Raw genomic sequence first — 57,671 nt, 5'->3', positions numbered from 1 at the left:
CGACGAGCTGAAATAAATCTTCCAGTCCATACGGTGCACAAATATCCAATTGATCGTGTTCGTCCAGACGAGCACCGACAGCCGTCGCCGTTTCTGGCCAGTGATACAGTGCGTCCCATGTTGATGTATAGGGTTCTACTCCATTATGAGTGTGCATTCTTGCTTGATTTTTGACCGACCATTTCTCATTTCCCGTCTGCTGAATCAGCGCCCGCTCCAAGCGAAGATCCCGTTCCTCGGATACATCATCGCGATCAAAATACACAACATCAATATCACTATGTCTGCTGCGATTATCGAACCCATGGAGCTTGTCCCATACATAGTTGCGGATGTATCCCGCCGCAATATAGCATTGCGGCAGTTGTAGCTCCTGAACGATACGCAAATCACGCATGAACGCTTCATGCTCACGCAAATATTGTTTCAGCTGTTGCTCTAGCATTTTTTGTTAACCCTCATTTCCATTGGAAACTATGATTGCTTCATTCCGACCGCGATCCATCTTCCGTCTACATCCTCGAATACGAATTCTCGATTGTTATAGTCAGTTGTCGTGAGTGGACGCACAATCTTGACGCCTCTCGCGGTCAATTCCTCCAGCATTCCCTGCTGATCTGTCGTAATAAAGTATCCGTCGTACCCATATCCATGGAGCAATCGATTCGGTTTGAAGTTCTCTGGATTACCCTTCGTCAACACAATTTCCATTGCATCTCGGTACAAGCATACATGCGGTTCAGCAGATTCTAAATAATAGACCGAACGGTATCCTAGATTCTCATAGTACTCAGCTGTACGATGCAAATCTGGTGTCGGAAACATTTGAAGGCAGCAAGCAAATGATGCAGATGTTGTTGTCATTCCATTCATCTCCTTTTAACTTTTGTATATTATCTATCGTTTCAATGTCATGTCCCTATTTAGTAACAACCTATCTATCACTTCTACAATCTATTATGGTTGACGTTACCCCAGCTTGTGGCCGCAATTCGGACAGAAATTAGAGCCTTCATTCTTCGCTCCACAGTTCGGACAGAAGTTCGGCTTCTGATTGCCTTCCGTAGAAGCAGAAGTAATGGAAGCACTAGCATCGGATGATGCTGCCGATTCGCCTGTTGCCGGCTTCTGGACTTGATTCATATTTTTCACCATCTCATTCGCCATGTTCATTCCCATCATCATGCCTGCCATGTCAGAGGCCATTCCCCCGCCGCTTACATCACCGGAAGCGATCCCGTCCGTCATCGCAACTTGCTGATACTTCTGCATATCGCCAATCATCTCATAGGATGCCGTCTTCGTGATCATGTCTTGGATTTCTTCTGGGTAATTGAAGCTCATGACCTGGAAGCCAGTGATGGTCATCCCCTGATTCATGACTTCCATATCGAGATCTTCCTTCATGCCTCTTGAGATATCAAAGGCATTTGCCTGCAAATCAAACAAGTCCTTGCCTTCTCTAGAAATCCATTTCATTAACAGTTGATCCAAAATGGACGTAATCCGCAGCTTCACATCCTCCACGAGATAGCTTTCTTTCACGCCAGCAATCTTATCAATCAGGGTAACATAATCATTCACCTTAAAGTTGAACGTGCCGTTCGCACGAATTGGCATGCCGCCTGGGAGTTTCGGGTGAGGAATCAGGATTGGATTTCGCGTTCCCCATCTGACCATGAACTCCTTCGTATTGACGAATAGCACCTCTACCCGCATTCCGCTGTTGAAGCCGAACTTAAATCCTTTGAGTGTAGAAAGGAACGGAATGATTTCGGAATCAATGCTGTACTCGCCATCGTCCTGAAAGATCCCTTCGATTTTGCCATTATTGATGAAGATCGCATCTTGACCCGCGCGGATAATCAGCTTGCTTCCTTTTTTGATCTCTCGATTGCTCCATTTCCAAAAGATCATATCATCGCGGAACTCTTCCCATTCCACCACATTTGCAAATTGATTCTTAAAAAACATATGCTAACCCCCGTCTCTCCCCTAAAATGATCCTCTGCTGCCGCTATGCGAATGACCACCCGAAGTCGTTCCTCCGCCTCCACTGCCTCCACCACCGCTTGAACTGGAGCTGGAGCTGCTGCTATATCTTCTCGTTCTTGTTGTACAGGTACGGATATATTGATCCGAATAATCAACCAAACCTGCTGAGTTCGGATCTTCATACGTCTGAGCATCTACGGTAACCCGTCCGCCGGAACGATATACGAGCAGCGTAACGATTCCGCCTCCCATGACTAAAGCCGCACCTAGTTGAACCCATATATTCAATAAGAGATTGTCAGGATTCACTCCTGGGCGGTAGCCCATGTATTTATGAACCGTCTTCAGATAGGTTAAAAATCCATCCTTGTATTCCTTATCCGCTAAATACGGGGCAATCTTATCTCTGATTTGATCCAATCTATCATCGTCGAAATATACTTTCGCCTTATAGAATCCAGAAAGATACATCTCTCTATGTGTCATGTCTACCATTAAAATGATAGCGTTGCCATGACGCATTTTATAACCAGGGCCATATTCATCATAGAAGTCTTGAGTCATTCTCTTTACGTCATAAGCCAATGGATCATTGGTCGTATAAATAATCATGTCCGTTTTTCGCTCTTCACTGTACTGCTTTGCCAGTTCTAGAAGCTCTTCGTATTCTCGCCCAGTCAGCAGCTTTGCCTCATCGAAAATCAGCTGATTTCCTTTTTTATTGCTCTCGTTGCTCCATTTTTTGAACATACTTGGATTAGAGCTATTTATTGCACCATTTGAACTCTCACCGCTGCTTGAGCTGGTGTAGCTAGTCCCGTTCGTAGTGCTGGTGGTGGTGCTCGTAAAAGTGCTGCTGGTTGTGCCTGATGTACTACTGCTTGTCGTGGTTGTCGTACTCGTAAACGTAGTCCCATCGTTCGTGCTGCTGATCATACTGCTAACGGTACTGTTCTTACCCGAGTCAACTGCTTGCGATCCCGCTGTTACATACTGATAGACGGACTCAATATACCTTTGAAAAGCAGCCTTATAACGGCCTTCCCCGTATTCATCAGCGACAAAATCGGTTATGCTGCTTAGCCGTTCATCGTCCAAATGATCTGCCGCCTTTTGAAATACATTTATGTAGATTTTCTCGTGATTCGTATTCAGAATCAGCACAGCTGCATTACTGACAGAAAAATCTTCATTGGAGTTATTCTTCGCATATAAATCCTGCAGCACTTCCCAAGTCCCTTGATCTTTATCTGTTACAATCCCGATGATATTGATCCCTATTTCCGATCCATACCGATTAGCCAACTCGTTCAATTCTTTTACTTCCTTCTTACTGAGTACACCCACGGAATCATCAATTAACTGCTTGTTATTCTTGGCAGCCGCACTGACACTTCCCGTGATCATCTCCATGGGGATGACGAGCAGCAATGCTGCGAACAGCAGGACGACAGCGATAACGCGATGCCTTCTCATCAGAATTTCCCTCCTATATACAAATAGGACACAAGCTGAAATACGAGGAAGAATATCGCCGATAATCCCGCAAACCATGCGAACACCTTCGACTTGCTGATCGGAGGCTTGCCGACCACCTTGCCCGTCTGTCCATTCATCGCAAACGTATATTCCAGTTTATTATAGTCATAATGCAGTACCCAGACCGGAAGCAGAACATAGTCAGCTCGCTGCGTCTCCGTGTGAATATGAACATTATCATACTTCGCTGACGTATATTCCGTTACGGTTGAATCTATGAATTCAAAAATATACTCTTTTATTTTTTCCTTTACCCGCGGCAGCAGCTCTTCCTCGTTATAACTATACGTTTCAGCAACATAACCTGCTAAGTATGGCGTCTTAAAGTTCTCAAGCTTTTCATAGGGAAAAGGTTCAAGCTTATCCATAAGTTCATCTGTCATCTTTGCCGAAGCATCCACCGGAACTTTTATATAGTCCAGGCAAATCTCGCGATAGAAATCATAGTGTGCTGTTTCCGTATAATCGTAATCGCCTGAGCGGTATTTGCTGACCTTCGTGGCGCTGCCATGAACCTCAATTTCATTCTGCAAATCATAGAGCCAGAATGGGACATACATCCCCGTCATTCCCTTAATTCGATTCGCTGACATGAACCTTTTCGGAGTAATGAGTCCCTTTCCACACCATTTTTTGAACTTCATCACTGCTTCTTCCTTGCTAATGGCAAAAGGAATAATCTTCACCGGCGCCAAATTTCCCGTCAATCGATCTCCTAACACAACGGCAGATCCACAAAAGCTGCAGCTCGTTGCGCTCGTCTCTGCTTCTGTGATAATGACAGCGCCACAGCTATGGCAGTGATATTCCTCCGCAGCATCTTCCTCTGTGAACACGTATTTGGTCATCGGATCCTGCATGTCCTGAACATTGTCTTCTCTTCCACAGCTATGACAGGTTAACATCTCCGTGTATGTGTCATACTCCATCCCGCTACCGCAGTTCGGGCATTTATATTCAATAACCGGCAACCTATTCACCCCTAGAGCATAGAAAGTATCTATTTATATGTAGTGCCTATGAATCGAGATTCAATTCTTTTTCTTCTTCAACTGCTCGATCAGTTCGTCCAAATCGTCTTTCTTCTCACCTCGAAGTTCAGCAAGCGCCATCGCTTCGTCGTAAGCACGGTTCACCTTGTCTTCCATCGCATCGAATGCCGAAGCCTTATCTCCATGTATAGAGTTGCTTGCATGTAATCGTTCCTGCGCCTGGGCCGCTGCAAGCTTCCCCTTAAGTGCTGCACGCCGCGCCTCCAGCTCGCCGATATCAGAGACCAGCTTGTCCTGCAGCTGCTTCATTTGAGAAGCAGTTGAAGCTGCCATATCATAAGCCGTTTGCAACTGCTGCAACTTTTCCGAATGAACTGCCTTTTTCTCTAAAAAAGCACGTGCTCCTGCTTCATTCCCATCTGCCGCTGATTTCTCTGCATATCGCTGCAGTTTTGCGATTTCTGCTGTGCATTCGTCCAATGCTCGTTTGGCTCGCTGCTCTGCTGCAACAACGGAAGCCGTCTCAGCCTTCACCTTGCCGAGATCATCGTTCAACTTCCGCATGTAATCATCAATGGTTTTCTCAGGATCTTCAGCCTTCTGAAATAGACTATTGATGTTGATGGACATGAGTTCCTTGACTCTCGATAAGATTTCGATAATGCTTCCCTCCATTAGAAGAATTTTCATCTCCAATCTATACGTTAATCATACAGCAAATATAGGTAAAAAGGATGGGGAAATTCGACATTTTGAACTACGGATCGATTCCTTGCGACATGTGTGTAAGGCGGCATACCCTAACCATTTTTAACTTCAGCGATGGTATAGCAAAATCCATGAACGCCCTGGAAGCGTAATGTTGTACGATTTTTTCCGGCAATATCGTGTTCGATTTCGAGCGGAAATACGACTGATAAGTTCACAAAAAAAGACCAAGTTTATAAGCTAAACTTGGTCTTTATATCTTTTATGTATTCTTCGCTGGTTACTATTTAGCTAGAGTCCCGAGTCCCATATATCCTTTTACCTACCGATTTGCTTGTTGGATAGTAAAGCTCTTTACAATGTTATCGAACTCTTTCATATCCTCTTTTTTATAACGAGTTATATCAACGAAGAACATGATCGTTACGAAATCATCATCCTTTTGAAGGATCGCTATTTTCCCTATCGATCCATCCGTTTTATAATCCAATACTTTTGCATTCTCACCAGCAATCTTTCGATTTGTTTCATTAGAGACGGTATAACCTATACTACTAAGTTTTTGTTGAAATGCCTTCGTATATTGTTCTAAGTTCGAATTATCTATTGTCTGCAGAAAAATATCAACACCCATGTAATAATTGCTTACCATTTTTCGTTCGTTGGTTTGATATGTTGCACCCCAGTTTCCGTTCACCATAACCTGATAAAAATTATTGGATTCTCTATTGAACAGATTAAGATATTTCGGCCCACCAATTGTAATCTTATTATCCTTCTTATTAAATTCTAATTTGGAAGTAAGCCCGAAATAATCCGTCATCGACTTCACTGGTAAATATAAAGTTCCCTCATGCATCAGTGCCTTTACATTACTGACTTCTTGTCCATTTAGATCTACCTTCACAGAGGGATACAATAGAGCTTTTACTTCTTTGTAGTTCGAAGCTGCAAATCCACTTGCTGTCCCTATAATGAATACACCCACAAAAGCCGATATGATAACACTCTTTTTCATCTGACACACCCCAATTATTGATAAGTTTTTTCATAAAACAATTTCAAATTCGTTTTTTTCACTTGGCACGGTACTGAACGCACGGAAATACAGCGACATGTATACTATTATCTCTTGCATAATTAAAGATTGCCATGTATTTTTTGGGAAATATTTTAGTTTTTAATCTATCATTTCCCTACAAACGAATCGAAAATAACAAACAAAAAATACACGCCAGCATATAGGATCTGCTTCCTATCTAATAACGTGCATTTCTCAATGAGGCTCCGTAGATTATGTTCTCTTCTCATTGAATATGCTCAAAGCATTTTCGTATAACTGTTGTTCAATACCAAACTTTTCAGTAACCCATTCTTTCACCGGAGCTTATGGGTAGGCCGTCCCTATCGTGCAGGATTAAAAACCGTTCGAGCGTCATACAGAATTATGCAATTCGTGGGATACACAGGAATAATGATCCAATGGATAATCATAATAGAGGCTATCCACAACGCTTGCTTCGACAACAATCATCAAGCATCAAGCAATTATTCATGGAGAGAGGTGCGTCATTTGTTCAACACATGTACACGCTTGATAGCCGTGTGCGTTGCCGGAATCATGCTAACACTCGGGTTACAGGGCATGATGAGTCCAGCAGCTGCCGAGCCATCGCAACCGCGGGCTGCCGTGGAATGGTTTAGGGATTATGGAAATAGTTCCAGAGGGGAAGCGGTCATCCCTACCTCCGATGGCGGTTATTTGACGGTAGGGAGCATTACGGAGAAGGATATGATTGGGCAAGATAGTTGGCAATATGTCGTTAAGGCTTATCTCATTAAAACGGATGAAGAAGGACAGCCGCTATGGGAGCAAAAGCTAGATCATTATTCGTCCGGGAATGCCGCGTACCGGGCGATAGAGACTAGGGACGGAGGATATTTAGTAGCCGGCACCTACAAGTCCTACGACGGCAAACCGATGGACAAGCTATATCTCATTCGGCTGGATGCGTCTGGACAAGTACTGTGGCACAAGGCTGTTGAGGATGGTCAATTCCACCACACTCCGGTAGCTATTGTTGAAACGAATGATGGCAGCTTTATGATTGCCGGGAGAGGGATGTTCTCTGCCAGCGCCTATGAAAAGGGCTACATCCTGAAGGTGGATAGCAACGGAGAAAAGTTATGGTATAGAGACTATCGCTTTATCGGCAGCGAATTCTTTGCCGATATGATACCCGCCAGTGATGGAGGTTATATTGTAATTGGCGGCATAGGCTATCCAGATTATGAGTCTGGCGATGAGGACGCCATGCTTATGATGAAGCTTAATGAGCAGGGCGACATCGTATGGTCACGGCCGTTCCACGAGCCAAATACGAAACGGCGTGCCTTTTCTATCATCTCTTCCGATGATGGAGGTTATCTGGTAGGCAATCGTAAAAAAACGAAGCAGGGTGATGTCACCATTCTCACCAAGACGGACGTACACGGTCAGCCGGAGTGGGAAAAAACATATACAGCCCCAAGCCCGGAATCGTTCAGAAGCTTGGTGCGGACGAAAGACGGGTATGCCCTGCTCGGTACAGGCACGTTAAGCGAGAGCTCGGACAGGAAATGGGAATATGCGATAGTCACGTTCGACGTAAACGGCGTGTTGACAAGCCGCGAAGTTCTCCCAGGCCCGCCGCTGAGCGACGTTGGCAAGGCAGCAATAGCTCGCGACGGCGGGTTTATTTTCACTGGAACCGTGAAACGAGGAGAGGTATGGAAGCTTCAGCTCATGAAGCTGACACCTTTCGAGAACATGCCTCCTACCGAACAGACATTGGCAAGCATTTCATTCATGGAGAAAGAGATGCAAGTAAAATCAGGTACCAGCATGCCGACTGTACTGCAAGCCGTGTACGGTAATGGAATGGTCAGCAATATATCTGGCGTAGCCGTGTATAGCTCGGGTGATTCTCGCATTGCCAACATCGACGCATCGGGTAGAGTCACGGGTCATGAACCTGGAGTCACTTATATTGGGGCCATTTATGGAGGGCTCAATACCAGCTTGAAAGTAACCGTGCTGCCTGAGGATTGGGTTGAGCCTGAACCGGCCCGCGGAGACCTCCGGCTGGATTCGAACGACTACTCGCTAAGTGCCGGCTCCATGATCGATGTAAGGGTCATACTTTACGACTATTCTGTACATAAAGAAATAGACGTGACCAAGGAAGCAACTTTCCGAAGCGCCAATCTGGAGATTCTCGAGTGCGATGATGAAGGGAACCTGATTGGCCGTAAGGCGGGATTCACGAAAATCCATGCTGCCTATAGGGGACTCCAAGCAACGTCCAACGTTCAGGTGCTTCGGGCATCCGTTCCGCAAGAAGTGGAACAGCCGGAGCTAGATTTGTAATCAGCCGTAATTCATATTATCTTCGTTATAAGTAAAGGCTTAGCTAGAGCACGGAGTTCGGAACTAAAAAATACTTTTCTACCTTACTCCATATTCACTCCAATATCGAATGCCGTGCTCTAGCATTCATCCTTTTATAGGCGAATTATTTCCCGAGCAATAATCTTGTACATATCATTGGGTAGCTTTTCCTTTACAATGGCTAATATATCAATATCACTTTGTTGAGGGGGAAAGATCCCATCGCCATTGAACCGTGTGAATAGATTCCCACTAGCGATTGCGATAAATCACATTTCAGGAGATTTGTGATATGGTCTAAAACAACTTGTTGATTCATTATGTATGTTCCCCTTTTCTGATTGGTTATCTCTATTTCTTCACAGCACAATTCCATTTCTTCTATAATTCTTAAAATCATAGATGACATGTGTCGGTTCCGGATCGTTATCTAAATTCTCAAAAAGCACGACCAAAAACCCAACGATTGTTCCAGATAACTCGATGAAATAAGGATTCCACAGCTTGTCGCCTTCCCAAAAGTAATCGATGTTCTCTTCGAATCTTCCATCTTTACTTACGTCTTGATCTGCATACAGACTGAAGTCATATAGATAAAATTGATATAGATTAACGAATGATTCCTTCTCTTCAAAGGTAACAGGGACAAGTTTGATGTTTGTCTCCTATCCCAGCTATTATAGGATGATGTCATAGCCTTAATTGAACCGCCTAAATCTATTTATTGAACGATTTTAGCAATTCAGTGACTAAGATTCCGTTAATTGTCATACCCTTTACATTACAATTTTGAATAGTAAGATTTGATAGGCTGCTTTGATCCATTAATAAGTCTTTTAAATTTATCTTCAGCAACCAACTTGTACCCATTTTGTTCGTAAAAATAATGATTTCTTAGACTTTTTTGTATCGTATCCAACGTCCATAATTTTATTTCTGGATGAAGTTCCTCGATTAACTTCTCGTATGATATTTTTGCATATCAATCGGAGAATTGAAGCTCAAGCCTTTTTACCATCCAAAACAAAAGGGTGAGATTATCTCCCTCCGTTTCTTATCTTTGCTACTAATGTCCTCCCACAATTTACACGACCTTCATAACATAGTAAAATATAGGTGATATATTCAAAAGGAGGAGGGCTTATATTGGAAGTTGCGGTCATCAAAACAATCGGGGAACTTATCCAAGACACCAGACGTGCATCAAACATAACATTAACACAATTATCAGAGCTATCCGGCATTCCAAAGGGGACAATATCACGAATTGAAAACGGCGATGTAAAACGACCGCAATTCTCGACCGTACACCCGTTGGCAAAGGCATTAAATATCCCCTTAGAAACACTGATTGATTATTACGTGGAAATCGAGAGAAGATCAGATTCATTGCTGCATATTCTGCACACGACGATCCAACATAAGAGCAACAACGAACTGATTCAAAAGGTCGCCACCAAGTTCCTAGAAGCCTGTAATGAAGATAGCTACGATTTAACCGAAAAGCTTTATCAGAGCATCAACTCCATAGAAGATACCTCCATTAAGTTATTATTGTATAATCTCATCATTGAGCACTCACGTTCACATGGAATGATGCCTTACATCGCCAAAGGAATGTATCAACGATACCTGATTGAGCGAAACGATTTCAGCAAATTGAAGGAAACCTACTATAGTGGGAAGTATATTCTTCATTATGCTGATTTCTTACCCCAACAAGAACGGGTCGAGCTGTACTACAAATTAGGTGTTCATGCTTATAACTTGAGACTCTATAGTGAGTGCATTGATCACTGTAACATGATCCTTGCAATAGATAGCGGCACAAGTTCCTACAAAGTACATGCACTTGGCTTGCTTAGAGATTCGTACTTTGCTCTTCATAAGTATGAAGAATCAGAAGTGTACTCTTTGCAATATAAACAATTCGACTATCCGAATACCCAAGAAAATGTTCTTCTCATGGAGGCGTATATCAACTCCAAAAAGGGCAATATTGAACTATCGATAAATCAACTCCTTTTATTCTTGAAGTCGTGCAGTAATGATTCTGTAATTTCTGCTACCAACCAGCTACTCCGTTTGTACTTACAGCAAAATAACCTCGAAGGTGCTAAAAATATATTAGAAGGTAGCACAATAAACCCATCCATTTTAAACACGACTAACCCTTTAATCCTTTCTAGGTATGCTGATTACCTTCAAATCAAAGGCGAATATTATTTAGCTGTCGGCGATTATGAAGCATGTATTAATCATATGGTGGAAGGAGCTTCTTACTACTCAAAAGTGAACGCTAGAGTTAAAGAAAAGCTTTGTCGGATAATCAAGACGGCATTCACCCATGGTGATATATTATAATCGCGCTAGAAACACCTTAAAGGTGCTTTTTCTTTTATTTTCCGTTTCTTTTTCATCTATTTTCTGGAATAACTGAAACGTATTATATATTCGCCATGTGAGGTTACTCTTTAAATCACCTTAGAAATAGATGATGTATCATTACATAAGTGATGCGCATACAATTTATCGTGATGCTGAGTCCGCCCATGTATAAGAGTAACTTCGCCAAAAAAAATTCCAGGAGGCGAGTTGCTTGAAGAAGAAATGGATCGTATCCCTATTAAGTGTAAGCATGGCATTCTCGATGTTCGCACCAATGGCATTGGCGGCATCTGTGCCAAAACAGCAGGTAGAGTCACAGAAACAAGGTCACAACCTTCAAATCGGTAAGGATGAGTTCAGCAAAAAGGTTCTTAATGCCGTATCAGTCATGGATAGCTACATCACGGTCAGTAAAGACCAATTCGTGATTGATCCTGCCGCGAAGAATGTCGTAGGTGCAGACATCTATGAGCATTACAAAAAAGGCATTGATAGCCTTAATGCAGAAGTTCGTCAAGGGACAATTGTGATCCAAAACGGACAAGTGAGCGTACCAGAAAGATATTCAACTAATGCATTCAGCAACGCTTACTGGTGGGGAGTAGCAATTACTTTTAGTGACTCGGAGACAAAAACACACGCTCTTGCAATGCGTCAATCAGGTAATACAACTGCGTTTCTTGCAGGCATAGCTGCCTTTATTCCAGGAGGTTGGCTTGCAACTGTGACAGGTCTTTTTTGGGGATACGCTGGTAATGTTATAGCCAATGACTTTGATTATTACAATCACGGTAGAGGCGTGACCCTCAACATTCATTGGCTGCCGATTGTTTATTACGAGGTAACGACTAACTCGTAAGTACAGAACGTAGGGAGGGAGTTATGGAACTCAGTCAATTTGAAGCGCTTTTAACCACTGTTTCTTTTCTCACTCTATATATTTTAATATTCGTTTTAGCTATCCATTTCATCTTTCGCAAAAACATTTTAGTAAGGAATTACATTTTCTTAGTGCTTGTAGCTCTCGTGGTTCTCGTCTCATATTACAACACGATTTTCAAAAATGCTGACAATTGGATTCAATCTGTACTCTCTACAGTTGTGTTTATTGGGCTTGTTAGGCAGCAATTAATCTACAAGAAGAAAATGAACAAATAAAAGCAATCAAAGGGGCACCTCCGGGTGCTCTTTCAATTTTGTAATTTCGTTTCTTTCATCCTATTATATGGAATATATTGAAACGTACATTATACTTACCAGTGGAAACAATCATTGTAGAGTGTGCGTGAGGTGAAACCATATTGATAATTAATGAACAAATAAATAATCTAAGGAACAAATTAATCGAAGTCGTAAGAGAGAAACAAAACTTCACTGACGAAGAGGTTGTACGGATAAGCCAGCAATTAGATGAACTCATTGTAAAGCAACAAACTTTGAGGTTATGGAAACGCATTTAATACAAGTATGTAAGCGCTCATTTAGACAGAACGTGAAAAGCTGTAACAAAACATCGACTCCATCAAATAATTGTCATTATATAACCTCATCATAGACCACTCACGCTGATTTCTTCCCCCAGCAAGACCGGATTGAGCTTTACTACAAATTAGGTGTTTTAACAACTCTCTGATGTCAATTGACACAAAGTTACCCCTATTAATAAAAAACCCTTATTCTGAATAAGGGAAATAAATTTGGATTATCCATCATTATGTCTATCAACTATACTAAAATCATGTCATGAGGTCAGGAGAATGAATTGAACTACGCCAAAAACAATTAAGATGATGACAAGAACTAAAATAACTGCAATAGTTCTAAGAATAAATTTCAAAATTTTTCTAGTTTCCTGATCCATAAATACCGCCTCCTACCTTTAAGGTATTAAATAAAGGACAACATAATATCTTCTGCCGTTAATCCTACGCCCCAAGATATGTAGATGTGATCATTTTGAATCAGAGTGCAATTTACACAAAGGCCTTGGTATCTCCAGTAGGAAATTCTAAGGTCTAAAGAGTTTAAACCGACAATACAACGAACTTCATAACGAACTCCATCAAGGACGGTGGTTAGCTTGCAATCTGCTAAGAAAGAGAGAACCTTGTTTAGCCTGACCCTATTTATTGTTTCCTTTTTTTATATAGTGCTTAATTAAATCAACAACAAAAACCATTGTCACCAAGTAAACTGACAGCCAAAAAGCTTTAACATAGTCTCCATAGTCGATGTAGAAGTAAGCTACTACAAAGTTGGCTATGAAAATAATCAAATATGTTAACATCTAATCATCTCTTCTCATAACCAGGGAGATTTTCACTGTTCTGTGTAATATCTGGACTGGTAGATACAGCAGGCATGAGCAAACTGCAACTAAGAAGTAAGGTCAAAGATGCAATAGATACTTTTTATATCTTCTTATTTCTCCTATAATATGGTACATTTAGATAAATCCTAAATGTTGATCTTAATTTAACATGTAGTCAAATGCCTGTCTGTCGAATATTGATACAATAAAAAATAATTTTAGGCGTTTTGTTCTCGAAATGTCGAATACTGTGAATCAACTATTATGGGAGGTCCTGTATTTGCTTATTAAGAGAATTTTTCTAAGTATTTATTTGATCGTAATCACAATTTTAGGTGTATTAAAAGTTCCAGTGACAGTAGTTTGGGGCAGAGAAATGAAGTATGAATCCAAGGAGTACGTTCCTCTGTGGGAGTTGCAAGGCGAACAAAAAGTTGGTGAATTCTTTGTTGCTTATCAATTGGATTATTTGAGGCTATTATTTGAATTGGGTATCGCTACACTTATTGTTTATGTGCTGTATTTAGTTTTCAAACCTGATACAGAATAATAAAAGGGATGCGTTTTCGAGGCATCCTTAATTTCTTAAAACAGCCAAAGTAACCCCCAATTATCCAATTAGAGCTGTAGTTGTAAGATGCCATGCACCCGAATAAATGGTCGACTTGACAAGTTTCTCACCAAATGAAAGCTGGCAGGCTCCTTACGCAAAGTTTCCAAACAGAATTCCAATGCAAACATAGTAAGCCGCCAATTTGGCGGTTTATTTGTTTTAACATAGGAGACTGCTGTGTGCTTGAAACTCATCTACAGGCTGAACTGATGATTGTCTTTGACTTTGATTATCTTTGATATTAAACCTCCCATCATGTGTTAATCGACACTAAGTTGCCCCCCATTAATGAATCAATCTCTTATTTAATAAGGACACCCGAAGGTGTCCCTGTTTTAGCATTGTTCCCATCACTTCCGCCGTTTCATACCTCTTACTGTAACCACAATCCAAACAACAGCTAAAACATATGCAATAATATCTGTAACCAAGTAGTTCATTTTGAGCAAAACAAAGAATGTGACAATAAATAATATTGGGAGAATGACAGCTGTTGCAGTGGTTAGCTTATTAAACTTTTTGTCTTCCAACCTCTCACCACCTCTAGATAAAAGTTGTACTCAGGACTTTTACTTACAGCAATAACATCAATGCTTTAGTGACCCACCAAGCAACCGTCTCGTTCCCTGTTACTGCAAGTGCTCCTTCGATTCGTGGGAACTAGTCCTTCTTTTTACTGCTTCTATTCTTTCGAACCAACAAAAATAGTGCTGAGGAAACGAACAACAACCGTGAAATTCTAAACACCAGATTGAACCCCTCACCACCTAAATTACTTATACCAATCAAAATATCAAGTACGGATACTAAACCTGTAATAATAAATATAATCAGTGCCAGTATATACACGTTTAGTTCCTCCTTTATTTGTCTTACAGAAAGAAGACAATAGTTCTAGCTGCAATTTCCGCCAACCATTTAGGCAATCTATTCAAACGCATATGTGAATCCATCCTCCGCTATACCCGTAAAGTTAAGCACAACATTTAAAAGCCAAGATAATATTTAAGTTTATCTTTTGCTCGTACACGCTAGCATATAGGATCTGCTTCCTATCTAATAACATGTATTTCTCGATAGGCTCCATACATTATGTTCTATTCTCACTGAATATGCTTAAGGCACTTTCGTACATTTGCTGATCGATTTGAAACTTTTCCGTAACCCATTCTCTCAGCTCGTCAGGGTTTAGATGTCTTTCCACCTTCTCATGCTGAAAATATTGCTTTAGCACATTATCGTTCAACGAAGTCGGAATTCCATTGATGTAGCCGAAAATTTGAATGTTTTGCAGCATAGGCGATGTATCCCAATTGTTCGCGTTCCTAATCAGCGGAGTCATTTTTTCTAATACTATCGGATTGGGATCAAGGGTTTTAGTAGGTCCGGGGTTTCGAATAATCTGAATTTCATTCTGAAATACCTGATAGGTAAAGACTTCCCTTACATTTTTCACTTGAAAAGAATGATACAGCGGGTATGCCTGAAATAGCGGAGCACAATACCCGACATCTACATAGTAAGGTTGATCGAGGTCCACGCGCAAACACAAGTGGCCAGGATCCATGTACATATAAGAAACGGAAAATCCAAGCCGGGATAGCAGCCAATGAAACCCTATTGCATTTGTCCAGCATGTTCCTCCCATCCCTTTGTTCACGATGCGCTCGATGTACGTATCAATGGGAGGAAAGTAGTTGCCTGTTTGATTTCCTTTTTCCCAATCGAGTATTTTCGTCAGCGTTTCCCATCTTACTCTCTCTTGATGCCTCTGAACAAGTTCATTGAGAAACGCCAAGCTAATAGGCTGCTTTTCAACCGACAGAAAATGAATAAACCGAGCAACTAACGCTTCATGTTCCATAGTGAACTCCTTTCATATGCTTTCGCGATATTTATCCCATTGAACAAGGCATCTTTCCTATATTTATTATCTCCCTCATCGCTTGTAATTTCCATATTTTCCAGTCTATATTTCAAAATATAATCTAATTAGAGCTGCAGTTGTAAGAGCGATATTCCCATGTGCCCGATGATGGTCGACATTATAAGCATTCATCTGTTGTGAGCTCCAATACTTCTTCAAGACGACAAATAAGCCACCAAAATGGCGGCTTATCATGTCTGCACTTGGTTTCTGTTTGGAAACGTTACGCACTAGGATTGACCCGTTTGACCGTTATTTAAATACGCTATCAGGAACGTAATAAACTTTCTGTGTATCTTTCTTATTTACGGGATCCGTAACGATTGTAAAATATACGTTACCGTTTTTGGTCTGTACTCCCTCGATTTCATGAGTTCCCACATTCGTAATTTTTACGAGGGCTTTGTACGCTCCAGTGTTTGTCAACATCGCAATCTGCGGGGTTTCACCTTCTGCTCCGCCTGACGTATAAATTTCTGTGCTATCGAGCATATCAGCCCCCTGGAAAGATCCATTAGGTCTGACTATACCATCACCTGACTGAGTAAAACTGGTCACACATGCGTTTATCGCCGCCGCACTATCCAGACGAACTTGTTCGTTGCTATCAAGAAGTTTATTCAATGCCACTGTGTCATATATCGACCAAGTTACGGTACCTTCTTTCGTTTGTACCCTGAAAACCGTATATTTACTATTGCCTCCTCCATCAACACGATAGGTCTCCCCTAGTCTTGCACCCGTTTTATTCGCATAATTCATGTAGGTGAACCGATGAATATTCGTATAATCAACTGTCGTGCCGGCAGCGTATGTAAGTCGTGCCACCTGTAGGGACCAGTTATACGATGTTGAAGGATCGGCTTTTGAACTGAAATAGAAATAATTGATATTGTTGTATGTATACATATCGAGGGTTTGACAATGTCCAGTGTTGGTAACGGTCATTTCATCCATGTATGTAGCGTTATTTCCGTTTATGAGCAACCGTGAAAGATAACATGTTCCCCCCGACCGCTGAGTTACGTAAAGATACTTATCTGCGATGTAAGCTTTCTGCACAGCCACATTGTGATTCAAGCCTTTTAGATTGTAAGCGAGCGTGGCCGATGCGCTTACCGTTTTCCCAGGAGTAGCCGCAAAAGCGGGCAAAACAGACATTCCAAAAATAAGAATGGCGAGAACAACAGATTTGAACATTTTCAACTGGCTTTTCAGAAGACCCAAAACTTGAACTTGCGACATACGGATACCTCCATTAAGAGAAATATTATTGGACAAGATACCGGAAAGTGTAATCAATCAATTGAAACCACTTTACTCGATTATGGACAAATTCATATTGAGAATGCAAGAATGTAGGATGTTAAATTTCTGAAAATGTCCCTAGCGGTTAATCAACATTCAGTCTAATAATTCCTTCTCTTCAACGGTAACAAGAACAAGTTTGATGCCCATAATGTCTCCAATGAATCACTTTTTGTTCGCAGTTGAGGCTTCTTCTATTTCTTTCAAAATTCATCTGGGATTTCTATATATTCGGATACTCTTGCTTTCAACAACTCGATTAGTTCTTCATCCATATATGTAAAATCATCTGGAATATCCAAGCATATTAGTTTCTTACCATTCAACTCAAAACTATACTTATCTCTTAATCTTCTTATATGCTTCTTCTCCATCACAAAAATGATATCTGCCCAGCCAATATGACCACCTGTAACTTTAATCCGAGCACCCTCTTCAGTACCCGCTGACCTTACATCATATTCACTCAAAAGATTAAAGATTTTCTCCGCAGTTAAGCTTCTCCATTTATTTCTGCTGCATACGAATAGTAATTTTTTCATTTCATTTGTTACATCCATTGAAATTTTCCTTATCAACGTTAGTTGTATTTTCGACTATTTAAACTCAACTTATATACTTTATCCAAACAGTATGTAAACAATATCTTCTAGAACCCTCCCTACTAGATCTTTTCCGAAATTCGCTGATTTGTTTAAATTATTAAAAATTCCTATCCATCCTTATATCTTGGGTCATTCCAATTGTATTTTCGTACCGAGAAGCTTCATTCGCATAGCGCCGGATCCAACGGATTTAACCTCGTAGGGTTATCAACTTGCTTACTTCATCTTTGCTAACCAAAGGCAGCGCCCACCATGTAGATACGAGACGGTTTTTGTGGAGTTACTGACCACCTAATTAAACATTCATCTCTTGTGAAGCATCTGAATCGACAGATTCAACCTCGACACAAAACTTATTTTGATAATTATTTGAGATAGTTTGAAGTGTATTGTTTAATATTTGCAAATTTGAAATCCTTAACTTCAATTCATTTCTTTTTAAGAAATCATCTATATATTCCTCGACCAATGCCCTCAATTCATTCAGAACTGAAATATCAATCAACAAATTCTCTTCTATCTCCTGGTATCTCTTAAACATAAAGTGATTGAATTTAAAAATATCTTTATTGGGCATAGCTAAAACAATATCCATTATCAATTTCGATTCAGTATATGCAAATAGTGGCTTATACCAATGCTCTTCATCAACCTTTTTATAAAATTCCAAGAGATCGTGTTCCAACAGCTTCATTAATTCACATACATTGTTTTTTTCTTTTTCGAGGTTAAGATCATTATTAATATCAGTAATTCTTTGCCTTATTTCCAAAACATCTGGGTCATTACTATAATTCTCGTAACGAATAAAATAACTATTTAAGTCGGAAAAATATTTTGCATTCTTTGATGCTTTATCAAGACCATCCATGAACATTTTTTTTATTTCTTGAATCTCTTCGGTTACCAATCCTAACTCTTTGAACTTTAAAAACACTAAAAACCCAGAATAATAATATTTCAGGCTAACCTCACCATTCTTTATAACATCATAAGTTTCGGAAAGAGCTGTTGCGAACTCATCATCCGTAAGTTCCCAGTATCCTTCCCGAATTATTTTGATATATCCTGGTGATTGTTTAATAGATAAATTTGCTAGTTGAGCTTCAATTTCACGCTCAAACACCTCAATTTGAAAAATTCCTTTACAAACTAGTTCTTTAACAAAGGAATAAAAGATGAATTCTCCTTTTGAATACACATTATTATATTTCATTAATACTTCAGATAAATTTGATTCTTTTTTGTACATTCTGTCCATAATAATTCTTTGTTGAAGATCGGCATTAGAATTTATTTCTAAGAAATCATTACTTGAAATATTTCCTGATTTCAACTCAAAAGAATGAATCAGAGTATGAATTAAGATGGAAAGTTTGATCTGATTGTCCAACTTCGAGTAGTGTTTTTCAAGCTTTTTATATATACGTTCAAAATCGCTAAGGGCTTGAATTAAAATTCTTATATTTCTAGTATTGCTTCTATTAAAAATATCAATTATATGGGCTTTGTTCATTAAAGCAAAACTTTTAGAGGAATATCCATTATTATTACTAATAATGTTCTCTATTATTTGTAAATGATCAGGGTGATAATAGAGTGTCTTTCCGATTAATTTTTCTTTAATACTTTTATAATCATTGCTTTTTTCGAATAAATCCGTTACCATTCCATTTATTTTTTCAAGTATGGATTTTTGTGGTTGTTCATCTTTCACTGTTGAAGCATTTTGATTTGTTCCAACTAATTTCCCTTCTATATTTAATATGTAAGTAGCAACCATTTTTTTTAACTCATTATTCTCGGTTACTACCTTAGAAATAATCTCTTCCTCATGACATATAATAATTGTTTTGACGCCATCATGTTCTACAAAATTATTGATATAACCTAGGATTTCAGTAATACTGATATTTGCTCTTTCTAAGTCATCAAAACATAAAACTTTATTTTTGAAGGAGAACAATTTACTCCAATCAACATTAGTTTCCCCGATTGGATCTATACCAAGTGATTTTCCAACACTTAATATCATTTTGCCTAGTTCAGGCAATGCATTTCCCATTTTGCTTTCCATAAGTCCTTTTAATTTTTTATTTTTCTTTAAGGAAGTGGAATAAACTTCATAACAAATTTTTTTACTTATCTCATCAACGTTAGTTATTCCATACAAAGATATGTAAATAGTTTTAAGGGTATCTTCACCTATTGCTATCTCTTCAATTTTACCTTTCACTTTATTTTGCCAAAAAAAAGTCTTACCACTCCCCCATTTCCCATTAATCATAAGTGCATAATTAGTGTCATCTTTTTTTACATAGTCAAGAATCGTTTCAACTAAATGCTCCATTTTCATATTCCACCTTATGCTTCAATGATTAGAAAGTAATAATTATTGGTCTCTAGTATCTAAGATCAATCCGTATTAATATTAGGAATTTCATTTATCGTTTCCGCATTCATGACACCCCCAACTCGATAGATAGCTCTTATCTTAGGGGTGTCGGATGTGTTCTTGGGTTCACTTCCTCGAAATCCTTCTGGAGACCGAGAGACGACCAATACCTGCCGTATGCCTGAATGCAGTGATAAACGAAGTTCCCGACTTCCTGAATCACTCACGAATCACTGGAAATCAATAATCTCTAAATAAGCATTTGTCTCACTTTATATTTTTCATCCAATAAATTAGGAATTGTTGATCGTTTATTTAAATCAAACTTTTTTTCGCTTGTTCTAATGGATTAAAGAATGGAGTAATCCTTCATCTCTCATCAAGCTGGCGTCTAAACTTCTAAATAGAAAACATCTTCCGAATAATTGAAAATAATAAAATTTATTATTTTCAATATTCAATCTCAGATAGCTTCTTGAATTCAACTTTTTCTGTTCAAACAATTTTTGTTCAGATTCTGGTAATTCCAGCTGTAGCAGCCTAATGTTGTCTGACATATTTTTTTCTCCCCCATTATCAAACTCATAATCTTTACATTTTTACAAGGAAAATTTATTGTGATAATAAAGATTGGGATATTAACGTTGTGTATCTACGAAACCGAGAGGCTTTGGGAGTGAATGCGTCCGGGTTCGACGGACTTAGCCTCTTAGGGTTGTTCGTTGGAGCTACCTCTTTGATTACTTTTGACGAACCTACGGGCGGAAGGCCCTTGGGCATAGATATGTTGTTATGCTCTGTTACTGCCATCTTCAGGGTATCCATCATTTCCCCTAAATATTATTTTTAATTTTGCTGGTGTGTATTGTCGCAGATAGTTTGAATGGCAATAACATGCTATACAGTTTCTAGTGGTTCTCTTTAAGCCAGTGTAATCAAAATCACTTGAATCCAATGATTCTTTTAATATTTTTGCTGCATCTTTATATAAAATCAATTCACCAATACGAACCTTTGGATTGTCTAAAATGATTTCCTTTAAGTATTTAAAAGATAACGGTGATTTAGTAAACCTTAATGTAATCATTTCAATATATGATTTGTCACTATAACTGTCCTTAAGTTCATCAATGTTTATAAAATACCTTTCTTCAACTTTTTGCTCTGAATTCCACCGTATTGGATTATCCTTGGTAATCCATACCTCTGGTAAATTATGATCAAGTAATAATTCAATACTATATTTGAATAATACTGGCCCATACCTATTTTCTCTACCAAATCTCTTATGTAAATCATTACAATCAAGAAAAATATCATTCCATACATTAAATTCTTGATCCACTTCGTCTGAGCTTTGAGGAGTTTGATATAATCCTTGTTCTTCTACTGCACCTCTTGAGAGAATGCCACCGGCACGAATAAATGTGCATGCTGTTGGCACTGTATTCGCATGATATAAGTATTTAATACCAATTGATTCAAAATACTCATATAATTGTTTTGGATCAAGTTTCATGGAGGTTTTTCCTCTCTTTTTTGTTATTTCAATTAATGTAGTAATTGCACATAACGTTCTTGTATTCACGAATTCCCACCGAATTAATGCGACGAATTCGCCGGGTGCGATGCACTTAGTCGTTGGTGTCCGGCTACCTTGGATTCCCTACCAATTACTTCTGCTGACCTGAGGACGAATGCCCAGTGCGTGAACCCAAAGTTCATCACTTTTCAGAGTTACCTTCATCTAGCTTCAATGAGATACCTTCAACTAAACCTACAAGCTCTTTTAATCTCGTCCTTCTAAATGCAATTACATCTGATAAAACAAATTTAACTACAGAAGCCAAATATGTAATAATAGCAATTCCAACAACATGAGTTACTAAGAGTTCTACTATTTCACTTCTGATACTTATACTCCTAAATAGAGAAACAGCGTACTGGTTCCAAATTGGAATAAATAGTCCTATAAATATACCTGGAACAAAAAAAATCGAAAGTCTTGTTGTTTCTATTTCTTTGTTTAATGCATCAATAATTTTTGTGGATTTTTTTGTTAAGTTTAAATTTAATTTAGTTTCTAAATATTCTTTTAATCTTTCTTCTTTATAGGAAGCAAAACTAGACCCGCCCCACATTACTTCATCTTGATCAAGTCCGTAAGTATTAAACACCACTTTCTTTGCCTTCCAGTTCACAAGGTATATTCCAATAAGCGTTAAAGTGAAGAAGATAATAGAAGCCCACTGCTTATAATCTTCAGGTGAGAATAGAATAATAGTTCCAACAAACAACAAAAAGCCTATATAACCAAACCAATATACCTTCATCTTCTTGAATACTAAATTATAATTCCCTAATTCTTTAATGTAGAAATGAATGATCTGATGAATCAATATACTTATCTCCTTTTTTGTTTGATCGATTTTGAATAACGTTGTTTGTATCTACGAGCCCGAGAGGCTTAAGGCAACGCTAGCGACTGAATCCGACGAACTTAGCCTCTCAGGATTGTCTGCTGAGTCACCTCTTTGTAATGCTCTCTTGCAGACCGAGGTCTGCAGCTCAGATACGTAGTATCCGACATCATTGAAATAGCTTAAATCAATTATCAATAAGTCTTTCAATTTTCAGTTTTTTTCTACTTATCATTCTTAGAATAAAGCTTTCATAATCTTCTTCAGGATACTTCGGATTTAGTTCTTTAGTTCCCAAAAGCATGCCGCGTAATGGCTCTAACAAAGAAGTAAACTTATATTTCTCAACGTTTGAAAACAATATCTGTAATTGTGATAAATGCTCTTCTAATTTAATTTCAGAAGTAGTTGAATAACCTGTTTCTATTCTTCTATTAACTATCTTCTGTAATTCAACATAATTTACTTCTTCCGAACTTGTACCACGCCTAACATAAATTGCAGCATTTTTTATATTTTCACCATTCTTCTGAGTAATAAATGGTATATGTTCTGGATCGTCCTTTACAAAAATCACTTGATATTTCTTACCAACAATTGATGAATATTCTGAATCATTGTAACGAAAATCTAATACTTCCCACGTTAGTTCATCAGGAAGGAACAGGCATAGCTTACTTTGAATCTCTGCTTTATCAACAATCTCATTTATTCCGACAGGTATCAGATCGGAAGATTCACTCTCTTTAACACCGAAAATAATACAGCCCCCACCGCTATTAGCTAAAGCTAAGATGAGTTTTGCTACTTTTGGATAAGCCGGCCATTCCTCTTTAAAATCTAAATTATTTGTTTCTCCAAGATTTGTCCTTAATACTTCACGTAAGCCTTCTCGAGTAGGTTCCTCTATAAATTGAGCAAAACTCTCCTTAAGTGTATTCATGTTCTTCCCCTCATTTTTTCGGATATTTCCTATAACTGTATATTCGCAAACTTCGCAAATACCCACTACTAATTATCCATGCACAGGTCGATATTTCCATGTAATTTATACCATTTATTCAACATACATACTGAAATCAGTATTCCCTCACCTGAAATAAGTTCCAATGACCTATTCCAATACAAAAAGACACGTTAGCAGTTAGGGACATTCCCCTAACTGCTAGCGTGCCTTCCGACTCAACTATAATTCTAACCTTTTATCTTATCTTCTATTTATCTTCTCTATATCTGTATCTGTAAATCTATTTATATCTAAACTGAAGCGATAGCCTCAGTTCAACCCACTTCTTACTCTTTATCGCTAATTCCAACAACGCCTGTTGGGTCTACGCCGAACTCGGCGCCGAAGACATCTTGCATGGAGTCGAGCGGCATGAAGAGCTTGCCGTTCTTCACCACTGGTGCTTCCTTCAGCTCGACGAACATTTTAGCAACAGAGGCTTTCTTGTCGCCTTCCTTCAGCGTAATCCATCTCGCCCCGCGCATGAACTCGTATGCGCCAGTCTTCTCGTTCTTCTCTACTTTGTAGCCCAACGCCTTGCCGATCTGTTCGATTGGCACCATGACATTGTGTTCAGTCGTGAATACTTCTTTCGATATCTCGCCGAGGCCTTCACCGTTTACGACAAGCACCCAGTGCATGCCGCCGAAGGAATCCTGTGGAATTTGGTTTGGATCTTCTTTTCCTTCTGCTCCTTCACCAATACCGATTACGCCAGTCGGGTCGATGCCGAACTTCACACCGAAGACGTCGCCAAGGGAGTCAACTGGCATGTACAGCTTGCCGTTTTTCACTGCTGCAGCTTCCTTCAATTCGACGAGCATTTTGCCTACAGATGCCTTCGTGTCGCCTTCCTTCAGCGCAATCCACTTAGCAGCGCGTGTGAACTCGAAAGCGCCAGTCTTCTCGTTCTTCTCGACTTTGTAACCGAGTGCTTTGCCGATTTCTTCAACAGGTACCATGACGTTGTGTTCGGTCGTGTATATATCCTTCTTATCTACGCCAAGTCCTTCGCCATTTACGACGAGCACCCAATGCATGCCGCCGAAGGAATCCTGCGGAGTTTGGTCAATTTGAAGGATATCAATATGCCCATTGGCGTCCATCGTCACACCTGCATGCAGCACATCCGTTACAAATTGCAGTGGAACATAGATTTGCTTTTCCTTGAGCAATGCTGCTTTTCCAAGTTGAAGAACATCCTTCGCTTGCCCATACTCATCCTTGCTCAACACGGCCGTAACCTTCTTGTCTCCCTTAACTGCAGTGATCGATTTGTCTTTGTTATTCCAATCCAGCTTGTAGCCCAGTCCTTCTGTTACCGTACGGATTGGTACGAGAATATGGTTGCCGTCCACCTTCACTTGGCTGGATACCTTTTTACCGTTAATGGTTACCGATGTTTGAGCGCTGACGTTATGTACCCATTTTTTATCCAGAGAAGCACCACGTGTTGTACCTACGATGTCGCCCTTCTCGTTATATACGAACTGCTTCACATATTTGTCGTAGAAATTCGTGCCCAAGTCTTTCACTTCCATGCTCGTTGCAACAGCCTTCGTGTCGACTGGTTGTGTCGCCGGGGCTGCATACGCTTGTGCACCCATCAATCCAAGAGCTAATGCTACGGTAGTTGCAATGGTTGTCTTCTTCATAGGTGTCTACTTCCTCTCGAATGGTTCGTTGTGTGGTGACGCATTGCGCAATGATATCTCAGCTGATTCACACACTCAGACGGGACACTCGATCGAAAGGTTGCACAGAAGGTTATCTCCATTTTTTACTAACCCATTTGTTCGTACCCACATATATACATGTACTAGACCATGGTTCATCCTAGCGAATTACGTCAACATGCCCGTCATCACCCAAATCCAGATCCCTGCGAATCCGAGCACAATCCCGATTAAAAACAACATAAACAACTCCGAACCTAAAAGCCTTTTCACCATGCTCCCGACCAAGGCCACGATTCCGATAACGCTACCGATAAACAACACGATCATAAACGGTCGAGTCAAAAACATATCCTGAACGGAGGGCTGCAGCAGCAAATAATAACTTCCCCCACCGAACAGTACTCCCACTGCGAAAAGGAACGCCAGCAGTACACAAACCGTTGATTTTTTCATAGGCCGCTACTCTCTACTTATCCTGGCTAGGCCAGCTCTTCTTGAGCAATTTCCGTCTTGCGTCCGCGCGAGTTCACGATTGTGATACTGATCGCGTCGTATCCATTGCGCTTCGCCTCGTCGAAGTCGCATTTCTCCCCGTTAATCAGCTCCAGCTTCCCGTCCTCATCCACTTCTTCTTCGAATTCCTCGTCCCAATCGACATTGTAATAGACGGTTACGAATACTTCGAATACATCCTCTCCGTCCCCATCTACATAAGGAAGCAGCGGCTTCCGTTCATTATGCTGCTCCGCAGTGTACGTATCGCACAGCATCGCATCATATCCATGCTTGCATCCATCGAACACCACATAGCGCTTCCCTGTTGCTGGATCTTCAGCAAGAATGAGCGGTGGTGCAAAGTCCGTCGACGCGATCAGATCATCGATAAGCTCCCCATAATAGAAAATATGGAACTTCTTCGCTCCACCATCAATAGCCAGCCTTCCTGTCCATTCTACCTCGTGCCATACCGCAGGCTTCTCTGGTATTGCAATCCCGTCCAAATAAGCAGGTCCTTGTCTGCATTCACTCTGATTCGCCAATATCCTCACGTCCTGTCTCGTGTCATCACGATCGTTACAATACGATTATCATCGTCAACTTTCAGCTTTAACGTAATATCTAATTTATCCTTGAACAGCTTCGTCACGTTCATGTAACGATCGACGGCCTCCGTAGTTCCCCCACCTGCCGATGTCCGCGACATGCCAGCATGAATAATATCCTTCACATAATCCGTATCCATGGGAGCGGACGGATCATAGGTATATACATGATTTCCTTTGTCATCGAAAAATTCATACATATTCGTGTAGTCATTAGCATTTTCAAACTTCGGAACTGTTTTGATATATCCATGTACACGCTCGTTATCATACTGAATTTTGCCGTCTAAAAAGGGATTCTCCTCAGAGGACTTCACCTCATATTGGTCATACGCCAGCATAAACAATTCATCCAAGTCTCCCGTATCTACCCGATAATAGAACTGCCGCTCTTCTCCCTTCTTATCCATTGCGGAATTATAGTTAAGAAGAGGCCATGCATTATACCTTTTGCCGTCCTTCTCAATCGCTAACGCATACTTGCTTAAGACGACCTCGCCTTGGAACACACCAAATGTACGGCCAATAAAGTAAGCAGGAATGCTCAGAATAACAATAATGACTAGCGCAATGACCAATTTAAGCTTGAGTTTGCTCATGATGCCTCCTTATCCAATTACATATCTATACGCTGCAGCTTATGAAGCAGCTTCACGATAGCTTCTCGGTTCTTCGCTTCTTTCATATATTTGGGCAGCGAGTGTGAAGCCGTGCGCTTGATGACAGCAGCTGGCTTCTCACGCAGTTCTGCCGATATGTAGCTGATCAAATAATTCAAATGCTCTCTATTGGCTGCCCATACAGGCTTCCCACGGAAATAATCCAAATAGTACAGCTCCAATTGAAAGATCGGGTCCCGTTCATTTCGAAAATCCAAGCAGCAGCCTGAATAGGCCGCAATCTTACGTATAGGCACTTGATTCACAGCTGAGCAATGCGGGCATGCGATATGCACTGCCTTATGGGACTGCTGCTTGTGATCGGTAACCTCTTCATTGAACCATCTCTCGCACACCGTGCACATTCCACTAGCTGTGTACCGATAAGCTTCCGGTTCCTTCTCTTGATGGAAGCATGCCGTGCAGTTCACTACGACTCCCTGCTCCCCTTGAGAGATGTAGGCCAAACCAGCGCATTTCGGGCACTTCACGGCAACCTGCTCATTCCGACGCAATATCGCATAAAATCCAAAAGGAAGGCCAAGGGGATCTATAAAGCGCTCCATGATGTCGTTCTCCTTCCGCTTTTTTACCAAATCATTACCAAGTATAGGTATTATACGATGAACAATCAATGGACTACCTGATTATCATTACAGGTCTTACGTCCCATTTCTATTCGATTACTCACAACTAGCTGCCCATACCGACACATGCGACATTTCATTTGCTAAATCTACTCATAAAACCGAATCTTATAACCTACTGCTATTCAGGCCGGACATAGGGGTATCAAAGATCGCAATGAGGGTGATTTACAAAATATACAAGACTATTTAATTTTCCAATTACATTTATTTACACAATCGCTAACAATCCTTGACTACAATAAACATGTAAATTACATACTTGGTTGGAGGGATTTCGGTTGAATAAAATGTTACGCAAGTCGCTGGTGACGACGCTGGCACTTCTCATGCTGCCATTCGGAGCTATGCAATCCGATGCAGTACTCGCTAAGAGCGCAGCGAAACTACAGCCCACTTCGAAAAATCTCATCGTCCTTATCGGTGACGGCATGGGTCCTGCTCAAGTATCTGCCGCACGAATCTACTCCAAGAACAAGCTGAAGCGTCCATCCTTATATATGGACAGCCTGTATGTGGGCCAAGCAACAACCTTCGCTGACAAGGGCGAAGACGGAGATACGATCGTATCCGGTGAAGTAACAGATTCTGCATCTGCGGGAACTGCATTTGCAACAGGCAACAAAACGTACAACGCTGCAATCAGCGTATCGAATGAAGATATCTCGAAGCCATTCGCTTCCGTAATCGAAGCTTCCAAGGCTGTTGGCAAGTCAACTGGTCTTGTAACGACAGCTCGTATTACACATGCAACGCCTGCGGTATATGCATCCCATGTTCGCAATCGCGACAATGAAAATGCTATCGCATCCCAATATTTAGAGTCAGGCGCAGTTGATGTTCTGCTCGGAGGCGGCAAGCGTCAATTCGTGAGCAAGCAGGAGAAAGGCAAGCGCGAAGACAAGACAATCATTCCTGATTTCGAGAAAAAAGGCTATAAAGTCGTTTACGACAAAAAGGGCCTGCAATCGTTAACTTCGAAAAACGGCAAGGTTCTTGGCCTCTTCCATGATTCCCATGTGGACTACGTGCTTGATCGCAAGCCTGAGACTCCAAGCCTTGCAGACATGACGTCTGCAGCAATCAAGTCTCTCTCTACGAATCCGAAAGGCTTCACGATGATGATTGAGGGCGGACGTATCGACCATGCAGGCCACGCAAATGACCTGAGCGCTATGATTCAAGAGACGCTTGATTTCGATGCAGCAGTGAAAGTTGCTCTTGATTTCGCGAAGAAAGACGGCAACACTTCCATCGTAATTACAGCCGATCATGAGACAGGCGGCTTCTCCCTGTCCCGTGACAACATCTATGAACTGAATGTAGATACGTGGGACAAGCAAAAAATCTCCTCTGAGCTGCTTGGGCCACAGCTTGCAAAAGCTGCATCCACTGACGAAGTGAAGGCGTTAATCAAGAAGCATACAGGCTTCACAGATATCACCGATGAAGAAGCTCAATACATCATGCAAGGCGACGGTTCTTCCTATAAGCAAGAAGGCGCATTCAACCAAGTGATGGCGAAGCGCTACTTGGTAGGTTGGTCTGGACACGGCCACTCTGCGGTAGATGTAGGCGTATGGGCGTATGGTCCAATTACGGAATATGTAAAAGGTCAAATTGATAACACAGCAATTGCGACAAGCATCGCGAAAGTGCAAGGCTTGGATCTGAAGAAAGCAACTGCCGAGCTGCAAAGCAAGCACTTGTATCCGAAATTCAAGGTAAGCCGTGATGGCAAGGTTCTCTTCCCTGCCCTGAAGCTGGCACAAGCATTGCAAATTAAAGTAACGAATGATAGCGCATCGAAAACGACTACATTTACGAAAGACAAGGCGACATTGAAGGTTAAAGACGGATCTTCCGTTACATTGAACGGCAAAACGGTTTCGATTCCTGCAGAATTGGATCGCAATGTCCTCTACGTGGATCTTGACGCATTCAGCAAGCTGACTGGCAAAGCATTGAAGTGGGATTCCTTGTCTGAGCGCGTTATTTTGAAATGAACAAATAGATTCAAATGAGAACGGGTGGGGTGACAGTGTCATCCTGCCCTTTCCTTACTAAATGAGGTGATTCTATGATACAGCTTCATCAGGTACGCAAGTCCTATCGAAATCAACAGCAGCTTCTTCCCATTCTCGATATTCCACATTGGCATGTTGCACAAGGAGATCGAATTGCGCTGCTTGGCCCTAGCGGCAGCGGCAAGAGCACTTTGTTATACCTGCTGTGCGGCGTACTCGCTCCAGATGAAGGAACCTGTAAGGTCGGCAATGAACCTCTGCACCAGATGACAGAGCTGGAACGCGACCACTTTCGCGCGAAGCATGTGGGCATTATTTTTCAGGACTTCCATCTCATCTCCTCCCTTTCTGCGAAGCAAAATATTGAGCTGGTCTACGATGGCAGCTTGCATGGACGGGCACGGCATTCGCATATTCTGCAATGGTTCGAGCGGGTCGGCTTGCAGGATCGTATGAATCATCTTCCAGGGCAACTGTCGAGAGGTCAACAGCAGCGGGTTGCGATCATTCGTGCCCTGATTAATCGCCCCTCCCTTCTCCTAGCGGATGAGCCAACCGGAAGTCTTGATTACGATACGGCACAGCTTACGATGAATCTCCTGCTCCAACTGGCGCAGGAAGAAGGTTCAACCTTGCTGACAGTCACCCATGACCAGCACTTGGCTTCACAGTACCCGATGCAGCTTCATATCTCCGCCATTAATCGACTTGCTGTACATCCTTTTTGGGCTTACCTTTATAGCTAACGTTACTATTGTCAAAGGGAGTGTTGCCTTTTAAATCGTCATCCCATCGGTCTAGGCTTTCCAACTTACGTACCTGGGATTCTGTTAGGCCCAGTTCAGCGGCAACATCCTTCAATTTCATTTCTCCGCCGTTGCCAAGTTTGGCTGAAATGAAAAAACCGCCCCATAGGAGCGGCATTGAGTTTATTTGGTCGTATACTCATTCACTTCAAACGTTAAAATCTTATCGAAGATAACGTAGTCTTTACGGGCGCTGAATGGCCCTTTATTATTGTTGTGCTTGTTGATTGCATAGGAAGCTGTTCCTGAGCCACCCTGCTTATTTTCGTACCATGTGATGAAGGCATTAACCTCATCCATGCTTAAATCAAACTCTTTCTCCAAACCAGTTGTCATAGTAACTACTAATAATGCTCTGTTTCCTTTGGTCTGCTCTGGATCTGTTGGTTTTTCTGGATCAGGTCCTTCATTTAGTTCGTATCCAAACGTAATTTCTTTAATACACACCCAAGAACGTTCACCATCAACAGTAATTTTTATTTTCTCATAATTGCCTGGGGTTACGCTGATAGGTTCAGAGGCTTCGTCACTTACAAATCTTACTTCTTTCTTGCTTATTGCTTCCCATGTTCCATTTTTATAAGCAAATATTTGATATGTTACATTATCCATTGGGCTCGCTTTTCCTGCGATTTGTACAGAACTCAAATGTAGTGTTTGAGGAAACGTGATTTCTAAACTTCCAGAAAAGAAGTCGGATGTGGGGCCCCATTGAGTAGTTAAATCACCATCAATCACACTCATAGCTGTATTATTATCAAGGTTATTACTATCTACTACCGTCGTACCTTTAGGCGGCATTAAACCTTCCATAGTGTCGACTTTACTGCTCGCAAATGCCGAGATTGGGAATACTACTAACAAGACCAATACCAATAAAACTGTTAGATGTTTTTTCACTTCATATCTCTCCTTAATATCAACTGCTACGAGAATACAATGAAAAAAGATGAATGTCTAAACATATGTTTACTTATTATTTAAATAATTACAAATACTTCTATAAAAAAAATAAAGTCGGCAATTAACCGACTTAAAAAAAAAATCATTTGTAGACTATTATATTTAATGCCACTGCAACTCTTCTGACCGCATTCCAACGTAGTTTCCTATATGTTTTTTCTGAAATTGGCGGGTCAAAAACAAAGGTGTGTACCTGAAAGTCCTTGACGTATCCACGCATGTATCTGTTTTCCTTGACGAGTCTTTCCATAGGGTGAAGCTGACTTACTTCTGCCTTGATCCGCTTACATTTTTTAATCATTTTAGCAGCGTGCGCATTCTTCATGGCCGTATTCAGACTAACACCAGCAGTATGAACAGCATGCAGCTTATGGAGGGAGCAGCAACATGAGCGTGTTCCAACTACTGTGGCGCAACATGATGCATCGGAAGACGCTCTCCCTCCTTACCATTGTATCGATTGCGATTACCATCGCGCTTCTGCTCGTACTCCTTCAGGTTCGTTCGGGAATCGAGCACGGGGCTGAGAAGGGCTATGGGCCCTTCGAATTATCACTCGGTTCCAAAGGAGGCTCTACGCAGCTTGTGCTGAATACCTACTATCGAGTCGGTTCTCCTGCTGAGAACATCCCTCATCATGTTCTGCATGATGTGCTGAAGGAATCCGGCACCAGGTGCAGAATGTCCCTTCGATAATGGCGACGAAACGTACTGGAACAAAATAAATCATGATGGTATTCGTTCCTTCCGACACCAAGCTTCGATATACGTCCGGTGCATTGGAGCTGACGGGTACACTGGATGTTGGCATTAAGATCGATGAGTCCGGCTACAAGACAATGTTCCGGTTATACGATGCCTCTTTCAAAGAAATCAAAGAATAATTAAACGTACTTGGACAGCTGCCCCCATGCAAATAGTAGGTCATTCGACCTTGTCCGATGTAGTCGGCCAGATGGATTTCATGCTAAAATAGTCATGATCTTCCTACTGTTGAGGAGCCATGTGCATGAATGAAATGAACCAGCTGTTCGAACAGCATTTTGACAGCTTAGAAGCAGTTGCGGATTTGGTCAGTGATCTGCTTCATTGCCCTGTCACAATTGAAGATGCCGGACATAAGCTGCTTGCCTACAGCACGCATCACCCCGGCACGGATCCTGCGCGGATCGCAACGATTATCGGACGGCGCGTCCCTGAGCAAGTCATCAGCGCATTATGGAGAGACGGCACGATGCAGCGGCTCATGTCCAGTCTAGAACCGATACGTATCCAACATATCGACGAGGTTGGCCTCGGCAATCGCTTGGCGGTTGCCATCCGTCATCAACAGGACATTATCGGCTATATATGGGTGCTCGACAGTGAACAATCGCTGCCAGAAACAGCTCTCCAGACATTGTCACAAGCTGCTCAGGCTGCCAAGGCCAAGTTAATGCAGCATCAGCTGCACAGCAGACGCCAGGATCAGCATAAGCATGATTTCTTCTGGCAGCTCTTAACCGGACACCACACCTCAGAGCAAGCCATTCGGGAGCATGCGGCACGACTCGGCATTTCGTTCCCTCCTGAATATTTCATATGGATGATACAGTTCAGCACACCTATCCAAGAGAAGTTATATCGTCACATTCATTACACGCTCAAAACAACCCAGCATATGCGCATGCTGCTTCATGTCATTGATCATGATCGGCTTATTATGATGTCTGCGCCCGTGCTGTCATCACATGTAAATAGCTCTGCCAATCTGTACAAGGAACCGTGTCAACAGCTTATACTGCATATGAAGCAGCGATTCGGCGCCTCACCAGTTCGTAGCGGAGCAAGCACTCTATCCTCCTCGTTCCTGCTCGTATCACGGTGCTATGAGGAAGCCATGACAACGCTCAATCTAAAAAAAGCATTCCCCGATGAATTAGATTCTGTACATAGCTATGGCGAGCTCGGTTATTACCGTCATTTGCCCTTATTGATCGAACACCATACTGCACTTTCTGCCGCACGAGGATCACAGCAGACTTTTCAACATATAGGCTTAGAGAAGCTGCGCATGTATGATGCTGAGCATGCAAGCGGACTCGTACATACCATTGAACAATTTCTTCGTTATGACTGCAATGTGAAGAAGACAGCGGAAGCCTTGCATATTCACACGAACACCCTCATGTATCGATTAAAGCGCATTGCAGAAGTCGGCGGTGTCGATGTCGACAGCATGGATGAGAAGATGTCACTATTTTTGGAATTAAAATTGCATCGATTGGCAACGATAAACAAGGACAACGAATCTACGTAACACGCCATCCGTTGCCAACCTTCCCTGCGATCGATTACCCGATACGCAATTGTCCCTGGCTTTGTGGGAATTACACAAGGACAGGGTATTTTTTTTGGAGCTGACGACAAAGCGCTGGCGAGAGCTACGATTTATACTTTAATTGGATAACCAAACAGGTTCAGGATATTTGAGGAGGATAAGCAATGATTATCGGAGTTCCCATGGAGATCAAAAATAATGAAAATCGCGTTGCGCTCACCCCTGCGGGTGTTGCAGCATTCCATAAAGCCGGCCACCGTGTCATCATTGAACATGACGCTGGAATTGGAAGCGGTTTCGACAATGCCTCATATGAACAAGCAGGTGCCACTATCATTCCTAGTGCTGCTGAGGTATGGGCACAGGCCGATATGATTATGAAGGTGAAGGAGCCCTTATCATCCGAGTACGGTTACTTCCGCCCGGGGCTTATCTTATTCACGTATTTGCATCTGGCAGCTGAGCCTGAACTGGCTCGCGCATTAATCGAGCATAAAGTTACTGCAATCGCCTATGAGACGGTTGAAGTCAATCGCACGCTGCCTCTGCTCACACCAATGAGTGAAGTGGCAGGCCGCATGTCAGCCCAAATTGGGGCACAATTCCTCGAGAAGCCGCATGGCGGCATCGGAATCCTTCTTGGCGGAGTACCTGGCGTACGACGCGGCAAGGTTACGGTTATTGGCGGCGGTGTTGTCGGAACGAACGCTGCCAAGATCGCAGTAGGTCTTGGAGCAGATGTTACTATTATCGATATGAACGCAGATCGCCTGCGCCAGCTGGATGATCTATTCGGCTCGAGTGTGAATACCTTAATGTCGAACCCACTCAATATTGCCGAAGCGGTAGCCGAATCCGACTTGGTCATCGGTGCAGTTCTTATACCGGGCGCTAAAGCGCCGAAGCTCGTAACGGAAGCGATGATTCGTTCCATGCAGCCTGGTTCTGTTGTCATCGATGTCGCCATCGATCAGGGTGGTATTTTCGAAACGGTTGATCGCATTACCACTCACGACGATCCGATATACGTCAAGCACGGTGTCGTTCATTATGCTGTAGCGAATATGCCAGGTGCTGTTCCGCGCACATCAACGATGGCGCTCACGAATGTTACCGTCCCTTACGCATTAAGCATTGCGAACCTCGGACTTGGCAGAGCATTGCAGAACAGCCAGCCGCTCATGCGCGGCGTCAATACTGCAGGCGGTGCGATCACATACGAAGCGGTAGCCCGCGACCTCGCACTTCCGTACGTGCCTGTCGAAGAGGCGCTCCATAATGCAAGTCTTATCTAAGTATGAATGTTATACTATCGAGTACCCTCATACACAATTCAAATACAATCAAGTGAAGCATGTGCAGCAATACGCCATAACATAGGCGCTCAGCGATGAGCGTCTATTGCTGTTTCATTCGATAGCATATAGACGATCATACGAACTGCTTCCCGCTTCATCACATCACAATTCATTCTTGCGCGCTTCTCGTATTGCTCCCTCACGATAGCATGACTAACGGATTCAATCAGGCTGTATGCAATTTTCATTTTTTCATGTGAGTGCTCAATGGCTATTCCCCTGCTGCGTAAAAAATCATCTATCAATACAATCATCTCATTCTCGAAGCATTCATAGAAGTCCCTTACCTCTTCATCCATATGAGATATGGCAAGGAACTCTTCATGCGTTGCTAAGTCAACCGAGTGAGATTTCACGCATACCTCTAAAATCCCATAGACGATATCCATTAGATCATTCTTATCCTTAAGCCGAGTGAGTTCATTCTGTAAACCTGCAGCGAGCTCATGGGTATAGGAGCTCAGCACTTCCATAAAAATGTCCTTTTTGTCCACAAAATAATTGTAAACAATCCCCGTAGATACTCCGGCTAATTTCGCGATCTCAGCGGTATTTGTCTTGTGGTACCCCTTTTGACTAAACAGCTCATACCCTGCTTGAATGATTTTATTCTTCTTCTCGATTGAACGTTTCTGCTTCGGTTCTCTTCGATCCATTCGTTCTGATTGTTCCTGCTCCTCCACGCGTGTCATCCTCCACCATCCTTTACTCACTGCCTCCATTATACTTCTAATCTATTTTACAACCAATAAAATGTGAAATAAACTTCAGATTTTGTTTACAAACAATTAGCAGTTCTTGTATATTAAATATGAAATATATTTCAGGTTTTTAAAAGGAGTAGATGACGTGCTCACAAAAGCAAACAGCAAATATGTTTATGGTTATTTAGGATTGATGTTAATTGCAACTTCCGGTGCGTTTATATGGCAATTCTTCATGCCGAACTTGGCCGCAAACTATTCGATATGGAGCCAAAGCAATGGCTGGCAGAGAGAAATTGCGCTGTGGAATGTCGGAATTATGTCCTCCATTCTGGTCGCCTTTTTGAAAAAGAATGATGCCTATGCCTCAATCCTTGCATTCTTCTCTACCGTGTTGTGTTTCGTATTAGGCTTGAATCATCTCATTGCGTTGTTCTCCGTTGTTGATGGAAATAAAACAATACATGCGATGGGCGTTATTGAAGTGCTTATTATTGGAGGATTAGGCGGCATTTTCACATTAATGAAGGCAGATTTTTTTCATATGGCTCAAAAATAGACACCCTCAATGATACAGTACAAAAAGGTCGACTCCCCGATCTCACGGAAAGCCGACCTTTTATGATGTCACATGCCATATTAAGCAAGACCGAACCAGTGAACGAGACCGAACCCGAGCAATGACAACAAAACCGAGCCAATGAATCCCGCCGCGAACGACTTCATCCCAAGTCTGCGGAATGAGACAAGATCGACATTCAAGCCGAGCCCCGCCATCGCCATGGCAATCAGCATGTAGGCCGCAATGACGATATATCCTGCAATCTGTTCTGGAACGATCCCTAGTGAATTAAACCCGCTGACGAGCAGGAATCCAAGGATGAACCATGGAATCGGTACTTTGGCTTTCTCCGTCTGAGCACCTGCTCCTGCTTCCTTGCGGCTCTCACGTGATGACCAGATGCCGATCAGAATAGCGACCGGAACTAGCAAGGCTACACGCGTAAGCTTAACAATGACCGCCATATCGACCGCTGCGCTGCCCCCTGGATCTGCTGCTGCAATGACATGGGCAATTTCATGCAGTGTCGCACCGGCAAATATCCCATATCCGTTATCCGACAAGCCAAGTACCGGGAACAAGAACGTATATGCTAATGTAAAAATAGTGCCCAATATCGCAACCATCGCAGCACCGATTGCCGTTTCTTCGTCCTTGGCTTTAATTTGCGGCGCTATCGCTACCACGGCCGCCGCACCACAAATCGCGGTTCCGCACGCCGTCAATATACCGAGCCTTTTCTCAACCTTGAACAATCTCGTAAGTCCATATACGACCGACAAGGTAAATACAATGACGATAACCGCCATCATGAATACTTTGGGGCCTGCACGTACTATATCCATAAGGTCTAAGCGCATCCCGAGCAAGATAATGCCGAGGCGGAGCAGCTTTTTACTCGAAAAATTCGTTCCTGCAACAATCTCCTGCGGCACCCCGATGGTAGCACGCCACGCGATACCGATCAGAATGGCGATCACAAGCTGTCCCATAATACTAAGGAAAGGCAATCCCGCAAGCAGCTTCGCTGCAACCGCAATAATGAGCGTTAGCGCGATGCCGAGCGCAAATCCTCTATATTGTTTATTTCGCTTCGGCTTGGTGGCCAGAAGAACTTCCCCGTTATTCATATCCATCCCCCGTCTCTAAGCAGGTGTAACCTGATGCTTACGATGAATACTATATATGGCTTCGCTCGTGAGGGGAAATACGGATATGCAATCCCTAGCATAAGGAAAACTTATTGTCGGTATATTTATCTATAACATGAGGAGCAATTTGGTGCCTCTATGTGCCGTCCGACATTGACCATTCGCCAGGCATACTGAAGTTACATACAAAAATACCCCCAAGGCATTCTTTATATCATCCGATATAAGAACTTGTCCTTAGAGGTGCTTGAATGGCCTCATATTAAGGGTAGTCTAGACTACTGTGTTCGAATGAAGGTTCAAATATATATTCTGACTGTAGAAAATTATGGTATGATACATGAGTACAACTGATTCGGCATGAAGGGCGGTCGGCTAGTCTCCCTGACGGGAGGTGATGCCCATGACAGTATTCGAAGCACTAACGCTAATGATTAGCTTTGGTACGCTTATCGTGATGCTGTTATCGTTTAATAAACGGAAATAGACCGCCCCATAGCAAGGTATCGGTCTATTTCATGTCCGTCTTTGCAGCCGACCGTTCTTACATGCGGCCGTTGTGCAGGGATCGTGTTGGTAGCACGATCCCTTTATTCATTGTATCGCTGTTATTACATATTATACCTGATTGCTGCAGCTTAGCAACTTGAAATATAACACCTATCATTTAAGAACTGCTTCTGCCCAACCTTATGCTGTCAGGCTATGATCAGGTAAACGTATAACTTCGACATCAAGAGTGGAGGATCATGAACTGGAAATGAGCAAAGCAATCTTACATTTAGAAGGGTTGTCCGTATTATTAGGATGCATCTATTTTTACGACTATTATCAATTTAGCTGGCTGTTGTTTTTTGTTCTGCTATTTGTTCCTGATGTATCCATGATCGGATATATACTAAGTAATAAAGCAGGGGCAATTATTTATAATGTATTTCATACCTACTGTGTGACGCTCGGAACCATGATGTGTGGAATCCTCTTATCCAATCAGACTCTCTTAGCAGTGGGGATCATATGGACAGCCCATATTGGAATGGATCGCATGTTTGGATTTGGGTTAAAGTACACGACAACATTTAAAGATACTCATTTTAACCGACTATATAAGTAAAGAATTAACGGAGGATCGTTAGCCAAATGATCGTAGATACAATGAAGGTATATGTAACGGTCGTGGAGCAGCGTAATTTCTCGCGGGCCGCAGAACTGCTCCATCTCTCACAGCCTGGCGTCAGCCAGCATATCCGCAACTTGGAGCAGGAATTCGGTGTGCAGCTCATCCATCGCTCGCCTAAGCATGTGAAGTTGACCGAAGCTGGAGAGATATTATATAAGCATGCGAAGGAGATGATCGCCCGCTATGAGGCAGCACGCGAAGATATCGGGCTGCTGCGGGATGAGGTGACCGGATCGCTGCGCATCGGAGCCAGCTTCACAATCGGAGAATATATATTGCCACGCATCGTGGCTTCATTCGCACGCCAATACCCGAGCGTAGATGTTCAAGTAACCGTAGCCAATACGGAGCAAATCGCACTGTCCGTACGCGCGAATGAACTGGACATCGGACTCGTAGAAGGCAAAATCGAATATACAGATCTTCAGCTCGGCACTCCGTTCATGGAGGATGAGATGGTGCTCGTTGTACCGCCAAACCATTCGTTTGCTTCCATGCCTACCATCGAGCCCCGCATGCTGCATGACGAGGTATGGGTGCTGCGTGAGCAAGGCTCGGGTACAAGGGCGTACAGTGATCAATTCATGAGCGATCTGAAACTGCACATCAAGCGTTCCTATGTATTCAACAGCAGTCAAAGTGTCAAGGAAGCTGTTATGGCCGGACTCGGGATTGCAATGCTCTCTTATTGGGTCATTCGCAAAGAGCAAGAGCATGGTGATCTTCGCTTGGTTCATGTAAAGGGCAAGAGCGTCAAGAGAGCGTTCCACATTCTTCAGGACAACAACGCTTCTGCCACGATGGCCATGACGATGTTCATCGACCAGGTAAGGCATTTCCAAATGCGGTAATGCGATCTCACCTGACCGCCAATGCAGCTAAGCAGGCTGGAAGCTCCATGATGCTGTGGATGACGAAATCAGGTCTAATCTGCTTCGGCAGTACTGTGCACTCGTCATCCCCGAACAGCTCCCTGTGCAAGCTCTGACATTCCCGCTGAAGCTGCTGGCTGCATAGCGGCAAGAAGATCTGTTCATGCACGCGCTGTTCAGGAGCGAGCTGATGCAGTTCCTGTGGAAGCTTACGGTTCACCAGGATAGAAGCTGCTCCAGATTGATTCGCCATGTACACATCATGATCCAGCCGATCCCCAACATGTGCGGCGATTGTACCGTGCTGACGGATAGCACGAAGCATATGCGCATCAGGTTTGCCGCCGCCTGCAATCTCCGGTGTCACGATAAGCTCGAAATATGCCGCAATGCCAAGCGCCTCGAGAACAGGATATTGATATTTATAGTATCCGTTCGTCGCAACCGCCAATCGATAGCCATCCTGCTTCAACTGCTCCAGAACGGTCTTCACCCCTTCTTCGAGCAAATAGATCTTCGTCGGCGGCTCTGCATGCTTGCGCACGAGTTGTTCTACTTGAATATCTATACTTGGAGCCACACCGAGTTCAGCAAGGACTACTCCCACCATATCGTCCCAATCGTAGGCTGCAACTGTCTCACCAGCTTCCATTCGCTTCCGATGTTCCGCATGAAGAAGCTTCCCCATATCGAAACTCGTGTCATCGTACACTTCGATATCTGTACGCAATTGCAATTGCTCCCGCACAACACTTGTAATCTCCGGAAAGATCCATGCAGCAAATGAATTCTGCATCAATGTCCCATCTAAATCAAATGTAACCCAGCTGCTCATCCGCTCGCTCCTTCCTTCCCTATCCCTTGCCCAACAAGCATAACAAGCCCCACATGCCAACACTTCGTTCACTCTACTGCTAGAACGCTAACACCAAGATACTCAACTGCTAGTATATTAACATTAAGTTATTCTGCTGCTAGTATGCTAACACAAAGCACACTAAGTTTACTCTACTGTGCTAGTATGCTAGCTGCTTTACAGCCCTCATCAGCCTTGCACAAAGTAATTACGAATATAGAATATAAAGATAAAGATTCCTATGATAAGTAGGCAGCTGCCAAACCATTACCCGAACCAAACCTTACTCAGCCGCTCAACACCTTCTCTTATCTGATGCAGACTGAGTCCACCGAAGCCAATGAGTAAGGAGGGCATCTCGTCTGCTTCTTGCTGAATTCGATAAGTCGAGGTCGGATACACCTTGACTCCAACGGTTCTTGCCGCATCAATTAATTGCTGCTCATGATGTTCGTGCTTCACTTGAAGCACGATGTGAAGTCCAGATTGCTGACCAATTACGCGGACTCGATCGCCCATTTCTTTTTTTAGAGCTGTCAGTAATGTGCTGTGCTTCTCTTGATACAGCTTGCGCATTTTCCGCAGATGCTTGTCCCAATGCCCTTCTGTCATGAATCGCTCCATTGTCATCTGATGCAGCTTCGAAGCCGTCTGCTCATAAGCAGAGAATTCAAGCTTATACCGCGTTAGCAGCCATGGAGGAAGCACCATATAGCTTAGGCGTATGGAAGGAAGCAGAGACTTGGAGAACGTTCCAACGTAGATGACCCGACCATGCCCATCCAGCCCTTGCAGTGAAGGGACAGGCTTCGCACCGTACTTGAACTCTCCATCATAATCATCTTCGATAATAATGCTTCCTCTCTCGTTCGCCCATTGCAGCAGCTGCATCCGCTTCGCAATAGACATCACCATGCCTTGTGGAAATTGATGCGACGGCGTTACATATACCGCACCAGCATTCCGTTCTCTTAGCTGCTGTACAGATATGCCTTCAGCCTCCAGCGCAATCGGCTCTATCTCGAAGCCATGATGATAGAATATGGCCCGCGCCCCGTCATATCCCGGCTCCTCCATCGCAATCGAACGCGTATCTTGGCGAATCAGCTGACAGATAAGCATGAGCAGCTGCTGGATGCCAGCCCCCATCACAATCTGCTCCGGCGTGCAGCGCACTCCCCTTGATTGGTACAAATATTGAGCAATGGCCCTGCGCAATCCCGCTTCGCCCTGACGGTGTCCGTACTGCAGCGCCTCATCCTGCCTATATCGAAACAAATCATTCGCTAACTTCCGCCATACGATTAACGGGAACTTCTCCCTATCTACATTGCCATGGCGAAAATCAATCTCAATTTCTGCATCCTTATCAGATCCATCCCTGTCCTCCAGCGATACGGAAGTTGGTAATGGCTGCGTCGGCTCTCGTTCAACTTCTTCTGTGAACCCTCCTGCTAGCTCTCGGTCAGATCCTCTATCTCTACTCTCTGCATGCTTCACATCCCCTTCAATCGGCATAACAAACAAGCCAATTCGGGAGCGATTCTCCACATACCCTTCTGCTATCAACTGCTGATAGGCTGCCTCAACCGTATTGCGGCTCACCTGCAAATGAACAGCCAGTGTTCGGATCGAAGGCAGACGCGTACCCGCTACTAAAGTTCCGTTCACTATCTGCTTCGCAATATAACTGTACAGCTGTGCATACTTCGGCTCTGTTGCATGATCATCGATATGCGGTGTCAGTTCAAGCATATTCATTTCACCTCTGTCCCCATCCAAATCTATAAATCTGCCACTTATCAACAGGACAGATAGTCAGTACAATAATACCATTATTTCGTAATGACAGGAAGGAAGATCAGATGGCTAGCGTATGGTTCAGCTATATATTACTCGGGCTGTCTCTCTCAGCCCCCGTCGGTCCAATCAGCATCGCACAGATTAAGGCCGGGTTAAAAAACGGATTCTGGAATGCTTGGTTCTTAGGGCTTGGCGCAATGAGCACCGATGTCATATTCATGCTGCTTATCTATTATGGAGCCACCTCGTTCCTAACAACGCCGCTCGCCAAGCTGATCCTATGGATTGCAGGGTTCATATTGCTGCTGTATCTTGGATATGAGAGTATTCGCGAGGCTAGATCTACAGTGCAGATCTCAGATTCAGATGCCAAGAAGGAACATGTCGGTTCTTCTTTTTTATCGGGCTTCTTGCTGGCGTTATCCAACCCGCTTAACATCGTATTCTGGATTGGCATATACGGCTCGGTAATGGCATCGACCATAGATGTAATAGGCAAGCAGGATACCTTGCTGTACAGCAGTGCGATCATTGTCGGTATTCTCATATGGGATCTGTTCGTCGCAATCGTGACTCATGTCAGCCGCAAAGCCGTCACGCCGCGACTTATGCAATACGTATCGATTGCCGCAGGGATTGTGTTTATTGGCTTCGGCATCTATTTCGGCTATTCCGCCGTCCAACAAGCCCTCTCATTCTTTTAAATGCTGTCACTTCCGCTGGATCGACTAGCGATTATCTTATACATACAAAGGAGACAATCACACATGCACTTCATTTTCGATATCGATGGTACAATTTCATTCAAAGGACAGCCGGTATCTGCACCAATTATGGACTGCTTGGCACGCATTCAAGAAGCTGGACATGTCGTCGGCTTCGCGTCTGCCCGCCCGTGTCGGGATATGCTGCCCGTGCTCGATGAACGCTTTCACCAAAACCTGCTCATCGGCGCCAATGGCGCCATGACCTATTTCAAGGGAGAACGTCTTGCAAGCAGCCCGCTTCCGCAGATAACTTCAGATACAATCATAAGCTTGCTGGAGCAATATGAGGCTTCATATCTCGTAGACGATGAGTGGAACTATGCACATAACTTGGAGGATTCACATCCCTTCCTATTCAATGTCGATCCCCTACGATTGGCAGCTCATGTACCGATGAACGAAATTCACAGCACCATTAAAATTCTTGTTCTAGGCAGCAATCGCTTAGAGGAACTCACTGAAAAGCTCAAGTCATTGAATACAACGCTTCACTATCACTCTGCGGAAGGCATCCTGGACATGACTAACGTTGGAGTTAACAAAATGGCTGCCCTGCGCTCATTCGGGATTAACCCTGGTCAATTCGTCTGCTTCGGCAACGACATGAACGATATTCCGATGTTCGAGCAAGCTGGATACGCTGTTGCCATTGGCAGCTTCGATAAGCTGCTTCCACACGCATCGTGCAGCATTCCAGTTGGCGACGATACCGAAGATCGCATTATTGCTAAGCTTGAAGAGCTGGCGTTCGGGGAAATATTTGCTGACCGTTCAGACGCTTCTTCCGATACCATTCTGTCTTCGTAATCGACAATAGCCCCGCCTGCGACTGCAAGCGGGGCTGTCTTTTCTATATAGAAGATAAACACTGCTTCCTATTTCAATATATAAAATATACTGCTTCGCACTTTCCTGAATCGCAGCTTCCTCCGCGCCCAATGCGCCATGGAATACAAAGGCAGGCAAGATCTTAGAATCAATAAGATTGCTCGTTGCCTGGAACGGCTTCAACAGTCTATTCGGAAAATCTCCTCAAATGGGACACTCCTATTCCCAATATGAAGCTAACCTGCATTCCACCCTATTTCAACAGATAGGATACGTATTCCTTGACACTATTCTGAATCGAAGCTTCATCTGCGCCCATTGCACCATGGAACACAAATGCCGGCAAGTAAGTCGTGCCTATTAAATTGCTCGTTGCTTGGAACGGCTTCAGCAACTCGCTCATGGAGTAGTGATTGAGACCACCAGCTTGATACTTCTCTTGCGGACTTCCCGTCGATACAGCCAGCATCAGCTCCTTGCCATGCAAGCGATCGCCACCAGAGCCATATGCCCAGCCATATGTAAGCACACTGTCCAGCCATTGCTTCATCAATGGCGGCGAGCTGTACCAATAGAATGGGAACTGCCATACGATACGATCATGGCTTTCACACAATGCCTGCTCCTTCTCGACGTCGATTTGTCCATTTGGATACGATTTATACAGCTCGTGTACGGTGATGTTATCATGCTTGCGAAGCTCTTCGGCCCAAGCACGGTTCACGTTGGATGCATCCAAGTTGGGATGTGCAACAATGACAAGTACCTTCATGACATTCCTCTCCTTCTGTCTCTAACAAGTATCACACTTATATCACATCTATTTTATCATACATAAGTCATTCATTACATAATCAGCAAGTGCCAACAAACTGCAATCATCCATGTTCTTCAGTTCGTTTGATATCGTAAAGATATCGACTGCCCATGCTCCTCTATTGTAAGCGAATCCCCCCTCTCACAGCATTTCAATATGGATGTCTTCCTAACGAATGGCACATTAGCGATATCATACGAATTGCACTATACTAAATGAAGTATAGACACCAAGGGGGGATACACATGTCAACTTCAGAACAAACGACAACCTTACCGTGCCCAGAGGGAACATCACAATCTACTGCCTCCCCAGCCACTATACTTGAGCACCTAGAACACGAATCTACTACGGGGACAACTCCAACCATTGCTTGCCCCATCGAGCATACGATGAATATCATCGGAGGCAAGTGGACTTTTCTTATACTGCGTGAATTGTTCTACGGTACAAAGCGGTTCGGAGAGTTAGAGCGCTCGCTCCATGGAATTAGTCCGCGCACACTGTCACTCCGATTGAAGGAACTGGAACAGCGGCATATTATCCAGCGGACTGTATTCTCCGAGATCCCACCGCATGTTGAATACTCGCTAACCGAGATGGGGCTAACACTCCGTCCTATTTTCGATGCGATGAAGGACTGGGGAACCACATGGAATGTGATGGGAGATACTCACGAGTGAATGCTACCCATATCGCACATGCCCAGAGAGCCTGCCTGTGTGGCCCTGGGGCATGTATCTCGGATCTATGCCACGGTTAACTAATGCACCTCATACCCACAACCTTCCAATGTGCATATGGAATGCGAAGGTGTGATCTTGTCCATGCGTTCGAGTATAATAGAGAGGCAGACATATGATCTGTACAAATGAACATCAACACCATCATGCACATAGGAGGCGATAGCATGTTAGTCGTTACGAACACAATCCGAATTCAAGAGGGATTCGGCAAGCAAGTGGCAGAGCGATTCGCGCAAGCCAAGGGCGTTCAGCAAATGAGCGGATTCATTCGCATGGAGGTATGGCTTGGAGCAGGTCAAGAAGGCGAAGAGGAATTGAAGGTATGTACAGTGTGGGAGAACGAAGAGTCGTTCCGCAACTGGACATCTAGCGAGGCCTTCCGCGAATCTCACCGGGGTGCGAGCGACAGCAAGCAATACATGCTCGGCGCTTCTTTGAACAAATATGAGCTTGTTGTTAGTCATAACGGACAAGCATAACCATCAGAAGGAGATTATTGAATATGAAATTACACGATCTTACGAACAAAACCGCACTGATTACGGGAGCAGGCAAAGGAATTGGCAAAGCGTTGGCTGAGTCGCTGGCACAAGAAGGTGTGCACCTTGGACTCATCGCTCGAACGAGCGCTGACCTTGAAGCACTTCAAGCTGAGCTGACTGCAAAATATGATATTCGCGTCGCAATCGCTACAGCTGACGTTGCGGTACAAGATGATGTAAACCGCGCTGTTGCCTCCCTTACGGAGCAGTTGGGTGCTATTCACATCGTTGTCAATAATGCAGGCATTGCGAAATTCGGCAAGCTTGTCGACATGGATCCACAAGAGTGGGAACGCATCATTCAGGTTAATCTGATGGGAACTTACTATGTAACTCGTGCTGTGCTGCCTGCGATGATCGAGCAGAATGAAGGCAGCATTATTAACATCTCTTCGACAGCTGGCGAGCGCGGCTTCGCTACAGGGTCTGCTTACAATGCTTCTAAGTTCGCAGTGATGGGCTTAACCGAAGCGCTCATGCAGGAGGTGCGCAAGCACAATATCCGCGTGACTGCATTGACGCCAAGCACAGTGAATACAGAGCTCGCAGTAAATGCAGGTCTTAACATTGGCGACGAAGATCGCATGATGCAGCCAGAAGACGTAGCGGAACTGGCCCTTGCGGCTCTTAAGCTTCCACAACGAGTATTCGTGAAGACTGCTGGCATTTGGACAACAAATCCACAGTAATTCGAATTATCCATTTTCTATTCATTGCAGCACTTTCAGGCTGGCTGAGGAGAATACTCCTATAGCCAGCCTTTGTTATGCATGAAGCCGGCATATCTGTGCCGCTTCCCCAAGCCATTTAATCCCGCCCTGCCTCTACAAGTTTCTCCGCTACGAGATGCGGCTGAATATGGAATGGAGTCATATGATCACCATGCGCTGTAATAAGCCGGAACATCCCCAGTCGGCTTGACATATGAGGGTGCCAGCCATACTGTTCTCCTTGCGGAAGTGCGGTATCATCCGTTAAATACAAGTAGCTTTTGGGCATAGATAAACGATAAAATTCCGTCAGATCCAGCTTCTCGAATAATGGCCCAGCAGGCTCTGGTGTAACGGTACAATAAATTTGAAACGCTAATTCAATACTTGCATTGTTCATAAAGGTCTCTCTCCATACGGCGAAGGGCAGCATGATCGTATTATCAGATGACTGCTGCGCCAACTGAATCCACTCCTGCTTGGCTTGGGGAGGAATCTCATCCGCCGTGCTGTATCCATTGCGTACCACGAATGCATCCATATATACAAGGCGCCGAACACGGTCAGGCACAAGCTCCACTACCTTGCTAATCACCGTTCCACCGAAGCTGTGACCAACAAGAACAATATTCGTAAGCTGATGATGAATAATACACTGAATGACTGTGTCCACATACATGGCGTGGGTTACATTCTTGTTCCGATCCATTCCATGCCCTGGCAAATTCGGCGTATAGACGGTATGCCCCATGCCATGAAGAACTTCAGCCGTCTTCCACCAATAACTCGAGTCCCCCCACGAGCCGTGAACGAGCACAAATGTTATGGATTGACTACACCAATTCATATCTCTTGCACCATCGTATGCATACTGTGTCTGTATATTGGCATAAGATGACTGACTCCCTGCCACAAATCCCCCGTTCATTCCCTGATTCATAGCCGTTCCCCTCTCCCCTCGTTGATCAAACATCGATTCCTTACCTACAAAAGAACCCCATTTCCAATGTATGAGCAACAGAAGGTAATAAGCCTATTTGCCGATACTTGAAGTGTAACCCTTGTGATCCCACCCTGTGATCGCATTATAGATATGAAGCTTCATAAAATAAGCACAAACCGAGGATAAACAAAGCCACGTTCAACAACCGTGAACGCGGCCTTCTCTCAACCTTTTACGATCGGCAAAATAAAATGCGAGGGATAATCCGTATTTCGAAATATTGTCTGTGTGGCAAGCTTCAAATCCGATATCGTCACATCCCCAGGTGGGATCATACTATTTGGATTCCGATCGTATGTCGGGAACAAGGAGCTCGTAATTTCTAACCGAATCGCATGCCCTTGTTGAAAAACGATAGAGGTTGGCCCGAGAGAAATGTCATAAGCAACCACCTCTCCCGGAACTACTGGCTCTGGATGCTCCAACGAGCGACGATAGGCTGTACGTACAATGCCTTCGGCAATGTTGTACGCCCTTCCATCTGGATAGACATCCATCAATTTAGCAACGAAGTCGGTATTGACTGCTGTCGTCGACGCATACAACCTAGCGACAACTTCCCCAGCAATTGTCACTGGTCTATCAAGAGGCCCTGTCGTGTAAACAAGGACATCATTGCGCACTTCATTCGCTAGCTGCAGCTTCGGCCCCATCGGAGTCAGGTCGGGCACTGCGCCCGATCGCCCTCCAAGCGCAGGAACCGGAATGAGCGGATCATAGATGTATGTATCTGCAAGCAGCGGGTCATCAAACGGTAAATCCTGCGACAATCGACCGTCTCCATTTATGGAGTTGGCCCGATCTCCATGCAAATAATATTTCGTTAGCTCCACCTGAGGGGGCGGCCAAGTCTGAGTATACTTCCACTGATTCGATCCCATCTCAAAGTAGCTAATCATGCTCCACGATTGCAGTGCATGCTCATCCTCTTTCAGCCACCGATCAAACCATGCCAATTGCCACTCATTCACTCGATTCGAAGCCTCAATGCCGAAGTCAAGCTCACTGACATATCGCGACCATGGCATGTGATACCACGGCGTGATTCGCAAGTATTGATTCTCCCTCGCTTCTTCACTCGCCCCCTGCTGCTGAACCCCTTCGTAATTGCGAATGGTTCCATCTACAAACGGATCATACCAACCACCGATATGCAGGACGGGTACGTCAATGCGGTCATATCGCTCTTCGATGGACAGTGCTCTCCAGTATTCATCTCGTGTCGGATGCTGCAGCCAATCCTGATAGAACGGTGCAAACTCACCATTCATGAGCGGCATATCCCGAAGCGGCAGCGTGCTGTACAAGCCATGTATGACAGAACCCCCGCGCGCCAGCTCCCGCTCCCATTCGGGACGTCCATGTCGTCTAGCCGTGTTCTGTGTAAGGAACATGATCCACGACTGATTGCAAGCGAGGGCAAATGCCCCATTGCGGTACACACCGCCCTGATAGGCGTCCGATCCAGTCATTGCGGGCGTTAAACAAGCCAAGTGCGGAGGTCTTGCAGTTGCCGCATGCCACTGAGCCGCTCCCGCATAAGAAAAGCCGTACGTGCCCACCTTCGGGATCACATCAGGCAAGGCTGCTGCCCATTCGATCGTGTCATAGCCATCCCAAGCTTCGTTGCGGTAAGGCTCAAACTCACCTTCCGACTTCCATCTTCCTCGTACATCTTGGACAATCACCACATACCCATGCTGTGCATACCAAGATGGATGCGCATAATTCATCGTCTGTGCATCTTCCTTATTGTACGGGGTGCGCAATAGAAGCACCGGGTGAATCCCTGTTTCGGGACGATAAATATCGGCGTACAAAATCACCCCGTCTCGCATTGGAATCGGTACATCTCTTTCGACGATGACAGCGAGTCTTGTGGGGGTTGTTTGGGCTGTGGTTGTATGGGCTGTGCTCATTGCAACGTCGCCTCTCCATAATAAGGTTCCTTCTGCTTATTCTTATGGACAGCCGGATTCACATCTCCGCAAGCCAAATCTTTGTAAGCCAATAACCCTCCAGCACGAACAGCCGTGCGAACTCCCCTTGCAATGGCTTCCGCAACCACATCTGCGGCAAGTGTTCCGACGAGATCCACTGTGGCCTCGATTGAGCCTGTGGAGGCAGCAAAGGCAATATCACCATCGTACATCGTATGAACCGGATAGATTGCTCGCGCAAACCCATCATGTGTCATTTCAGCTACCTTCTTCAACTCCGTCTTCGTCAGTCTCGCATTGGTGGCTACAATGGCTAACGTCGTATTTGTCCCTTTAAATGAAAATGGCTTCTCCTTCAGCCAGTGTAGGCTTGCACCATCTTGAAGTTCGCCTTCATCACTGAGCGGCCCAGCAAGCAGTTCTCTAGTATCTGGATCTCGAATTTCCCCAAGCGCATTCACCGCTACGATCGCTCCTACAACCAGCCCATTTGACAGCTTGATCGAAGCCGTTCCAATACCACCCTTCATCGCACGCTCGAACCCGCCGATCTTGCCTACAGAGGCTCCGCATCCCGCACCTACATTGCCTTCAGCAACATCTCCCGATGACGCATCAGATGCTGCTGCGTATCCCATATCACGATCTGGCCGAGCATTCGGACTGCCTACAGACAAATCAAATAGAACAGCCGCTGGCACAATCGGAACAATCCCGTAGCCTACATCAAATCCGATATTTCTCTCCACCAAATAGTCTGACACGCCAGATGCCGCATCGAGACCGAAACTCCCTCCACCACTCAATACGATGCCATGTATGCGCTCCACGAGATTGGTTGGCTGGAGCAGATCGGTCTCTCGGGTTCCTGGTGCAGAGCCTCGTACATCAACGCTGCATACCGCACCGTCTTCCCAGATCACCACTGTGCATCCTGTCATTCCTTCCTCATCATGCGCTTGGCCAACCCGTGTACCAGGTACATCCGTAATCTGCCCGTTCATTATCCCTCCACCTCCTCGCTCAGCAGCTTCGCCTTCTGCTTCCGACTCGGCGTGAGCTTCTTCCATCCAGCAACGACAGCAGTTGTAATAATGACGGAGACAATCGCCTCCGGAATTCCGTTGGTAAGCCCTACACTAACCGCCACTTCTAAGGACAAGTAGTTGCGAAGCACAGCCGCCGTCAGTACGAGTACCGTGTTTGTGATTGAACCTATAAACCCCGCCGCACCGATGGCAATGTACTCGTTTTTTCGCTTTAGCGCAGCATAGATCAAATAAGCAAATAGGCCAATAAACAAGCGCGGAACAAGCGCGACAAGCGGATCTTTAAATAAAGGAATGGTAGACTCCAGCAAGGAGGTAACGCCAAAAATCAGACCGATGGCCGTGCCGACTCCCCAACCCTCCAATATGGCTCCAACAATGACAGGGATATGTACAATAGTTACCGTGCCCGCTGCGGTCGGAACAGGAATAAAGCCTAATTGAGTAACGCCAAGCAGGATGGCAATAGAGCCGAGAACACCGGCAATTACAATTTTGCGAATACCTGGATTTGAATTCATAGGGGGTTCCTCCTTGTTCATCTGTGTTAAAGGGATGTAAGGCACTTCATCGTCCATTCCATTACAGCCAAATCAACAGATAGGCCGCTCCTACCGCCACAAACAGGAGCATCACATCAGCAGTTCGCGCTTCAAACGAACGGAACGAGGTTCTGCCATGCGATCGGTATCCTCGCGACTCCATTGCCGCAATTAATTGCTCCGCACGCTGAAGAGCTAATTGAAATAACGGAATGATCAAGGGAAATACCGATTGTGTTCGCTTGATGATCCGCCACCACGGGATCGTACCGAAGGATGCGCCGCGAGCAGCCTGCGCCTTGCGAATCTTATCCATCTCCAGCGCGAATGTTGGAACGAAGCGAAGGGCAATCGTAATCATCATGCAGAAGGCATGCACAGGAACCTTCATCTTCTCCAGCGGGCGCAATAAGCTGTGCATGGCCCGTGCAAGCTGAGTTGTTGTGGTGGTCAGTGTCAGTACACTCACGAGGAGCATCATATCTACGAACCGCATCGTGGATACAATGACAAGCCGTACCCCGCCTTCTGTCAGCCAAATGAATCCATACTGCCAGTACACCTGACCATTCGCATACACTTTTCCATTGAACAATAATTGAAGAAGGGCCAGAATTAGGAGAAAAGGAAGGGCAGGCTTCAATCCCTTCAAGGCATATCCGATTGGAATGCGCGCAAGGAAGACGATGAACAGACTAATTGCGAGTCCGGCTATATTACCTGCATAAGACTGACAGAAGGCAACAGCGCCAATATATAAGGTGAACGCCGCCAGCTTATACCGTGAATCCCACTGATGGATGAGTGAACGTCCCGGCATGTACTGCCCTATCGTAATATGCCGAGCCGAATCAAATGCTTCTGCCATCGTTCTACCCCACCTCCTGATGAAGCAATTTCCTTATTTCCACTACCGTTTCCTCAACTCCGAACGTGCTGCTGCTCAAGTCATATCCGTTCGCAATCAACGTATGAACAAGCTCCACACTTTGCGGCGTTCCAATCCGATAGTGATGAATGAGCTCCCGATTAGCAAAGATTTCACGTGTCGTTCCATCAGCGACATTGCTCCCATCTGCCAGTACATATACTCGATCTGCGAGCAGGGCTACTTCTTCCATACTGTGGGTGACAAATATGATGGTTCTCCCCTCATCTCGCGACAATCGCTTGATCTTGTATAGCAGTTCCTGACGAGACATCGGGTCAAGCCCCGCAGTCGGTTCATCAAGCACAATGACTTGGGGATCCAGAGCTAACAGTCCTGCAAGTGCGACCTTGCGTTTCTGTCCACCGCTAAGCGCATAGATAGGTCGGTTCCTCATTGTTTCGAACGGCAACCCAACGAAATCCATCGCGTGCTTCACGCGTTGAATGACCTCCTTCTTCGGCAATCCATATTGAAGCGGGCCGTAAGCGATATCGTCAGCTACATATTTCTCGAACAATTGATCCTCTGGCTGCTGGAACAGAACCACAACTTGCCTTCGTATTTCGGACAGTGAGCGCTTCGATTCGGACAATTCATGGCCAAGCACGTTGACTTGCCCGGCTTGGGGAAGCAGTAAGCCATTCAGATGCTGGATAAGCGTCGACTTGCCTGAACCCGTATGTCCGATGATTGCCACGCATTCCCCTGGCTTAGCATGAAAATACACATCGTAAAGTGCATCATGCTGGAATGGCGTTCCCTTCATATACGTGTGGGACAACTGCTCAACCTGTACTGCATATTGTGGCAAACTCATGATGATAACGCCTCCTTCCGCTGCTGCCACCTCACCACTTGCTCGAACTCATCCACCACTTCAGCTACCGTTAACCGATCTGATCGGAACAGTTCTTCATGCCGATGAACGCCCGCTGCTATTCGATTCATTTCTGGCGGCTCCAAATGATAGGCAGCCAGCTGTTCGTGATTCGTGAACAGCTGCCTCGGAGTGCATTCACGTACAATACGGCCTTCTTGAAACACAATGACACGATCGAATTGAACGACCTCTTCCATATGATGAGTAACCGATACGATGGCCACCCCCTGATTGCGCAGCTGCTGGATCACCTCCATCACTTCCCGCCGACCATAGGTGTCGAGCATACTCGTTGACTCGTCGAACACAATACAAGAAGGCTGCATCGCCAGTACCCCTGCAATCGCAATACGCTGCTTCTGGCCCCCTGACAAGCGATGTGGCGGTCGGTCTCGAAATGCCGACATTCCCACCACTTCCAATGCCTCATCTACACGGCAACGAATTTCATCTTGAGGCACACCGATATTTTCCGGCCCAAATGCAATGTCATCTTCAACGATCGTCTCGACCAACTGATTGTCTGGATGTTGAAACACAATGCCTACTGCCGAGCGGAGACGCTCCCTAGCTTGCGCATTTTTCGTATTCGTACCGGAAACCCATACCTCTCCGCTTGAGGGCAGAAGCAGCCCGTTCAGCAGCTTGGCAAAGGTGGATTTGCCGGAACCGTTATGTCCGACGATGGCCACCGCTTCCCCCTGTGCCAGTTCGAAATCAACATCATAGAGAACTGGAATTCGCTCTTCACTTTCTCCATAATGAAAAGAAACTCGTTCTACCCGAATGATCGGACCCACATAAATTCCCTCCTTCTCGAAGTATTTAACAACTGTGTCTCAGGAACGAAAAAAGACGTCATTCCCCATGAAGGGAATAACGTCTCCGGTCGTCCGGTCAACATCAACCTATAATTCCGATGTGATTATAATGATTTGAACAGAATCTTATCACCGCCGTATGTACCTGTCAACGATTGTTTTGCGCACGCTCTTTTACATGTGAACGGATTTAATGTTGATAATTCCTATTGACATTTACGTATATAGTGGAATATGATACATCGTAACATACAGGCGAATACGCATCGGCGGTTCGACCAGTCAACTGGAGACACCCGATCCTTCTAACGGATTGGTGTGTCTCCTTTTTATTTTACGATTAAAAAGGAGGCCTTCTACTTGTCTGTTCAAACCCATCATCATATCGATGAACAAACCCTTCAAGATTTGCTTCAATTCCCTCTGCTTGACGCCTTATTCGGACGGCGCTCACGCCGCTTCTTTAGGGGTGCTGAAATTCCAGACGGAGCTCTGGCCTATACGTCCAAGCATGAGTCGCTTCCCTTGGATGAAATAGAGAAAATTCTTATCCTCCTGGCAGTTGGCGGTGTCACCGGCTGGCATCATTCCGTAACCCGTCATGAACGATATAAGCCGCATCTATCCAATTATTCAGGCTCAGCCTCAGGTCGAACGTTTCCATCAGCGGCTGGCTTCCATACCTCTCAGATTTTCTTTACCGACGACACAGGAACGTATCTGTTCGACACGCGAGACACACCTCCGTACACGGAACGGGATTCAGATGGCAACCATCGTCTCATTGACCTCATTCAAGCTTATTCTGGCAATATTCGCCGCATTTCCAATCAACGTCTACATATTCCGAATTATGAGCCTTATATGGAGGGGCATAATTCATGGGTTGCGAACAAGCCAGGTACGCTGCTCGTCTTTCCAGTTGGAGACTTGGCTCAGCATACGATTGCAAACCTATGCTTCTATGTCCAAAATGGGCTGTGCATTTACGATGATGTGAACGACCGACCTATTCCGGGCATTGAGCAGTTCCGTGACATTGTCGATGTTGACAATCCACTTCCGCTTACATTCCTTGATCAATATTCGTTGGCAGAGCTATCGGCTGAGTTGTCGACCGCGACCTATGCTGGCATGCTCATGCAGCAGGCACTCGGATTAGGCGGCTGGATGTTCGACGGCATTGACCGACTTACTGTGCTCGGAGCTAGCGGGGATCCGAATGTACCTGGACTTGGATTCCGCTATGATACTGACAAGCGGTGGTCGCTCCCTAATCCAACCGGCCTTGAAGGAGTGTTCACTTCGTTTACACCGCCGCATTTTGCAGATATGCGCGCCGCTGTGGATGCGTTCTGTGATCGCAAGTTTGGCAAAAACGGCCCCTTCCATCCCGATACGCCAGGCCCATGGAAAGATAGCCGCCAAGTACGAGGCAGCGCACAAATCCACGATGAGCCGTTCCGAGAAGCAGTCAGCCATATGGCGCAATACATTTATGACGCCTTCGGCAAATTTCCTGCCACGGTTCCATCCGTCTTTTCACTTATGTATTTGCAGACCCACCATTTGGATTTGGATTATTATGATCAATTTTTTGGCCCACATGCTTATTTGCGCTCTCATGCGGAGCACCTCGCCAAATGGCATGGCATCAAGTAATTCGGACATTACAAAGAGGCTCTCCTTATCAAGGGGAGCCTTGTGGTGTTTCCGTTTATTTTAGCAGCTGATTACGCAGCATGGACATCTGCTCGTCCATTTGGAACGCGGATTTGGATAGTTCATAGAGCTGGTTGCGCGCATCCTCAGGCACTTCTCCGCCTTCATATTTATAGTTCAGCTTATGTTCTGTCGCTGCCCAGAAATCCATGGAAGATGTGCGCAGCTGAATTTCAGCGGGTACCCACAATACTTCGTGCGAGAGAATAACCTGTGTCTTCACCACCATGTGCAAACTTTTATAGCCGCTTGGCTTCGGGTTCTGAATGTAATCCTTCACTTGAAGCACTTGGATATCCTCTCGCTGCTCGATGTGCTCTTTCATCATGTATACGTCATCCAGAAATGTGGTAACGATCCGCAGTCCCGCAATATCACGAATATTGTTCTGAACCGCATCCATGGAGAACGGAATCCCTTTGCGTTCAATTTTTTTGAGCAAGGACAGCGGATTCTTCACCCGTGCCTTCATATGTTCGATCGGAGAATATCCGAATTTGGTCTTCCAATCGAGATCAATGATTTGAAAATCACTCTGAAGCTCGTTCAGAGCCATTTCATATTGACGAAAAAAGCCACCCCAATGCTTCTGTATCGCCTCGAACAATTCAAATTTATTTAAGATAGGCAAGTTCATGCTGTCTCCTCCATCCGATATGTGAACAATGTAACAATACTATATAACCAAGATTACCTCCTCTTGACGCTGAGATCAAATGTACAGGATTGGAAGGAGACGATCCCCCATTTATTTTAAGGTGTATAAAGAAGGAAAAGCGTGAGACTCTCTCGTCTGCACGCTTTTCCTTACTTTTTATATTTGCGCCAATCCAGGCTGCTGTTATTCAATAAATATTCGAAGTTGTTGTCCAGCTTCTTCTGCTCTGCACGGCGGGCTTCTTCAGCCTTCTGGCGCTCTTGTTCCTTGCGAGTGTCTTCTTGGACTTGCAGTTCCTTGGCTTGAGTCTTCAGCTTGTTCAAGACATCGGGACTTAACAAATCCTTCAAGGTAGCCGGCTTCTCCGTGGCAGCCTGAGTCGGAGCCGCTGCTGTTCTGCGTTTTTTCCCCATTCTGATCACCTCGATTTCCCTTTCATTATAGCAGTATTCCTCATGAAGCACCATCTTCCACACAGACAACCCTAAACTGTAATACGATTGATTGCTGATTCGTGTTGCGGATACACATTCATCTACATACATTGTGGGTATTGGTAGAAATGTCCCTATGAAAACTAGTCTGTTTCCAATACATCGTCTCTGTCCATCCAACTTATTCTGAAGGAAGGAGCATACACCATGGATGGGGATCTAAGGAAAAATAGCTACAGCAACCTAGTCCGGTCTAATATTTTCCCTCCGCAAAGTTGTGCAAATGTATTTCCACCCCCGTTTGTCCCAATCCCACCTCATACTGGCCCAACGAGCCCGACTGGCGTACCTACAGGTATAACAGGGCCAACGGGTCCGACCGGCCCAACTGGAGCGACGGGCGCCAACGGACAACGAGGAGCTACTGGTGCCACTGGCGCTAACGGCGCGACTGGCGTTACCGGCGCTAACGGCGCGACTGGCGCTACCGGCGCTACCGGCGCGACTGGCGTTACTGGCTCTACTGGCGTTACCGGCGCTACCGGCGCTACTGGCTCTACTGGTGCTACCGGCGCTACTGGCTCTACTGGTGCTAGCGGCGCTACTGGCTCTACTGGTGCTACCGGTGCTACTGGCTCTACTGGTGCGACTGGCGTTACTGGCGCTACCGGCACAACCGGTGCTACTGGCGCTACCGGCGCTACCGGCGCTACTGGCGTTACGGGCGTTACTGGCGCTACGGGGGCTACTGGGGCGACCGGCGCTACGGGGGCGACCGGCACTACTGGCGTTACTGGTGCTACTGGCGTTACTGGTGCTACCGGCGTTACTGGTGCTACTGGCGCTACCGGCGCGACTGGCGTTACTGGCGCGACTGGCGTTACTGGTGCTACTGGCGTTACTGGTGCTACTGGCGTTACTGGTGCTACTGGTGCTACGGGCGACACTGGCGCT

Annotated in this window: 58 protein-coding genes (1 of these 58 running past the window's edge); 22 read left to right on the top strand and 36 right to left on the bottom strand. The window is 44.4% G+C overall.

Annotated elements, in window-relative coordinates; genetic code table 11:
• The 7 genes from PBN151_RS29045 to PBN151_RS29015 all read right to left on the bottom strand — a co-directional run.
• A protein-coding gene (locus tag PBN151_RS29045) for a nucleotidyltransferase family protein (protein WP_072732085.1) crosses the window boundary here: on the bottom strand, positions 1 to 445 show its 5' portion. The gene continues 101 nt to the left of window position 1, outside the view; 445 of the gene's 546 nt are visible here — the first part of the coding sequence; it begins with the start codon at positions 443 to 445; the stop codon falls past the left edge of the window.
• Between the two features lie 29 nt (positions 446 to 474).
• The gene (locus tag PBN151_RS29040; protein WP_072732084.1) at positions 475 to 864 is read right to left on the bottom strand and encodes a VOC family protein; all 390 of its coding nucleotides are present in this window, start codon (positions 862 to 864) and stop codon (positions 475 to 477) included.
• 105 nt (positions 865 to 969) lie between these two features.
• The gene (locus PBN151_RS29035) at positions 970 to 1,974 is read right to left on the bottom strand and encodes an SPFH domain-containing protein (RefSeq protein WP_072732083.1); all 1,005 of its coding nucleotides are present in this window, start codon (positions 1,972 to 1,974) and stop codon (positions 970 to 972) included.
• Positions 1,975 to 1,995: 21 nt separating this feature from the next.
• Positions 1,996 to 3,471 (bottom strand): TPM domain-containing protein, encoded by a 1,476-nt coding sequence (locus tag PBN151_RS29030; protein ID WP_072732082.1) that lies wholly within the window; start codon positions 3,469 to 3,471, stop codon positions 1,996 to 1,998.
• On the bottom strand, positions 3,471 to 4,505 hold the full coding sequence (locus tag PBN151_RS29025) for a TFIIB-type zinc ribbon-containing protein (RefSeq protein WP_072732081.1): 1,035 nt from the start codon (positions 4,503 to 4,505) through the stop codon (positions 3,471 to 3,473). The genes PBN151_RS29030 and PBN151_RS29025 overlap by 1 nt, the downstream gene beginning before the upstream one ends.
• Positions 4,506 to 4,565: 60 nt before the next feature.
• Positions 4,566 to 5,186, bottom strand: coding sequence for a PspA/IM30 family protein (locus PBN151_RS29020; protein ID WP_072732103.1), 621 nt, complete (start codon positions 5,184 to 5,186; stop codon positions 4,566 to 4,568).
• A gap of 370 nt (positions 5,187 to 5,556) precedes the next feature.
• A complete protein-coding gene (locus PBN151_RS29015; RefSeq protein ID WP_072732080.1) occupies positions 5,557 to 6,252 on the bottom strand; it encodes a hypothetical protein in 696 nt (231 codons plus the stop codon).
• Between the two features lie 456 nt (positions 6,253 to 6,708).
• Between PBN151_RS29015 and PBN151_RS29010 the strand changes: the two genes are divergently transcribed.
• The 5 genes from PBN151_RS29010 (at position 6,709) to PBN151_RS28985 (ending at position 13,913) form a co-directional block, all read left to right on the top strand.
• Positions 6,709 to 8,643: an Ig-like domain-containing protein gene (locus tag PBN151_RS29010; RefSeq protein WP_139295453.1), complete on the top strand. Its 1,935-nt coding sequence runs from the start codon at positions 6,709 to 6,711 to the stop codon at positions 8,641 to 8,643.
• Positions 8,644 to 9,810: 1,167 nt separating this feature from the next.
• Positions 9,811 to 11,028: a helix-turn-helix domain-containing protein gene (locus PBN151_RS29005; protein ID WP_072732078.1), complete on the top strand. Its 1,218-nt coding sequence runs from the start codon at positions 9,811 to 9,813 to the stop codon at positions 11,026 to 11,028.
• A gap of 235 nt (positions 11,029 to 11,263) precedes the next feature.
• Positions 11,264 to 11,911: a hypothetical protein gene (locus PBN151_RS29000; RefSeq protein ID WP_083545379.1), complete on the top strand. Its 648-nt coding sequence runs from the start codon at positions 11,264 to 11,266 to the stop codon at positions 11,909 to 11,911.
• Between the two features lie 442 nt (positions 11,912 to 12,353).
• Positions 12,354 to 12,512, top strand: coding sequence for an aspartyl-phosphate phosphatase Spo0E family protein (locus tag PBN151_RS28990; RefSeq protein ID WP_227775193.1), 159 nt, complete (start codon positions 12,354 to 12,356; stop codon positions 12,510 to 12,512).
• 1,131 nt (positions 12,513 to 13,643) lie between these two features.
• Positions 13,644 to 13,913, top strand: a complete 270-nt coding sequence (locus PBN151_RS28985) for a hypothetical protein (RefSeq protein WP_072732076.1) — start codon at positions 13,644 to 13,646, stop codon at positions 13,911 to 13,913.
• Between the two features lie 413 nt (positions 13,914 to 14,326).
• On the opposite strand, the gene PBN151_RS28980 is transcribed toward PBN151_RS28985, so the two are convergent.
• From PBN151_RS28980 to PBN151_RS28905, 13 genes are all read right to left on the bottom strand, one after another.
• Positions 14,327 to 14,506 carry a hypothetical protein gene (locus tag PBN151_RS28980; protein WP_028532681.1) on the bottom strand — a complete coding sequence of 60 codons (180 nt, stop codon included), beginning with the start codon at positions 14,504 to 14,506 and terminating at the stop codon, positions 14,327 to 14,329.
• 560 nt (positions 14,507 to 15,066) lie between these two features.
• The gene (locus PBN151_RS28970; protein ID WP_072732074.1) at positions 15,067 to 15,840 is read right to left on the bottom strand and encodes an arylamine N-acetyltransferase; all 774 of its coding nucleotides are present in this window, start codon (positions 15,838 to 15,840) and stop codon (positions 15,067 to 15,069) included.
• A 315-nt stretch (positions 15,841 to 16,155) separates the two neighbouring features.
• Entirely contained in the window at positions 16,156 to 17,148 is a 993-nt protein-coding gene (locus PBN151_RS28965) for a helveticin J family class III bacteriocin (RefSeq protein ID WP_072732073.1), read from the bottom strand.
• Positions 17,149 to 17,414: 266 nt separating this feature from the next.
• Positions 17,415 to 17,771 carry a low molecular weight protein tyrosine phosphatase family protein gene (locus PBN151_RS28960; protein WP_072732072.1) on the bottom strand — a complete coding sequence of 119 codons (357 nt, stop codon included), beginning with the start codon at positions 17,769 to 17,771 and terminating at the stop codon, positions 17,415 to 17,417.
• Between the two features lie 340 nt (positions 17,772 to 18,111).
• A complete protein-coding gene (locus PBN151_RS28955; RefSeq protein ID WP_072732071.1) occupies positions 18,112 to 20,166 on the bottom strand; it encodes a P-loop NTPase fold protein in 2,055 nt (684 codons plus the stop codon).
• An 835-nt stretch (positions 20,167 to 21,001) separates the two neighbouring features.
• Positions 21,002 to 21,799, bottom strand: coding sequence for a hypothetical protein (locus PBN151_RS28945; RefSeq protein ID WP_139295451.1), 798 nt, complete (start codon positions 21,797 to 21,799; stop codon positions 21,002 to 21,004).
• A 136-nt stretch (positions 21,800 to 21,935) separates the two neighbouring features.
• Positions 21,936 to 22,610, bottom strand: a complete 675-nt coding sequence (locus PBN151_RS28940; RefSeq protein ID WP_072732068.1) for a hypothetical protein — start codon at positions 22,608 to 22,610, stop codon at positions 21,936 to 21,938.
• 208 nt (positions 22,611 to 22,818) lie between these two features.
• Positions 22,819 to 23,574 carry an AlbA family DNA-binding domain-containing protein gene (locus PBN151_RS28935; RefSeq protein ID WP_072732067.1) on the bottom strand — a complete coding sequence of 252 codons (756 nt, stop codon included), beginning with the start codon at positions 23,572 to 23,574 and terminating at the stop codon, positions 22,819 to 22,821.
• 350 nt (positions 23,575 to 23,924) lie between these two features.
• The gene (locus tag PBN151_RS28925) at positions 23,925 to 25,292 is read right to left on the bottom strand and encodes a stalk domain-containing protein (protein ID WP_227775191.1); all 1,368 of its coding nucleotides are present in this window, start codon (positions 25,290 to 25,292) and stop codon (positions 23,925 to 23,927) included.
• A 189-nt stretch (positions 25,293 to 25,481) separates the two neighbouring features.
• Positions 25,482 to 25,769, bottom strand: coding sequence for a hypothetical protein (locus PBN151_RS28920; RefSeq protein ID WP_072732066.1), 288 nt, complete (start codon positions 25,767 to 25,769; stop codon positions 25,482 to 25,484).
• Positions 25,770 to 25,795: 26 nt separating this feature from the next.
• Positions 25,796 to 26,356 (bottom strand): hypothetical protein, encoded by a 561-nt coding sequence (locus PBN151_RS28915; protein ID WP_072732065.1) that lies wholly within the window; start codon positions 26,354 to 26,356, stop codon positions 25,796 to 25,798.
• A 5-nt stretch (positions 26,357 to 26,361) separates the two neighbouring features.
• The gene (locus PBN151_RS28910) at positions 26,362 to 27,018 is read right to left on the bottom strand and encodes a hypothetical protein (RefSeq protein WP_072732064.1); all 657 of its coding nucleotides are present in this window, start codon (positions 27,016 to 27,018) and stop codon (positions 26,362 to 26,364) included.
• Positions 27,019 to 27,035: 17 nt separating this feature from the next.
• Entirely contained in the window at positions 27,036 to 27,644 is a 609-nt protein-coding gene (locus PBN151_RS28905) for a hypothetical protein (RefSeq protein ID WP_072732063.1), read from the bottom strand.
• 371 nt (positions 27,645 to 28,015) lie between these two features.
• Between PBN151_RS28905 and PBN151_RS28900 the strand changes: the two genes are divergently transcribed.
• Both PBN151_RS28900 and PBN151_RS28895 read left to right on the top strand, forming a co-directional pair.
• Positions 28,016 to 29,731, top strand: coding sequence for an alkaline phosphatase (locus PBN151_RS28900; protein WP_227775201.1), 1,716 nt, complete (start codon positions 28,016 to 28,018; stop codon positions 29,729 to 29,731).
• A 74-nt stretch (positions 29,732 to 29,805) separates the two neighbouring features.
• The gene (locus PBN151_RS28895) at positions 29,806 to 30,498 is read left to right on the top strand and encodes an ABC transporter ATP-binding protein (protein WP_072732061.1); all 693 of its coding nucleotides are present in this window, start codon (positions 29,806 to 29,808) and stop codon (positions 30,496 to 30,498) included.
• On the opposite strand, the gene PBN151_RS28890 is transcribed toward PBN151_RS28895, so the two are convergent.
• Entirely contained in the window at positions 30,452 to 30,619 is a 168-nt protein-coding gene (locus PBN151_RS28890) for a phage terminase small subunit-related protein (protein ID WP_227775199.1), read from the bottom strand. The genes PBN151_RS28895 and PBN151_RS28890 overlap by 47 nt on opposite strands.
• Before the next feature lie 62 nt (positions 30,620 to 30,681).
• Complete coding sequence (locus tag PBN151_RS32185) at positions 30,682 to 31,458, bottom strand: hypothetical protein (RefSeq protein ID WP_227775189.1); 777 nt, start codon at positions 31,456 to 31,458, stop codon at positions 30,682 to 30,684.
• Between the two features lie 450 nt (positions 31,459 to 31,908).
• Between PBN151_RS32185 and PBN151_RS28875 the strand changes: the two genes are divergently transcribed.
• From PBN151_RS28875 to ald, 4 genes are all read left to right on the top strand, one after another.
• Positions 31,909 to 32,217, top strand: coding sequence for a hypothetical protein (locus tag PBN151_RS28875; RefSeq protein WP_072732059.1), 309 nt, complete (start codon positions 31,909 to 31,911; stop codon positions 32,215 to 32,217).
• Positions 32,218 to 32,249: 32 nt separating this feature from the next.
• Positions 32,250 to 32,405, top strand: coding sequence for a hypothetical protein (locus PBN151_RS28870; protein ID WP_227775185.1), 156 nt, complete (start codon positions 32,250 to 32,252; stop codon positions 32,403 to 32,405).
• 125 nt (positions 32,406 to 32,530) lie between these two features.
• Complete coding sequence (locus PBN151_RS28865) at positions 32,531 to 33,820, top strand: PucR family transcriptional regulator (RefSeq protein WP_072732058.1); 1,290 nt, start codon at positions 32,531 to 32,533, stop codon at positions 33,818 to 33,820.
• Between the two features lie 185 nt (positions 33,821 to 34,005).
• Positions 34,006 to 35,136 (top strand): alanine dehydrogenase, encoded by a 1,131-nt coding sequence (gene ald, locus PBN151_RS28860; protein ID WP_072732057.1) that lies wholly within the window; start codon positions 34,006 to 34,008, stop codon positions 35,134 to 35,136.
• Positions 35,137 to 35,225: 89 nt separating this feature from the next.
• Here ald and PBN151_RS28855 read toward each other — a convergent pair whose 3' ends face one another.
• Positions 35,226 to 35,891: a TetR/AcrR family transcriptional regulator gene (locus tag PBN151_RS28855; protein WP_175560827.1), complete on the bottom strand. Its 666-nt coding sequence runs from the start codon at positions 35,889 to 35,891 to the stop codon at positions 35,226 to 35,228.
• Positions 35,892 to 36,048: 157 nt separating this feature from the next.
• On the opposite strand from PBN151_RS28855, the gene PBN151_RS28850 reads away from it, so the two are divergent.
• A complete protein-coding gene (locus tag PBN151_RS28850; protein ID WP_072732056.1) occupies positions 36,049 to 36,462 on the top strand; it encodes a hypothetical protein in 414 nt (137 codons plus the stop codon).
• An 80-nt stretch (positions 36,463 to 36,542) separates the two neighbouring features.
• On the opposite strand, the gene PBN151_RS28845 is transcribed toward PBN151_RS28850, so the two are convergent.
• Positions 36,543 to 37,595, bottom strand: coding sequence for a YeiH family protein (locus PBN151_RS28845; protein WP_072732100.1), 1,053 nt, complete (start codon positions 37,593 to 37,595; stop codon positions 36,543 to 36,545).
• A 418-nt stretch (positions 37,596 to 38,013) separates the two neighbouring features.
• Here PBN151_RS28845 and PBN151_RS32610 point away from each other — a divergent pair, with 418 nt between their 5' ends.
• From PBN151_RS32610 to PBN151_RS28835, 3 genes are all read left to right on the top strand, one after another.
• Positions 38,014 to 38,103, top strand: coding sequence for a putative holin-like toxin (locus PBN151_RS32610; protein ID WP_221888502.1), 90 nt, complete (start codon positions 38,014 to 38,016; stop codon positions 38,101 to 38,103).
• 273 nt (positions 38,104 to 38,376) lie between these two features.
• Positions 38,377 to 38,730, top strand: coding sequence for a DUF4260 domain-containing protein (locus PBN151_RS28840; RefSeq protein ID WP_072732055.1), 354 nt, complete (start codon positions 38,377 to 38,379; stop codon positions 38,728 to 38,730).
• Between the two features lie 26 nt (positions 38,731 to 38,756).
• Positions 38,757 to 39,647: a LysR family transcriptional regulator gene (locus tag PBN151_RS28835; RefSeq protein WP_072732054.1), complete on the top strand. Its 891-nt coding sequence runs from the start codon at positions 38,757 to 38,759 to the stop codon at positions 39,645 to 39,647.
• A gap of 7 nt (positions 39,648 to 39,654) precedes the next feature.
• Here the strand turns inward: PBN151_RS28835 and PBN151_RS28830 are convergent, their stop codons facing one another.
• Together PBN151_RS28830 and pdxR are read right to left on the bottom strand one after the other, a co-directional pair.
• A complete protein-coding gene (locus tag PBN151_RS28830) occupies positions 39,655 to 40,503 on the bottom strand; it encodes an HAD family hydrolase (protein ID WP_072732053.1) in 849 nt (282 codons plus the stop codon).
• Between the two features lie 288 nt (positions 40,504 to 40,791).
• Positions 40,792 to 42,306 carry a MocR-like pyridoxine biosynthesis transcription factor PdxR gene (pdxR, locus tag PBN151_RS28825; RefSeq protein WP_370510462.1) on the bottom strand — a complete coding sequence of 505 codons (1,515 nt, stop codon included), beginning with the start codon at positions 42,304 to 42,306 and terminating at the stop codon, positions 40,792 to 40,794.
• Positions 42,307 to 42,389: 83 nt separating this feature from the next.
• On the opposite strand from pdxR, the gene PBN151_RS28820 reads away from it, so the two are divergent.
• Positions 42,390 to 43,031, top strand: coding sequence for a LysE family transporter (locus PBN151_RS28820; RefSeq protein ID WP_072732052.1), 642 nt, complete (start codon positions 42,390 to 42,392; stop codon positions 43,029 to 43,031).
• Positions 43,032 to 43,094: 63 nt separating this feature from the next.
• Positions 43,095 to 43,901: an HAD-IIB family hydrolase gene (locus PBN151_RS28815; RefSeq protein WP_072732051.1), complete on the top strand. Its 807-nt coding sequence runs from the start codon at positions 43,095 to 43,097 to the stop codon at positions 43,899 to 43,901.
• A 274-nt stretch (positions 43,902 to 44,175) separates the two neighbouring features.
• Here the strand turns inward: PBN151_RS28815 and PBN151_RS28810 are convergent, their stop codons facing one another.
• Positions 44,176 to 44,694 carry an NAD(P)H-dependent oxidoreductase gene (locus PBN151_RS28810; RefSeq protein ID WP_072732050.1) on the bottom strand — a complete coding sequence of 173 codons (519 nt, stop codon included), beginning with the start codon at positions 44,692 to 44,694 and terminating at the stop codon, positions 44,176 to 44,178.
• Between the two features lie 437 nt (positions 44,695 to 45,131).
• Between PBN151_RS28810 and PBN151_RS28805 the strand changes: the two genes are divergently transcribed.
• The 3 genes from PBN151_RS28805 (at position 45,132) to PBN151_RS28795 (ending at position 46,716) form a co-directional block, all read left to right on the top strand.
• Entirely contained in the window at positions 45,132 to 45,422 is a 291-nt protein-coding gene (locus PBN151_RS28805; RefSeq protein ID WP_072732098.1) for a winged helix-turn-helix transcriptional regulator, read from the top strand.
• Positions 45,423 to 45,649: 227 nt separating this feature from the next.
• Positions 45,650 to 45,964 carry an antibiotic biosynthesis monooxygenase gene (locus tag PBN151_RS28800; RefSeq protein WP_072732049.1) on the top strand — a complete coding sequence of 105 codons (315 nt, stop codon included), beginning with the start codon at positions 45,650 to 45,652 and terminating at the stop codon, positions 45,962 to 45,964.
• Between the two features lie 23 nt (positions 45,965 to 45,987).
• Complete coding sequence (locus PBN151_RS28795) at positions 45,988 to 46,716, top strand: 3-ketoacyl-ACP reductase (RefSeq protein ID WP_072732048.1); 729 nt, start codon at positions 45,988 to 45,990, stop codon at positions 46,714 to 46,716.
• Positions 46,717 to 46,834: 118 nt separating this feature from the next.
• On the opposite strand, the gene PBN151_RS28790 is transcribed toward PBN151_RS28795, so the two are convergent.
• The 7 genes from PBN151_RS28790 to PBN151_RS28760 form a co-directional block, all read right to left on the bottom strand.
• Positions 46,835 to 47,584 (bottom strand): alpha/beta hydrolase, encoded by a 750-nt coding sequence (locus PBN151_RS28790; protein WP_072732097.1) that lies wholly within the window; start codon positions 47,582 to 47,584, stop codon positions 46,835 to 46,837.
• A 320-nt stretch (positions 47,585 to 47,904) separates the two neighbouring features.
• Positions 47,905 to 49,659, bottom strand: coding sequence for a CocE/NonD family hydrolase (locus PBN151_RS28785; RefSeq protein WP_072732047.1), 1,755 nt, complete (start codon positions 49,657 to 49,659; stop codon positions 47,905 to 47,907).
• A complete protein-coding gene (locus PBN151_RS28780; protein WP_072732046.1) occupies positions 49,656 to 50,684 on the bottom strand; it encodes a P1 family peptidase in 1,029 nt (342 codons plus the stop codon). Before PBN151_RS28780 ends, PBN151_RS28785 begins: the two co-directional genes overlap by 4 nt.
• Positions 50,684 to 51,250: an ECF transporter S component gene (locus PBN151_RS28775; RefSeq protein WP_072732045.1), complete on the bottom strand. Its 567-nt coding sequence runs from the start codon at positions 51,248 to 51,250 to the stop codon at positions 50,684 to 50,686. The genes PBN151_RS28780 and PBN151_RS28775 overlap by 1 nt, the downstream gene beginning before the upstream one ends.
• A gap of 61 nt (positions 51,251 to 51,311) precedes the next feature.
• Positions 51,312 to 52,139, bottom strand: coding sequence for an energy-coupling factor transporter transmembrane component T family protein (locus PBN151_RS28770; RefSeq protein WP_072732044.1), 828 nt, complete (start codon positions 52,137 to 52,139; stop codon positions 51,312 to 51,314).
• A gap of 4 nt (positions 52,140 to 52,143) precedes the next feature.
• Positions 52,144 to 53,019, bottom strand: coding sequence for an energy-coupling factor transporter ATPase (locus tag PBN151_RS28765; protein ID WP_072732043.1), 876 nt, complete (start codon positions 53,017 to 53,019; stop codon positions 52,144 to 52,146).
• Positions 53,016 to 53,882, bottom strand: coding sequence for an energy-coupling factor transporter ATPase (locus tag PBN151_RS28760; RefSeq protein ID WP_072732042.1), 867 nt, complete (start codon positions 53,880 to 53,882; stop codon positions 53,016 to 53,018). The genes PBN151_RS28765 and PBN151_RS28760 overlap by 4 nt, the downstream gene beginning before the upstream one ends.
• Positions 53,883 to 54,263: 381 nt before the next feature.
• Between PBN151_RS28760 and PBN151_RS28755 the strand changes: the two genes are divergently transcribed.
• The gene (locus PBN151_RS28755) at positions 54,264 to 55,565 is read left to right on the top strand and encodes a hypothetical protein (RefSeq protein ID WP_227775183.1); all 1,302 of its coding nucleotides are present in this window, start codon (positions 54,264 to 54,266) and stop codon (positions 55,563 to 55,565) included.
• Between the two features lie 55 nt (positions 55,566 to 55,620).
• Here PBN151_RS28755 and PBN151_RS28750 read toward each other — a convergent pair whose 3' ends face one another.
• Entirely contained in the window at positions 55,621 to 56,262 is a 642-nt protein-coding gene (locus PBN151_RS28750; protein WP_021262317.1) for a GTP pyrophosphokinase, read from the bottom strand.
• 170 nt (positions 56,263 to 56,432) lie between these two features.
• Positions 56,433 to 56,696: a YqkE family protein gene (locus PBN151_RS28745; RefSeq protein WP_028532639.1), complete on the bottom strand. Its 264-nt coding sequence runs from the start codon at positions 56,694 to 56,696 to the stop codon at positions 56,433 to 56,435.
• A gap of 228 nt (positions 56,697 to 56,924) precedes the next feature.
• Here PBN151_RS28745 and PBN151_RS28740 point away from each other — a divergent pair.
• On the top strand, positions 56,925 to 57,671 hold a 747-nt coding region (locus tag PBN151_RS28740), incomplete at its 3' end, for a hypothetical protein (protein WP_175560826.1).

This window comes from Paenibacillus sp. NAIST15-1 (assembly GCF_001894745.1).
In the GTDB taxonomy this organism is placed as follows: Bacteria; Bacillota; Bacilli; order Paenibacillales; family Paenibacillaceae; genus Paenibacillus_B; species Paenibacillus_B suaedae.
The sequence above is the reverse complement of the archived record's forward strand: the minus strand, read 5'-3'. Positions and strand labels throughout refer to the sequence as shown.

Coding starts and splice junctions, on each gene's coding strand:
- PBN151_RS29040 (WP_072732084.1), bottom strand. CDS start 864: ATGACAACAACATCTGCATCATTTGCTTGCTGCCTTCAAATGTTTCCG.
- PBN151_RS29035 (WP_072732083.1), bottom strand. CDS start 1,974: ATGTTTTTTAAGAATCAATTTGCAAATGTGGTGGAATGGGAAGAGTTC.
- PBN151_RS29030 (WP_072732082.1), bottom strand. CDS start 3,471: ATGAGAAGGCATCGCGTTATCGCTGTCGTCCTGCTGTTCGCAGCATTG.
- PBN151_RS29015 (WP_072732080.1), bottom strand. CDS start 6,252: ATGAAAAAGAGTGTTATCATATCGGCTTTTGTGGGTGTATTCATTATA.
- PBN151_RS29010 (WP_139295453.1), top strand. CDS start 6,709: ATGATCCAATGGATAATCATAATAGAGGCTATCCACAACGCTTGCTTC.
- PBN151_RS28970 (WP_072732074.1), bottom strand. CDS start 15,840: ATGGAACATGAAGCGTTAGTTGCTCGGTTTATTCATTTTCTGTCGGTT.
- PBN151_RS28965 (WP_072732073.1), bottom strand. CDS start 17,148: ATGTCGCAAGTTCAAGTTTTGGGTCTTCTGAAAAGCCAGTTGAAAATG.
- PBN151_RS28960 (WP_072732072.1), bottom strand. CDS start 17,771: ATGGATGTAACAAATGAAATGAAAAAATTACTATTCGTATGCAGCAGA.
- PBN151_RS28955 (WP_072732071.1), bottom strand. CDS start 20,166: ATGGAGCATTTAGTTGAAACGATTCTTGACTATGTAAAAAAAGATGAC.
- PBN151_RS28935 (WP_072732067.1), bottom strand. CDS start 23,574: ATGAATACACTTAAGGAGAGTTTTGCTCAATTTATAGAGGAACCTACT.
- PBN151_RS28925 (WP_227775191.1), bottom strand. CDS start 25,292: ATGAAGAAGACAACCATTGCAACTACCGTAGCATTAGCTCTTGGATTG.
- PBN151_RS28920 (WP_072732066.1), bottom strand. CDS start 25,769: ATGAAAAAATCAACGGTTTGTGTACTGCTGGCGTTCCTTTTCGCAGTG.
- PBN151_RS28910 (WP_072732064.1), bottom strand. CDS start 27,018: ATGAGCAAACTCAAGCTTAAATTGGTCATTGCGCTAGTCATTATTGTT.
- PBN151_RS28905 (WP_072732063.1), bottom strand. CDS start 27,644: ATGGAGCGCTTTATAGATCCCCTTGGCCTTCCTTTTGGATTTTATGCG.
- PBN151_RS28900 (WP_227775201.1), top strand. CDS start 28,016: ATGTTACGCAAGTCGCTGGTGACGACGCTGGCACTTCTCATGCTGCCA.
- PBN151_RS28895 (WP_072732061.1), top strand. CDS start 29,806: ATGATACAGCTTCATCAGGTACGCAAGTCCTATCGAAATCAACAGCAG.
- PBN151_RS28890 (WP_227775199.1), bottom strand. CDS start 30,619: ATGAAATTGAAGGATGTTGCCGCTGAACTGGGCCTAACAGAATCCCAG.
- PBN151_RS28875 (WP_072732059.1), top strand. CDS start 31,909: ATGAGCGTGTTCCAACTACTGTGGCGCAACATGATGCATCGGAAGACG.
- PBN151_RS28870 (WP_227775185.1), top strand. CDS start 32,250: ATGATGGTATTCGTTCCTTCCGACACCAAGCTTCGATATACGTCCGGT.
- PBN151_RS28865 (WP_072732058.1), top strand. CDS start 32,531: ATGAATGAAATGAACCAGCTGTTCGAACAGCATTTTGACAGCTTAGAA.
- ald (WP_072732057.1), top strand. CDS start 34,006: ATGATTATCGGAGTTCCCATGGAGATCAAAAATAATGAAAATCGCGTT.
- PBN151_RS28855 (WP_175560827.1), bottom strand. CDS start 35,891: ATGACACGCGTGGAGGAGCAGGAACAATCAGAACGAATGGATCGAAGA.
- PBN151_RS28845 (WP_072732100.1), bottom strand. CDS start 37,595: ATGAATAACGGGGAAGTTCTTCTGGCCACCAAGCCGAAGCGAAATAAA.
- PBN151_RS32610 (WP_221888502.1), top strand. CDS start 38,014: ATGCCCATGACAGTATTCGAAGCACTAACGCTAATGATTAGCTTTGGT.
- PBN151_RS28840 (WP_072732055.1), top strand. CDS start 38,377: ATGAGCAAAGCAATCTTACATTTAGAAGGGTTGTCCGTATTATTAGGA.
- PBN151_RS28835 (WP_072732054.1), top strand. CDS start 38,757: ATGATCGTAGATACAATGAAGGTATATGTAACGGTCGTGGAGCAGCGT.
- PBN151_RS28830 (WP_072732053.1), bottom strand. CDS start 40,503: ATGAGCAGCTGGGTTACATTTGATTTAGATGGGACATTGATGCAGAAT.
- PBN151_RS28820 (WP_072732052.1), top strand. CDS start 42,390: ATGGCTAGCGTATGGTTCAGCTATATATTACTCGGGCTGTCTCTCTCA.
- PBN151_RS28815 (WP_072732051.1), top strand. CDS start 43,095: ATGCACTTCATTTTCGATATCGATGGTACAATTTCATTCAAAGGACAG.
- PBN151_RS28810 (WP_072732050.1), bottom strand. CDS start 44,694: ATGAAGGTACTTGTCATTGTTGCACATCCCAACTTGGATGCATCCAAC.
- PBN151_RS28805 (WP_072732098.1), top strand. CDS start 45,132: ATGAATATCATCGGAGGCAAGTGGACTTTTCTTATACTGCGTGAATTG.
- PBN151_RS28800 (WP_072732049.1), top strand. CDS start 45,650: ATGTTAGTCGTTACGAACACAATCCGAATTCAAGAGGGATTCGGCAAG.
- PBN151_RS28795 (WP_072732048.1), top strand. CDS start 45,988: ATGAAATTACACGATCTTACGAACAAAACCGCACTGATTACGGGAGCA.
- PBN151_RS28790 (WP_072732097.1), bottom strand. CDS start 47,584: ATGAATTGGTGTAGTCAATCCATAACATTTGTGCTCGTTCACGGCTCG.
- PBN151_RS28785 (WP_072732047.1), bottom strand. CDS start 49,659: ATGAGCACAGCCCATACAACCACAGCCCAAACAACCCCCACAAGACTC.
- PBN151_RS28780 (WP_072732046.1), bottom strand. CDS start 50,684: ATGAACGGGCAGATTACGGATGTACCTGGTACACGGGTTGGCCAAGCG.
- PBN151_RS28775 (WP_072732045.1), bottom strand. CDS start 51,250: ATGAATTCAAATCCAGGTATTCGCAAAATTGTAATTGCCGGTGTTCTC.
- PBN151_RS28770 (WP_072732044.1), bottom strand. CDS start 52,139: ATGGCAGAAGCATTTGATTCGGCTCGGCATATTACGATAGGGCAGTAC.
- PBN151_RS28765 (WP_072732043.1), bottom strand. CDS start 53,019: ATGAGTTTGCCACAATATGCAGTACAGGTTGAGCAGTTGTCCCACACG.
- PBN151_RS28750 (WP_021262317.1), bottom strand. CDS start 56,262: ATGAACTTGCCTATCTTAAATAAATTTGAATTGTTCGAGGCGATACAG.
- PBN151_RS28745 (WP_028532639.1), bottom strand. CDS start 56,696: ATGGGGAAAAAACGCAGAACAGCAGCGGCTCCGACTCAGGCTGCCACG.